The organism is Halalkalibacter oceani (assembly GCF_040544555.1).
Classification (GTDB): domain Bacteria; phylum Bacillota; class Bacilli; order Bacillales; family Bacillaceae_D; genus Halalkalibacter; species Halalkalibacter oceani.
In genome coordinates this window covers 1-57,671 of the sequence record NZ_JBEPKD010000020.1, presented here as the reverse complement: position 1 = coordinate 57,671, position 57,671 = coordinate 1, and the positions used below count along the sequence as shown (strand labels likewise).

Here is a 57,671-nt window from a genome sequence, read left to right as displayed (position 1 = left end):
CAATTCTTCAAATTCAGCATCTCCAGCATCTCCAGTTGCTTCTTCACCTGGTGCAGCGTCATCAGTACCTTCATTTGTGTCGTCCGAGCCGCCACATGCTGCGATAACAAACAAGAATAACGCAGACAGTAATAATACGAGTAATTTTTTCATACTTGATACCCCTTTTTGAATTTTTTAAAAATTAGTTACACACAGTGTACCTGCTAACTATTTGTCCATTCGGCTAAATCTCCATTTGTAATTATGTCCAAAAGAACAAATAAATTTGCGACATAATGAAATTAATTTAACATTCTCCTTTCTTCATCTGTGACTTATTCTCTTACATTATATGAAAAACTTTTCTAAAATTCTATACCTTTGTGAGAAAATCTAACAATAAACTTTCTGAATATATGACGAATTTATGTCAGATAACTGAAAACGCTTTTAATTTTTATGTTAGATAATCTATAATATTTTACCAAAATACTTAACTAACTTATCTTTTTGTTATATTAGAATAATATTTGGAAGCAAAAATAAAAGCTTGCCTACCGGTCTCCATTACGAGACAGGCCGACAAGCCGGGCGTTCTTAGCGAATATCAACAATTTGAATTTCCATCTCTCCACCAGGGGTATTTACCATTACCTTGTCATTGATTGCTTTTCCAAGTAAGCTTTGCGCCATCGGAGAATCATTGGAAATCTTTCCTTCAGCCGGATCAGATTCAGCGCTTCCAACAATCGTATACTCTTCTTCATCGCCATCTGGAAGTTCGATGAACTTCACCGTCTTCCCAAGCGTTACAACGTTTTCTGAACCTTCTTCTTCTTCAATCATCACCGCATTGCGAATCATTTTTTCTAACTGAATAATCCGCCCTTCGACAAACGCCTGCTCTTCCTTCGCTGAATCATATTCGGAATTCTCCGAAAGATCGCCGAAACTGCGGGCAATCTTAATGCGTTCCACTACTTCTTTGCGCCGTTCCGTCTTCAAATATTCGAGCTCTTCCTCCAGCTTGCGTTTTCCTTCCATTGTCATATAATGTTTTTTCTCTTCCGCCATTGTGACTCACTCCTCATCTGCTTGTTCAAATAAAATATAATTGCTTCACATATGTAGACTAAGAACTCGGCAGTTTCCGAGTTCTTAGTTGCTTACATGTATGAAAGAAAGTAAGGCTTACCCCTAAAATGCAACCTCACTTTCCCTATGCTATTACAAAATCGCTTTTTCTTCAATAATTGTGCGTATTTTTGTCACCATTAGATCAATCGCGACACGGTTTTGTCCACCTTCGGGAATGACGATGTCGGCATAGCGCTTCGTCGGTTCAATAAATTGCAGGTGCATCGGCCTGACAACCGACGTATATTGATCAATGACCGACTCAATCGAACGACCTCGGTCACGAATGTCACGAAGAAGGCGGCGAATGATGCGAATATCGGCATCCGTGTCCACAAATAGCTTAATATCCATCATCTCACGAAGCCGCTCATCCTCTAAAATCAAGATTCCTTCCACGATAATGACATCCTTTGGCTCAATGATCACGACTTTATTTGAGCGGGTATGTGCTTTATAGTCGTAAACCGGCTTTTCAACTCTCTTTTTCGCAGCGAGCTGCTGAAGATGATGAAGCAGCAGATCATTATCAAAGGCCAGCGGATGATCGTAATTCGTTTTCAGCCGTTCTTCAAAGCTAAGTCCACTTTGATCTTTATAATATGCATCCTGCTCAATCAAGACGATCGATTGCTCATTAAATTGCTGAAAAATTTCTTTCGCAACCGTTGTTTTGCCGGAGCCCGTCCCCCCGGCTACCCCAATTATAATTGGTTTTGTTGCCATTATCTTACCTCTTTGCGCATCATGTTTTGTGGATGAACCGGCTGATCGACTTTAAAGCGGACAATTTGCAGCGGATGACGCGCCGCATCAAGTTCCTGTCCATCTTCATCCCAAATCGTCTCGATTTTTTGCATGAAGTTGCTTATTTCCGGGCCGAAAAATTCCACTTCGTCTCCTGGTTTAAAGTGATTGCGCTGCTGCAATGTAACGATTGATGTTTCTGGATCATAATCGAGCACCAATCCGGCGAAGTCATACTTTGTCCGCTTCGGATGACTGCCGTACATTTGCTCTTCAAATGTCGGTTCGCCTTCGAAAAACTGTGGAGCGAAATCGCGATTCGCGCATTTTTCCAGTTCATCCAGCCATGCCTTATCGATCTGAAAATTGTCAGGATCGGCACAATAAGCATCAATAACCTTGCGATATACACTTGTAACGGTCGCGACATAATGGATTGATTTCATTCGCCCTTCGACCTTCAAGCTGTCAATTCCGGCTTCAATCAGCTTAGGAATCGCCTGAATTAAATTCAAATCTTTCGGACTCATCGTATATTGCGGATCGTTTTCCGAGAACAGCGCTTTTTCGCCCTGCTCATTCGTTTCATATAAGTCGTATTCCCAGCGGCATGATTGACAGCAGCCTCCGCGGTTGGAATCACGCGCTGTCATATGGTTGCTCAAGACACAGCGGCCGGAATATGAAATACACATCGCGCCGTGAACAAAGCTTTCAATTTCAATATCAACATTTTTCTTCATCTCAAGCATTTCTTCAAGTCCTACTTCGCGGGCAAGAACGACACGGTGCAGCCCTTCTTCTTTCCAATACTTGACCGCCAGCCAGTTACTCAGCGACTGCTGGGTGCTTAAATGCACCTCAACTTTTGGAGCAACGCGTTTACATGTTTCAATAATGAGCGGGTCGGCGACGATAATCCCGGTCACGCCGACATCCTGCAGGGAGCGTAAATATTCCTCAAGCCCGTCCATGTTTTCATTATGAGCGTAAATATTCGTCGTCACATATACTTTGGCGCCATATCTGCGGGCAAATTCTACGCCCTCTCGCATTTCTTCAAGCGAAAAATTATCGGCATTTGAGCGCAGGCCGAATTCCTGGCCGCCAATGTAAACCGCATCCGCGCCATAATGAACAGCAACTTTTAATTTTTCGAGACTTCCAGCCGGCGCGAGCAGCTCCGGTTTTTTCATAATGATCCGTTTCCCTTCACTTGTACGTTCTGCAATCGTTGACATCCCGTTTCCTCCTTTCTAATAGACCGTTTCTTTAAAGAAAAAGCCGGTATCCAATTTTCGATTCTGCGGCTGAAGCGCTTCGGCCTCTGCCAGTAACGCCTCTTTTTTCTCCGCGTATTGCTCTGGTTCGTCGGCGCAAAGATCAATCGCCTCTCTGTAAAGAGCCGTTACCTTTTCAAGGTAGTCCGTCTCCTTAAGGATGCCGTCAATTTTAAAGCTGTCTACGCCTGCTTCGATTATCTCTTCCAGCTCATCGATGATGCAAATATCATTCGGGCTCATAATATGCGTTCCGTTCTCGTCTTCAAAAATCGGATAACGCGCCTCACGCTCGGCATCGTATAACCATAATTGCCGGTCCTTTGTCCGGCGCTCGACGGCGAGATTCTTTCCTTGAAATTGCATGTAATTCCCGATCAACGTCCGCTTCGACTGGAACATACAGGTCATTCCATGAACCTGCACTTCAATCTCGACTTCGGCATTCTCCTTGATTTCCACAATTTCATCCATGCTCAATTCACGGGCGAGCACAGCCCGGGCTGCGCCTTTCTTCCCCCAGTAATTGGCTGTATACCAATTCGTCGCGGTCGTTTCCGTATTCCAATGCAATCTCATGCCCGGAGCGGCCTGACGCACCGTCATCAAGACAGCCGGATCTCCGAATACAATCGCATCGACGCCTGCCTCTTGCAAAAAGGCAACATAGTCAGCAAGCTCCCCCACTTTATCATTATGAAATATCGCATTCATTGCTACATAGACCCGTTTTCCCTGTTCATGGGCAATCGTGACAGCTGCTCGTATATCAGCGCGGGAGAATTCGCCGGCTAACCGCAGCCCGTAGCGTTCTTCGCCAATGATGACCGCATCTGCCCCTGCTGCAAAAACCCGCGATACAGCGTCAAGGTCTTTAGGGGTCACTAGCAACTCTGGCTTCTTGTTCATATCTATCCCCTTCCTACTCTTCCTTTTTCACGCTTACAGCAAGGCCGTCACCGACCGGGATAATGGTCGTATCATAATCAGATCGGGACATGAGCCAGCTGTTATACGTTTTAATTTTATTCGTTAATTGGCGTAATCGTTTATTTTCAATATGGTCAGCAGCAACAAGGCCACGAAACAGGACATTATCCGAAAAGATCACGCCGCCTTTTTTCACATATGACCCATACATCTCAAAAAATCGTTTGTATTGACCTTTAGCGGCATCAATAAATAATACATCAAAAAGGGACTCGAATTCAAGTTTTTGGCTCAATTCCAGGGCATCGCCATGCCATACTTCAATCCGATCCGTCAAATTCAGCTCCTGCACATTCGCCAGCGCCTGCTCATAACGCGTCTCATCGCGCTCGATGGTGACAATCACAGCTTCAGGCAACGCCAGCGCCATTCTGCTTGCTGAATAGCCGATTGCCGTGCCAATTTCCAAAATCCGCTTCGGCTTCACCAGCTTAAGCTGCTGGAGCAGGCACTCCATGCCGACCAGATCCATGATCGGAACATCATGCTCCGTAGCAAAATGTTCCATCTCGACAATTTTGTCAGGTCGGGCCGGCAACAGTGAATGAAGATAATACACTACTTCTTTTTCGCTCATTCCGTTCCTCCAGTCTGAAGCTGTGACAAACTGTTCTACCTACAAGGTATCGTCCAAATGGCAGAGGGCGTCCCTGCACCGCTGCATGATTCTTCGTTTGGCATGTTCGTTCTATCCCAGCATCCTCTATTCCAGTAAGAGAGGGTGTGCCTAAGGAAAACCCTTTTGGCACACCCCGGTTGATTATTGAAAAGGCTTTGACGAGACGCAGCCGGTGAAGCTCAAAGTGGGTCAACCTGCTGTTCCCTATTCTTCACTTTCTGCTTCAATCCATTCATCACGATACATTTGATGGGTTTGATTATGCCCTTCATATGTCTCATTATAAATCACTTCGCCATTATAGCGCGCATAGAAGTAGACGTAATCTGTCTCCTCCGGCTGGAATGCGGCCCGGATCGAGTCGCTGCCCGGACTGGCGATTGGCCCGATTGGAATGCCTGGATACAAATACGTATTGTAAGGCGAGTCCACTTCCAAATCATTGTAAGTTGTCATATAGCGATGCTCGCCAAGCGCGTAAGACACTGTCGGATCAACCTGAAGTCTCATCCCCTGCTCAAGCCGGTTATACAAGACCCCGGAAATTAAGTAGCGATCCTCGGAATGCTGCGCTTCCCGTTCAATAATTGAAGCGAGCGTGAGGATGTTATGTAGCGTATACTCCCCATCCTCGACTTCGGCGAGAAACGGGTCAACTTCGGCTTCCGTCCGGTCAAGCATCGTCTCGATGATTTCTTTAATCGGCGGGTTGTCCTCAAGAAAGTCATAGCGCGCCGGAAATAAATACCCTTCAAGCGGATAACGGATCCCTTCCTGCAACACTTCATCTGTCAGCATCGCATAGCGGTGAATCAGGCTTTCAATATACTCGCGATCATTAAGCACTTCCATCACTTCTTCAACAGAATGCTCTGTATTCTCAGCTATGATTCCGGCGATATCTTCAAGCCACAATCCTTCTGGCACGGTGAAAACGAGCTCCGCCTCCTGAATCACGCGTCCATCCTTTAAGGCTGCGATCATTTCATCCATCGTCATCGCAGTGGAAAGGACATAGTCTCCAGCCTGGAATCCACTCTCATTGTTGTAGCGGACAAAATAACGGAATAACGCTCCATTGCGGACAAGACCTTCTTCTTCTAAAATGGTTCCAATTTGACTGGCAGATGAACCGATTGGAATCGTGACTTCAACTTCCTGCGGATTTTCTTCATTCATTGGGCCAAGTGCATTTTTTATATAAAAATACCCGCTTGTAAGCAGGATGGTTCCAATTAGAATGAATCCGATGACACAAAAAAAGACGATCTTTCTCACGACTTTCGCCTGAGAAACCCGTTCTTCATATAGATCATTTCGTGGTTTTTCGTTGGAATCAGACATCCTTCTCCCCCTTCCACCGTCTTATTATACTACATTTTCAAAAAAAGAGAACATCCTTAGATCAAAATCTGATCCTTTTGGATGTTCCCGTTCCTTCTTATTGATCTTCTTCCGAAAACGTGTTGAGCATCTCTTCAACGATTTCCCATTCAGCGTCGGTTTCGATCGGGAAGAGCGCGATGTCGTTTTCTTCCTCGTCACGGTCTTCATAACGAAACGCGAATACTTCTACCTCTTCATCCTCATCGGCCTCTTCGCCAACGGGTGTAACAAGAATATAGGATTTCCCGGTTTCGTCCACCGTAAATTTAAACAACTCATCAAATAAATGTTCATCCCCGTTTTCATCGGGAATCACAATACGATCTTTTTCTTCTTGCGTCATCGTCGCACCTCTTTTCCTAGTTTCCCTTATGATCAAGATAGCCTTGCAGGATCATAACGGCAGCCATTTTATCAATGACCTTTTTTCGTTTCTTTCGACTGACATCAGCTGAAATCAGCATTTTCTCCGCAGCGACAGTCGTTAGACGCTCGTCCCACATTTTCAGCTCGCAGTCCGGTACATGCGTCTGCAGCTGCTCGGCAAACTGCTCGCTCCGTTCACCGCTTGGGCCGATCGTTCCATTCATATTCTTCGGCAGTCCTACTACGATAGTGTGAACATCATATTGCTCCACCATGCGCTTTATTGTTAAAAAGTCCTGGTCTGGCTCCTCTTCGCTTCGCTTAATCGTTTCCAGTCCCTGCGCCGTCCAGCCAAGCTCATCGCTCAAAGCCACGCCAATCGTCTTCGTTCCGACATCCAACCCTAATGCTCTCATTCATTCTCCTTACGGTGCTGTGATAAATAGGATTTCACTAACTCTTCAATCAGCTCATCGCGCTCAAGCTTGCGAATGAGGGTACGCGCATCTTTATGCCGGGGAATGTACGCAGGATCTCCAGAGAGTAAATAGCCGACAATTTGATTGATGGGATTATAGCCTTTCTCCTCCAGCGCCCCATATACAGAAAGGAGTACCTCTTGGACATCAACATCGACCGAATCATCCGGAAAATTAAACTGCATTGTCTTGTCCATAGAGCTCATCACAAACACCTCTTTCATTTTGCAATAAAAACGTTCTCTATTGCTTGTTTACCTTTCATTGTACACCAAAAGCAGGAAATTAGGAAATCGTATGAATATATTCTTGCACATAAGCAAGCGCCTGTTCAAGCTGCTCCGGATTCTTTCCGCCAGCCTGCGCCATATCCGGACGGCCGCCACCGCCACCGCCGCAACGAGAGGCGACTTCCTTGACGATCCTTCCTGCATGGTAGCCTTCTGCTACTAAATCCTTTGTCACTCCGGCACTAATGTTTACCTTGCCGCCTGTCACAGCGCCGAGGACAATCACTCCTGAACCAATGTCCTGCTTCAGCTTATCGACTATCGCGCGCAGGCTGTCCATATCCTTCGCTTCAACCTTTTTCGCCAGCAGCTGGACATCGTTCACCGTAATAGCTTCATCGACAAGACTTCCCGCTTCAAGGTTGCTTAATTTTTGCGTTAACGATTCGTTCTCACGCTGCAATTCCTTGATTTGCTGCTGTGTCGCTTCGATTCTTGCCGGCACATCGACAACGCGCTTTGCCTTTAAACTGGCAGCGGCCTGTTTCAACAGCTGAAGCTGGTCATTCATATAGTGATAAGCCGCCTTGCCTGTCACTGCTTCGATCCGTCTCACGCCGGCCCCAATTCCGGATTCCGTCACGATTTTGAACAGTCCAATTTCCGCCGTATTTCTGACGTGACAGCCACCGCACAGCTCAAGGCTGTAATCGCCGACTTTTACAACGCGGACGATATCGCCGTACTTTTCGCCGAATAGGGCCATCGCGCCCATCGCTCTCGCTTCGTCAATATTTTTTAGAGAGATATCGACTTGAAGAGAATGCCAGATCTGTTCATTGACAATCGCTTCGACCTTGGCGATTTCCTCTTCATTAACTTGGCCAAAATGCGAGAAATCGAAACGGAGTCGTTCCTCGGAAACGAGGGAACCGGCCTGGTTAACATGCTCGCCAAGCACATCCTTAAGCGCTTGATGCAGAAGATGTGTGGCGGTATGGTTTTTGACAATTGCCGTCCGCTCCGTTTCTTCGACGACACAGCGCACCTCTGCCCCCTGCTTTAGCGTCCCTTCCTTCACCGTCACATGGTGAAGATGCTGGCCGTTCGGCGCTTTGCTGACATCCGTCACTTCAGCGAGGACACCGTCGCCGCGGAGGACGCCTTTATCAGCCACCTGTCCGCCACTTTCGGCATAAAAAGGTGTTTCGTTTAAGATAAGCTGCGCCTGTTCACCCGCTCCGACGATGTCGACCTTTTGCTTATCATGAATAAGCACTTCGACCTTCGCCGTCGTCGCCAGCGTATCGTAGCCGACAAACTTGCTTTCGACGACAATCTCGCCGAGCAATTCGTCCTGCACCTGCATCGAGCCGGATTCCTGTCTTGCCGAGCGTGCTCTTGAGCGCTGACCTTCCATCGCCTTCTCGAACCCCTCACGATCAATCGTTAAGCCTTTCTCCTCTACATATTCCTCCGTCAGGTCAATTGGAAACCCGTACGTGTCATAAAGACGGAAAACATCCTCGCCGGCAATTGTTGTTTTCTTGGCGGCTATCGCATCATCAAGAATTTTCTCAAGAATCGTCAATCCTTCATGAAGCGTTTCGTGGAAGCGCTCTTCTTCGTTTTTAATGACCTTCTGGATAAAATCGTTTTTCTCTTTGACCTCGGGATAAAAATCAACCATGATTTCTCCGACAACCGGCACGAGCTGATACATAAACGGCCGGTCAATCCCGATCAGCTTCGCATAGCGGACAGCGCGGCGCAAAAGGCGGCGCAGCACATAGCCTCGTCCTTCATTTGAAGGAAGCGCTCCGTCCCCAACGGCGAATGTTACCGTACGAATATGGTCGGCGATCACCTTAAAGGCGACATCTTTTTCTTCCTCCTGTCCGTAGTGAACAGATGTCTGCTGCTCCGTCGCGCGAATGATCGGCATAAATAAATCCGTCTCAAAGTTCGTCGGCACATCCTGAATAACGGATACCATCCGCTCAAGGCCCATCCCTGTATCAATATTCTTTTTCGGAAGCGGTGTATAGCTTCCGTCAGGATTATGATTGAACTGTGAAAAGACGAGGTTCCATACTTCTAAATAGCGGTCATTTTCTCCCCCTGGATAAAGCTCGGGGTCATTGGCATCGTCGCCGTAAGACGGTCCACGGTCATAGAAAATTTCCGTATTCGGTCCGCTCGGTCCTTCACCGATGTCCCAGAAGTTGCCTTCTAAGCGAATGATGCGCTCTTCGGGAATGCCGATCTTTTCCTTCCAGTATACATAAGCCTCATCATCCTCAGGGTGCACCGTGACGGACAGTTTATCCGCTTCAAAGCCGATCCAGCGTTCACTCGTTAAAAATTCCCACGCCCATTCAATTGCTTCTTCTTTGAAGTAATCGCCGATTGAGAAGTTGCCGAGCATTTCAAAAAACGTATGATGGCGCGCCGTCTTACCGACATTTTCAATATCGTTCGTCCGAATCGATTTCTGAGCGTTTGTAATCCGCGGGTTATCCGGAATCACTCGACCGTCAAAGTATTTCTTTAGCGTGGCGACCCCGCTGTTAATCCAGAGCAAGCTCGGATCTTCATGGGGAACAAGCGACGCACTCGGTTCGATATCGTGACCTTTCTCCTTAAAAAAGTCTAAAAACATTTGTCTTACTTGGGCAGATGTTAAAGGTTTCATCTTCTATCATCTCCTTATTTATATGTATGTAAAACGAAAACACGCGCTGGGCCTAATCGCTTCCCCACTGTGGGCCGGGCATCAAAAAAACTCCCTTTCCCGGATAAGGGACGAGAGTTATGTCACGCGGTACCACCCTATTTATAGACACCGACGGCGTCTATCACTTTCGACCATAACGCGGTTAGACGGCAGGATTTGCCTGCACTCAGGAGCAGCTTTCTGAAACCCTTCGTTTCAGGCATCTTCCAGCCATGGATGCCTTTCTCTGTAAACGGACTGTTTCATACTCGTTCCTTCAACGTATTCTTACTATGTTTATATGCCCTTTTCATTATAGGAAGCCGCTTGACAAATGTCAATCGTTCATCAGATGAAGGCGCAAGTGCCAGAGCGTAACCTTGGCGATCGCCAGCATCGGTACGGCGACGAGTAGGCCGATCACTCCTCCTGTCTGAATGCCGACAAGGAGGGCGAGAATGATCAGCATCGGATGAAGATGCAAGGTTTTGCCGACGATAAACGGGCTCAGCACATTTCCTTCCACCTGCTGGATGACGATTAAAAGAATCGCCGTAAAGATCGCCAGCTGCCATGATTCCAGCAAAGCGACGATGATCGCCGGAGCAGCGCCGATAAACGCGCCGAAATACGGGATCAAATCCGCCGCGCCGATAAACAGCCCGAGCAAAATCGGATACGGGACACCGAGCAGCCATAAGCCGATGATCGAAAGCACCGCCACCGACAGTGAGACGAGGAGCTGACCGCGGATAAAGCTGCCGAACGTCTGATCAAGATCCTTCAAATAGCGCTGCAACGGCTGTCTCCATTTACGCGGGGTTACATACCAGGCCGTCTTTTCAACGAGATCATAATCTTTCAGAAAGTAAAACACTAAAAAGGGAATAACGAGAAAAGCGAAAACGGAATGCAGCAAAAAGACCGCGACCTTTTCTACCTGGTCCAATGCTTTTCCACTCCACGCTTCGAGCTGGACGGTCCATTCCTTTGACTGGGACTGAAGCGGTTCAGGTAACGAATTGAGCTGATCCTGCAGCCGGTTGACGAGCACTGTTAATTCGTTTATTTTTCCCGGGAGCTGAGCAAAGGCATGCTGAACTTGAGCGATCAAAAACGGCAGGCCGATCATCACAACAAAACTGATCAGGCCAATCACCGCCAGAAAAATGAGGGAAACCGCCCACCTTCGTTCCATGCCATTTTGGTGAAGTTTTTCAACGAGCGGATGAAGAAAATAGCTTAACAACGCAGCAATTCCAACCGGTAACAGCAGCGCCTTTCCAATGAGCAAAAACGGTTCTGCAAGGAAGGCTACCCGCGACAGCATATATAAAATGAGTAAGATCAGCAAAACAATCAATAAACGCGCGATCCACTTTTGTTGAGTCTGTCCCATCTCTGCCCCTCCATTTAAAAGAGAGATTGAGACAACGGGTCGTTTGCCCTTTTGTCTCAATCTCGAGGCAGCGCGCGAAGTCTGCTCCTGCGTTTAAATCCCCTACCGAAGAAATCCGCTTCAGTAGGGGATTTGCGCAAAACGGCGCCACTGCCATGTTTTTTTCCTCTCAACTTCGGCTTCTGTCCCAGCCTCTCTATTTATGCTTTAATGATATTCATCGTAGGTGTTTCCATGATTTTTTATCGGTTAATGATGTCATAAAGGAATCGAATCTTTCTTCGTTTTTCGATCAGTCAGTGAATATGCGGCTGCACCGATCCCGAATGCAAGGACATGAACTTACTTACGTTCCATCGAGCTGAAGATCCTGTTCCTCAAACAAATCATCGAGTGAACTTAAAGAACCATCCTCTTCAACTTGATGAAGAGACAGCTTTCCTTGAGAAATGCTCATTTCAACAAAACAGTTCCAGCAATAGTACTGATTCGTGCCGATTTTTCCAATATCTTTGCTTTGGCAATTTGGACAACGCATCATAGGGCTCCCTTCTATTCCGTCAGGATTGCGCGCCCTCCTCCAATTGTCAGCTTCGCCTCGCTTTTGACAACCTTTCTTCCTTCGAGGATGTCAGCGACCAATCCTTCCGTCACTTCGTACCCTATGATTGTCCCCAGTTCCTCATGAAAATATACATCTTCTACCAGTCCGAGCTTCTCTCCCTCTTTTGTGAGCAGAGGCGTCCCCTGAAGACGCTTACGACCTGATTTCAGCACCGCTGCCCCGGACTTGTGAAAGGGCTGCAAAACGTCACTGTCGGTGACCATTACTCCATCCTCGCCAAAGCTTTCCACTGCTTCAAGCGGCAGCATCATGGCGCGCCTGAACCAGCCTTTCACATCAATAACAAGACCAGCTACCGCGCCATCCTCATACAGCAAATCAACAACGTGTCCACACTCTTCTCCCGTTGCCAAAGAGAGCACAGGCAATCCCTCAATCGTTGCAAATGTTCGCAAAGCTCTCGCCACCTTTCCGAACATTCCTAGTGTACCGCACTCCCAAACCCACTATGTGAGTGATTAATTTCCATAAGAAAACCGGCTACGCGGTTTTCTTTAAAGCGTCGTGCAAAGCCGTTACATTCTTTTAAAGGCTGGCTGAAAGCGGGGTTCTTTCTGACAGCCGCGTAACGCGCGAAGCCGACGCACTTCCTTGAAGCATCCCCAATCATACGTTCTTATAAAAACAGCCTGAGCGGAACCGCCACGATCTTTCAAATCCCGTTGTGAATGGGTTTCTCACAACGGGATTGTGGCGTGTGGAACCATTCTAACCAATTATGTTCCATCACTTCAACCCGCCGTGCAAAGCCGTTACATTCTTTTAAAGGCTGGCTGAAAAAAGCCCGATGGAAAGGTTCTGCTTTCCATCGGGCTTGTAACGTTCCGCCGTACATCACTCCGGAAACTTACTCGGGGAAGAAAGCTGCCGGAGTTTTTCCTTCAGCATCGAATGGCGGAGCACCTCATCCTTTTCCGTAATCGCCGCATACATCGTCCGTAATTCCCCGCACAGCAATAAAAACTGCTTCGCCCGCGTAATCCCTGTATATAACAGGTTGCGCCGCAGCATCCGTGAGTAGCTGCGGACGACAGGCATGACAACGATTGGAAATTCACTTCCTTGCGACTTATGGATCGAGCAGCAATACGCATGCGTAATCTGGTTAAGATCTTTTTTCGGATACACGACCTCTGTTCCATCAAAGGAAATAACAAGCTGGTCCTGGCGTTCTGCATTTTCCTTCGCGTAAAAAATCGCGACAATTTCTCCCCTGTCACCGTTATAGACGTTTTCGTCCGGGTTATTGACGAGCTGGAGGACAATGTCACCGGTGCGGTAGACGACCTCGCCAAAGCGAAGCTCACGCCTTTGTTCCGTCGCCGGATTGAACAGCTCCTGCAGCATGACATTTAACGCCGAGATACCGGCGGGCCCTTTATACATCGGGGCAAGCACCTGAATGTCTTTCGGCGTATAGCCCTTTTTCAGCGCATTTCCGCAAATTTGAGCGACAACATGCTGAACTTGATCGCTGCGGCACGGAAAAAAGCGGCGATCCGGCTGCGGTTCAGGGAGATTGGAAGGCATCTTTCCTTTTTTCATCTCATGAGCAAGCTCGATGATCGAAGAGCCTTCCGCCTGACGGTAAATATCGGTTAACGGGACGGTCGGAATCATTCCGGAATCAAGGAAGTCGCGCAGCACCTGCCCCGGCCCGACGGATGGCAGTTGATCCTGATCGCCGACCAAAATGACCTGCATTCCTTTCGGCACAGCCTTTAACAATTGATTCATTAACCAAATATCGACCATTGAGCTTTCGTCAACGATGAGCAGCTCCCCTTCAAGCGGCTCGTCATCGCCTTTTTCAAAGCCTTGCCCGCCCTTCCAGCCGAGCAGCCGGTGAATCGTCGTGGCAGGCAGCTCGGTTGCTTCACTCATCCGTTTCGCTGCCCTTCCCGTCGGCGCGACAAGTAAGATCGGGAACGGATTGCCTTTCGTATACGCGCTTGGCTCAAGCGCCAGGCCATGCAGACGGCCATACAGCTCAACAATCCCTTTGATCACCGTCGTCTTTCCTGTTCCCGGCCCCCCTGTCAAAATCATGAACGGGGAGGATAGAGCAGTTTGAATCGCTGTTTTTTGCGAGGGGGCATATTCAATCTTCATCTCTTCTTCAAGCTGGCCGAGCGCCTTCAAAAACTCGGCCTCCGGAAATTCATCCTTGCTGTCTTCACTCAAGAGCTTGCGCACGCTTGTGACAATCCCTTTTTCAGCGAAATAAAGCGACTTTAAATAAAGCCGGTCCTCCTCTTCCACTATATGTCCTTCTTCAACCATCACGAGCAGCTGTTCAGCAATCTCTTCAGCTGAGATTTGGCAGTCATATGAGGAAAGAAGACGGCTCGCCTCTTCACATAGTGTCTCCTTTTTCAAAAAAACATGCCCTTCCTGCAAACAAAGCTCCTGAAGCAAAAACAAACAGCCGGCGCGAATCCGCTCTGGATGATTGCCCGTTAAGCCGATTGCCGCGCCAAGCTGATCGGCGCGGCGAAAGCCGATTCCTTCGACATCCGTGATCAATTGATATGGATTTGTCCGAATAATATCAAGGGCCTGCAGTCCATAAGCCTGATAAACCTTCATGGACAGCTCGACGCCAAAGCCATGCTCGGAAAGCGTCATCAATACTTGCTCCACACCTTGCTGATCAATCAGCTGACTGTACAAAGCATCAGCCTTCTCTTTTGACAGCTTCGGAATTTGATTGAGAGACGCGCGGTCTTCGACAATCTTTGTAATCGCCCGCTCACCGAGTATTTCGACAATCGACTGCGCCGTCTTCTCGCCGACACCTGGAAAACGGCTGCTCGACAAATACTGAATAATGCCATGCTTCGTTTGCGGCAAGTCGCGCCGGAATTGGTCGACCTGGTATTGGAGCCCGAACTTCGGATGCTCTGTCAGCGAACCGAAAAACAAAAACGTCTCCTCCACTTCCAGCTTCGGCAAAAGGCCGACAACGGTCACTTTCTTTTCCTTTATCTCTTCATTCGTAGCTTGAATCTGAATATAGGCGACTGTATAATGATTTTCTTCATTCTGAAAGACAATGTGGGAAACCGTTCCTTTTATGTAGCCCTTCTCAACCTGGCCATGTTCCTCCGTCACGATCGCTCACCCTAACCCAAGTGCCTTTTCAATCGTCTTCTTCCCATTGGCGGCAAGAGCATGATCCGGCTGAATAGCAAGCGCGCGTGTAAATGCCTCAAGAGCGTCCGTCGTCCGGTCATGATAGGCGTACGCCACTCCAAGATTGAAATAAGCATCGGCGTGCTGTCCATCGCGCTCCACAACCTGCTCAAGCTCGTCAATCGCTTCATCAATATATTCAAGCTGTGCGAGACAAAGACCGTACTGAAACCGTCCTTCGACATCATCCGGCGCCAGCTCGACGGTTCTCTTGAACGAAGCAAGCGCGTGCGGCAGCGCTCCAAGCTGATAATAGCTCATCCCGAGCATGAAATGGACATCACTTTCATCAAGCTTGGCGATAATGGCCTGCTTGAACATTTTTGCCGCTTCTTCAAACTGATCCTGCTTGTAATAAATCGTCCCCGCGCCATAATAAGCGGTCGCCGCCGTTTCATCCAAGCCGATCGCTTTGTCAAAAAAAGTTAACGCCCGTTCATATTCCCCGACAACACCGAGCAAATTGCCGAAATTAATAAAGCCGGTCGGGTCATGAGGATTTTCTTCAATCGCATCATTAAACATCTTCGCCGCATCTTCATATTTGCGCTCATTCATATAGGCAATTCCTTGTTCATTCAAGCTCATCTTCCAACCTCCTCCTAACGATAAGAAAAACGCCACAGCATCTTTTCTTAGAAGCAGTGCGCGGAGCCGTTATCATCGTTTTATGGGTGACTGAAAACAGGGCTCTTTCAGCCATCCGCGAACAAACGCGAAGCCGACGCCCTGCCCTCAAATCATCTCTGAAGAAATATCCGCTGTTTTCTTTCTCTTCGGTCTCACCACTTTTTTATTACTTGATCAATCGTTCCTCCGCCGAGGCAAACCTCGCCATCATAGAGGACAACAGCCTGACCAGGTGTAATCGCCCGTTGCCGCTCATGGAAATAAACCTTCGCCGTGCCATCCGCCCGCGGATAGACCGTCACCCTTTGATCAGGCTGACGATAACGGAACTTAGCCGTACAAACGATTTCCTCCTGCAACGGCTCTTTTGAAATCCAATTCATGCCTATTGCTTCAAGGCCCTCTGAATAAAGCCCTTCATGGTGGAAGCCTTGGCCGACAATGAGCACGTTCCGCTCAAGATCCTTGCCGATGACAAACCACGGCTCTCCTGAACCGCCGATACCAAGCCCTTGCCGCTGACCGAGCGTATAATACATCAACCCGTCATGATGACCTTTTACCTCGCCATCCACGGTTTGCATTTCCCCGCGCTGGGCTGGCAGGAATTCACTTAAAAACTCTTTAAAGTTGCGTTCCCCGATAAAGCAGATGCCGGTACTGTCTTTTTTCGTCGCCGTCGCCAGCTCCGCATCAAGTGCTTTTTGCCGGACATCGCTTTTCGGCATATCGCCGATCGGAAACATCGTTTTTGAAAGCTGCTTTTGCGAAAGAGCATTCAGAAAATATGTTTGATCTTTGTTATCATCGACGCCGCGCAGCAGGTGGAATTCCCCATCTTGTTCCTCGACGCGAGCATAATGTCCGGTTGCGACATAATCCGCGCCAAGGCTCATTGCATGATTCAAAAAGGCCTTGAACTTAATTTCTTTATTGCACATCACATCGGGATTCGGTGTTCTTCCCGCTTTGTATTCGTCGAGAAAATAAGTGAACACTTTATCCCAATATTGTTTTTCAAAATTAACTGCATAATAGGGAATGCCGATTTGATTGCAGACGCGGATCACATCCTCGTAATCTTCCGTCGCCGTACAAAACCCGCTTTCATCGGTATCGTCCCAGTTTTTCATAAAAATGCCAATGACGTCATAGCCTTGCTCTTTTAATAGAAGCGCGGTCACAGATGAATCGACGCCACCTGACATCCCGACAACAACCCGCGTATCCTCCGGTCTTTTTTTCATCTTATTCACCACCTTTGTCTCTAGCTGATAAACTCCTGCTGCTGTTTTAATCGATTTACTATTTTTGCGGTCTCCTCGGCAACATACTTGATTTGCTCTTCTGTATTGTCAAAGCCGAAGCTAAAGCGCACCGCTGCCTGCGATCTCTCGCTATTCTCACCGAACATCGCGACAAGAACGTGGGACGCCTCAACCGAACCGGCCGTACATGCTGAGCCGCTTGAGGCGGAAATGCCGGCCATATCCAAATTCATCAATAACGATTCAAGATTAACGCCAGGGAAGCTAATGTTGACAATATGCGGCAAGCGCTCCGTCTGATGGCCGTTCACATAAAAATCAACTTGTTTTTCCGTCCACGTATCAAGCAGTGTATGGGTAAAACGCTGATACTTGTCGTGCCGTTCTTTGATGGTAGCATTGGAAATCTGCAATGCTTTGGCAAAGCCGACGATCGAGGCGACATTTTCCGTGCCGGCCCGGCGTTTCCGTTCCTGCTCCCCGCCATAGAGCAACGGACGTAACGTAAGTCCGTTCTTTATATAAAGCAGGCCGATTCCTTTCGGGCCATTCAGTTTATGAGCTGAAATCGAAAGCATATCAACAGGTAGCTCTGCGATCTTTACTTCGAGCGCGCCGCAGGCTTGTACCGCATCTGTATGAAAAACAGCCTGGTGATCCTTGAGCAGTTCCCCAATTTCCACGATTGGCTGGACTGTACCGACTTCATTGTTGCCATACATAATTGTCACAAGGATTGTGTCATCACGCAAAGCCGCTTCGATATCCTTCGGGTTCACCTGTCCGTATTCATCAACCTTGACGTACGTCACGTCATAGCCGCGTTCTTCCAGCTCTTTACAGGCATGCAGGACGGCATGATGCTCAATCTGTGAAGTAATGATATGCTTGCCTTTGTCGGCATGTTCAAGCGCATAGCCAAGAATAGCCATGTTATCGGCTTCCGTTCCTCCACTTGTGAACACGAGCGTCTGCTCCTTAACTGCAAGAGCGGCGGCTATTTGAGCCCGGGCCTGATCAAGCCCCTGACGCGCCTGTCTGCCACGCTGATGAATGCTTGACGGATTCCCATAATTCGATTGCAAATACGGCAGCATCGCGTCAAGCACTTCAGGATGAAGCGGAGACGTAGCGGCATGGTCCACATACACCATTTCCACCTTTATTCACCTTCTTTATTGTTCTCGAGCTGTCTGCGACAGCCTTTTTATAATTGCAGCGGCTTCGTCCTGCGCACGCATGAAGGGAGAAAAGCGTTCCCTTCTTGCTTTACAACCTTTGCGCAGACTACGCTCGCTGCTTCGGAGCTGTCTGCGACAGCTCCTTAAATATAAAACATATAGTATTCTTGTTCGCCGTCGTCTTCGTAGGTTGCGAGGTCGTGGAGGGTTGTGTGGTCGAGTACGTCTTTTACGGCGTCACGGATTTTGATCCAGAGGTTGCGCTTCGCCGGTTCCTCATCATCCAATACCTCAACCGGGCTGATCGGCCCTTCGAGTACGCGGATAATATCTCCCGCCGTAATTTCTTTCGCGTCTTTCGCCAGCATGTATCCTCCGTAAGCACCACGAACGCTTTTTACAAGCATCGCATTGCGCAATGGCGCAATTAATTGCTCTAAATAATGCTCGGAAAGATCATATTCCTTGGCAATCGATTTTAACGAGACAGGTCCTTCACCTGATTTTTTTGCTAATGCCATCATAATGGTGAGACCGTAACGTCCCTTCGTTGAAATTTTCATGTCTTGTCCCTCTTTCTATGATAAAGTCAACTAAGTTATGGCATTGGCGCAGAGTATATCCTACCACGGACGCCAATCCCAAAGCAAAGAAGCCGCTTCTGCCTTACAGAATTCTCCGGACGGCAGCTCTCTGCATCCCGAAGTACTCCTCCTCTTACCGTTCATCTTCCATCTCATACGATACTAAGTCTTTGCTATTATAGCACGAAAAAACACAACGTTTATAGTTGAACGGAAAATGAATCCGAATAGTTGGCTTTTCCCAACAGTTCGATTACACTTGTGGGTAGGACAAATCCGCAAAAAAGAAGGAGGAATTTGCATGAAGCGACAACCGCTCGCCTACAGAATGCGTCCTCAAAAAATTGAAGATCTGATCGGCCAAAGGCATCTGATCGGGGAAGGCCAGCTCCTGAAACGGATGGTCGATGCGGACCGGCTCTCTTCGATGATTTTATATGGCCCGCCAGGAATCGGAAAGACGTCAATCGCCCATGCGATTTCCGGTTCAACGGGTACGCCGGCAAAAATGCTCAACGCGGTCGTTAATAATAAAAAGGATATGGAAATCGCCGTCGCTGAAGCGAAAATGCACGGTCAGCTCATTTTGATTTTAGATGAAGTTCACCGTTTAGATAAAGCAAAGCAGGACTTTCTCCTGCCGCATCTTGAGAAGGGGCTGATCATCCTGATCGGTGCGACGACCGCAAATCCATTCCATTCGATCAACCCGGCGATCCGCAGCCGCTGTCAAATTTTTGAGCTTGAGCGCCTGAAGGTGGAGGATATTGAGCTTGCCCTTCGACGGGCATTAAAGGACGAGGAGCGCGGACTTGGAAAAGAAAAGGTGTCGATTGCCGATGAGGCCATCCGCCATCTTGCTGAGGCATGCGGGGGTGACGTTCGTTCAGCTTTGAACGCCCTTGAGCTTGCCGTCCTCTCCACGTATCCGGATGCTGACGGAATGAAGAACATCACACTGAAAACCGCTGAAGCGAGCATTCAAAAAAAGAGCTTTCAGCATGATAAAGATGGAGACGCCCATTATGATGTGCTTTCTGCTTTTCAAAAGTCGATCAGAGGAAGCGACGTCAATGCCGCTCTCCATTATTTAGGACGACTGCTTGAAGCCGGCGACTTGATCAGCATTGGCCGCAGATTGCTTGTCATTGCGTATGAAGATGTTGGCCTCGCCAGTCCTCAGGCCGGCGCCCGGACGCTCGCCGCGATCGAAGCGGCTGAACGGCTTGGCTTGCCCGAAGCCCGGATCCCGCTTGCGAACGCTGTGGTCGAGCTTTGCCTGTCACCTAAATCAAACTCGGCCTATGTTGCTATTGATGCCGCACTTGCCGATATCCGCAAAGGAAAAATCGGCGACGTGCCAAAGCATTTGCAGGATGCGCATTACCAAGGGGCAAAGCAGCTCGGCCGCGGCCAGACCTACAAATACCCGCATGATTACGAGCACGGCTGGGTCGAGCAGCAATACTTGCCTTCCGTGTTAAAACAAGCCCGCTACTATGAACCGAAGCAGACGAGCAAATTTGAACAAACGCTCGCCGACGTTTACGAGCGCCTGCAAAAGCGATAACGTTGACCTCCCAAACAGAAAAAGGTGTGCCACTGCGGCGCACCTTTCAGCCTGTCGACAAAGTCTCGCAAAAGCGAGACGGTCGACAGGCTTTTTTGGTAGAAGGATTTGTCACGATCCTGAGCTTCGAACCCGCTCCCGTGAGTACAGCTCCAATCCGAGTGTGGGTCAGAACTGTCCTCGAAACAAATTCCATGCAGGCGATGCTTGGTTTTGCTGCCATGTACCCGGAAAACCATACGAAAAATGCAACTACTGTATTTACCTGAATGTCGAGCGGATGAAATAGACGGAGACTCCTGCGGGAGAAAAAGCAACGGTGAGACCCCACAGGGCGGTAGCCCGAGGAGGCTCACCAGCTTCCCGCGGAAAGCGAAGTCTATTTCAGGAGCGACGGATTCCCCTCTTTTCATTTGTTCGGAATAGTCCTATAGAAAATACGTTTGACCCAGCTGCGTTTTGCGAGACTTCGCACACCGCTTACTGAAGAGGGGTATCCCCTCTTCCTTACCAAGCCGTCCAGCCGCCGTCGACCATCACGGTGTGGCCTGTTACGAAATTAGAGGCGGGGCTGGCAAGATAGACTACCGCTCCGACGACGTCTTCCGGGGTGCCAATTCGCTTAATTGGTGTCCGGTATAAGACATCCTCACGAAATTCATCATTGGAAAACAGCTTTTCCGTCAATGGCGTCAGCAAATAGTTCGGACCGACGGCATTGACGTTTATGCCGTACTCCGCCCAATCGATCGCCAGCACTCGCGTCAAGTTGACGATGCCGGCCTTGCTTGAGCAATAAGCCGCCCGCTCATAAAAGCCGACGACTCCATTAATCGAAGCGATATTGACGATCTTCCCGCCTCCATGCTCCTTCATCACCTTAGCGACCTCCTGGCTCGTAAAGAAGGTACCTTTTAAATTCACATCGTGGACTTTATCCCAGTCCTCTTCCGTGACTTCGAGCGAAGGCTTGCGGATAATAATGCCGGCATTGTTGACGAGAATATCAATCCGACCAAAATGAGCTTCCGCTTCGCTGACCATTTGGCGAATTGTCTCAAGCTTTGTTACATCAAGCGTCGCAACGAGCGCCTGCTGTCCGAGTTTTTCAATTTCAGCAGCGGTTTCCCGCGCCGCTTCCTCCTTGCCCGGCAATTCCGTGACGACGATGCTGGCACCGCTTTCCGCCAGCCCGAGGGCAATCGTTTTTCCAATTCCCGAGCCGCTGCCCGTCACAATCGCCACTTTGTTCGTTAAATCAAAGCTACTAAGTACCATCTTCTTTTCCTCCATTTCATTCAGTCATCTACTAGCTTCTCCATCAATCGCCAAATTTCCTCCCTGAGAGAATGATAGAAAAACGCAGCACGAGCCGCATGTATGCGCTTATTTCACTTTTGCGGCTTTTCGAGAATACTAGTGTGAATCAGGACACAACCGACAACGACTTCGGATAGTTGCTTTTAAAACCAAGCGAAATGTTTCCACATTGGTTCGAGCTCTATCATCCTTGTATAAAACAAAGGATTTCTGGAAATGATTTGTAGCAAGACGTTTTTAGTGATAAAAAAAGGAGATGAACAGAATGAAAGTTAGACAAGATGCCTGGTCGCATGAAGATGATGTATTGCTTGCTGAAACCGTTTTGACCCATATTCGGGAAGGAAGCACACAGCTGCGCGCATTTGATGAAGTGGGAGATGAATTAAACCGGACGTCGGCCGCTTGCGGATTCCGCTGGAATGCGGTCGTTCGAAATCGCTATATAAAAGAGATCGCAGAAGCGAAAAAGGAAAGAAAAGAACGGAAACGGGCCGCTTCCTTTTCTTATTATCCGCCTGTGCGGACGATGTGGAACCCTGCGCCCCCATCCCAACCGGCCGGTTCACTAGATAGCGAGATGTCGCTCGAGAAAGTGATTGATTACTTGCAGACGCTGACCCACACCAATCAGGAAACGGCTGCCCTGCAGAAAAAAATTGAACGTTTGCAGCAGGAGAATGAGAAGCTGCAGGAACGGAATCAGGAGCTGGAAAAAGAGCTTCAGAAAATGAAACAGGATAGTAGTATTATTGAAGAGGATTATCAATCTCTTATTCAAATTATGAATCGGGCAAGAAGAATGGCCCTGCTTGAGGAGGAAGAAGGGTTACCGGCTTCCACGTTCAAAATGGATAAGAACGGTAATCTGGAAAGAGTGGCAAAATAATTTTCTTTAGAACAGCAAGTAAGTCTGCGCCATGCCGGCCGAGGCTCGTGCGCAGAACGAACCTGCTGTTTTTTTGCTTTAGCGGTTAATCTCAATCCCGTCCAGAAGGCGGGTAATCACATGACCTGCCATAATAAGCCCGGCGACAGACGGAACGAACGCGTTGGAGGAAGGTGGCATCTTCGCTTTACGGATCGGGCCTTGTTCAGCCGCTTCCGGCACAATTTCCTTGCGGATGTCCTCTCTAATCTTGATCGGCTGCTCGTCGGAAAAGACAACCTCAATTCCTTTGCGAATCCCGTCTTTCCTCAGCTTCGTCCGAATGACCTTCGCAATCGGATCATAGCTCGTTTTAGAAATATCTGCAATTCGCAGTCGGGTCGGATCCATTTTATTCGCCGCTCCCATACTGGAAATAATCGGAATGTTTCGTTCGAGACATTGTTTCATTAAGTGAATCTTATAAGAAATCGTATCACTCGCATCGATTACATAATCAAGTCCATACTCAAAAAACTGCTGATACGTCTCCTCTGTGTAAAACATCTTTAAGGCGATCACTTCACAATCGGGGTTGATATCTTTAATACGCTCTTCCATTAATTCAACCTTCGGACGGCCGACCGTGGAAAGCAGCGCGTGTATTTGCCTGTTCACATTTGTAATATCAACATCATCCTTATCGACAAGGACGAGGCGGCCTACGCCTGAGCGGGCTAAAGCTTCCGCCGAGAAAGACCCGACCCCTCCAATGCCGAGCACGGCTACCGTGCTTCCTTTCAGCACCTCCAGCCCGTCATGGCCGATAGCCAATTCATTTCGAGAAAACTGATGTAGCATGTCATTACTCCTTCCGTCTCACTAGCAAACGTTTATCGAAAATGACTATACCACAGCAAAATGCGGAAGCGCAAGGCTGCCTTGGCATTTGGCAACCGAACAATCGACAGCAGATCGACCTGCTGTCGCTCGTTGAACTAACCGGCAAGCCGGTGGATTTCAACCTGCCCTTCCCTCCTGCAGGAGTCGACCCTCCCATCCCGTCCGCTTTTTTTAGTGGGACCAAATAAAGACAGGTATTCAGTTTTTTTATCATATAAGTGGTCCAACGCCACATGGCAGGATGCGTTGGACGATCCTGAAGGACACGAAAAAAATTCCATGCAGACGATGCTTGTTTTTGCTGCCATGAATCTGAAAAAAACTGACCAACGTGGCACTGGAGGAATACCACACCGACAGGACTATCTCCGGAAAATCAAGTCTCAAAGCCGTTTTGTCTGATGAGCTTGAGACAAAACTAGCTTTGGATCTACTGGCAATGGCTTCACACGCCACAAGGCCGTTGTGAGAAACCCACTCACAACGGCCTTTAAAAGATCGTGGCGGTACCGCTCATTGCTTAAAGGCTGTGACAAAAGGTAAAAAAAAACAACCTTTTGTCACAGCCTCTTGTTCGAATATTCATAGTTGAAATACTTATGTCCCTTCCTTCTTACACAAAGAAGATGCCTCAAAAGGTTTCAAACGCTTTTGAGGCATCTTCCGCACGATTCCTATGTAGAGTAAGAATCCCGAAAATGCCGTTTGATCCTTTAGCTTTGAACCTGCGTCGGCAGGTGGGTGCCATGTGCTTACCTTTTTACGTCCTTGCAGACAAGGCATGTAATCCAGTACTCAACGGTGGCTCCCGTTCAAAAAGTGTTGGCTCAAAACAGTCAGTCTTCACGTACATCTCAGGACTCTTACCGATTTAATGATATCTTAGCAAGATCTTAACACTCTGTCAATATAATTTCAGAATTTTCCACAAATGAATCATTTGGACGATTTTCATTCCTGTGGTAAAGTGATAGATAGCCTATATGTTTAAGAAAGGAAACTGGTGACCTTATGACTCTTCTTGCCGTTCAGCGCTGCATTGAAGTCCGCCAGGAAATTGGCTGGACAGAAAAACGCATTGTTGAGACATCTTTTGATATGAAGCTATTTGAGGATCAGATCACCGTCAAAAATGATACGTTCCCCCTGACCTCCGTATTTGATATTTCATTCCGCAAAAAACCGGACAAAGACGCATTCGGCTTTCTCTATTTGCATACAAGCCAGGGCGTGCGCACCTTTTATATTAAAGAAGAGCCGAAACAGCTCGTTCAAGCTTATCAACAATTAAAGGCTGAGCGACCTGAGCTGCGTTAATGCAGCCCGGGTGCCCAGCCTTTTTTCCTTTTACTTACACATTGACCTTTTCAGCTTTTTGACCGATGACAGATAAATTCAAGTCAATCAGTTGTTCAACGCTTACTTCTCCCGGCGCCTCTGTTAAAAGACAGCTCGCGCTTGCTGTTTTCGGGAAAGCAATCGTGTCACGTAAATTCGTCCGACCGGCAAGCAGCATAATCAATCGGTCGAGACCGAGTGCTATTCCGCCATGCGGTGGTGTTCCGTATTCAAAAGCATTTAGAAGGAAGCCGAATTGCTCCTGCGCTTCCTCCTTTGAGAAACCGAGCGCATGAAACATTTGCTCCTGAATGTCACGCTTATAAATCCGCTGGGAACCTCCACCAAGCTCATAGCCGTTTAACACTAAATCGTAAGCGTCCGCACGTACGCTGTCTGGATCGCTCGCCAGCAGCTCGAGATCCTCTTTCTTCGGACTTGTGAACGGATGATGCAGGGCGACATAGCGTTTCGCTTCTTCATCATATTCGACCAATGGGAAATCAACGACCCAGAGGAAATTGAATTGCGATGAATCAATTAAATCAAACTGCTTGCCGAATTTTAAGCGGAGAGCGCCTAAGCTGTCAAACACAACCTGCTTTTTATCTGCCCCGAAGAATAAAAGATCTCCCGGTTCGGCTCCCATCGCCTCACGCAAAGCCTGTTCAAGCTCGCCTTCAAAAAACTTGGCAATCGGTCCTTTCAGGCCGTCTTCTTCGACCTTGAGCCAGGCAAGACCTTTTGCTCCATATTGTTTCACGAAATCTGTTAACGCATCAATCTCTTTACGGGACAGCTTGTCTGCTCCCCCTTTCAGATTAAGGCCTTTTACGATTCCACCGGCAGCAAGCGCCCCTTGGAATACTTTAAACGGAGAATCCTTGACGATCTCTGACAACTCAACAAGTTCCATATCAAAGCGCAGATCAGGCTTGTCCGAGCCAAAACGGTTCATCGCTTCTTCATATGTTAAACGCGGGAATGGCAATGTCAGCTCGACATTCTTTGTTTCCTTAAGAATGCGGGCCATCATCTGCTCTGTCATCGCCAGCAAATCTTCTTTGTCCATGAAGGATGTCTCAATATCAACCTGAGTAAACTCCGGCTGACGGTCGGCGCGCAAATCTTCATCGCGGAAGCAGCGGACAATTTGATAATAACGTTCAAACCCGGAAACCATCAGCAATTGCTTGAACAGTTGCGGAGATTGCGGCAATGCGTAAAACTTGCCGTGATGAACCCGGCTTGGCACTAAATAATCACGCGCTCCTTCAGGCGTGCTCTTCGTCAGCATCGGCGTTTCGATTTCCATAAAAGCAGCTTCGTCCAGGAAGTCACGGATCAGTTTCGTTGCCTTATGACGCAGCTTGAATGTCTCCTGCATGTCAGGACGACGCAGGTCGAGATAACGGTATTTTAAGCGGACATCCTCTGAAGCCTCCGTATCCGCTTCAATTTGAAACGGGAGCGCTTTAGCGGCATTGAGAATGTCCACCTTATGAGCCTGAACTTCAATCGTCCCTGTTTCGATTTTCTCATTGACTGTATTAGGATCACGCTCTACAACGGTGCCTTCAATATCAATGACATACTCGCTGCGAATTCGCTCGGCCGTCTCAAGGGCGCCCTTGTCCACTTCCGGACTGAACACGACCTGGACAATGCCGGAACGGTCACGAACATCAAGAAAAATCACCTGGCCTAAATCGCGTCTCGTCTGAACCCAGCCTTTCAGCTGAACCTTTTCACCTACATGCTCGGGGCGAAGCTCGCCACAATGATGTGTTCTTCCAATCATCTTAATTGCCTCCCTGTGTATGCTGTTTCATATATTGAATAAAGGATTCGAGTTCGACTTCCTCTTGTTCACCTGATTCCATCTGCTTGACAACAATCAAGCCTTTCTCCAGCTCATCATCGCCGAGAATCGCCGTATAACGAGCGTTTAGCCGATCAGCAGCCTTCAGCTGGGCTTTCATTTTTTTGTCGAGGTAATCTTTGTCGCTGGAAATGCCGGCAGCGCGCAGCTGATAGAGCAGTTCAACCGCTTTTGCCTTTGCTTTTTCTCCTAAAGAAACGACGTAACAGTCAAGCTCCGTGCTGACAGGCAACGGAACTTTCTGCGCCTTTAAGGCCATAATGACACGCTCGATACTGAACGCAAAGCCGATTCCCGGTGTCGACGGTCCGCCGATATCCTCGACAAGCCCCGTATAGCGTCCGCCACCGCAAATTGTCGTAATCGCGCCGAAGCCCTCGCCGTCGATCATCACTTCAAATGCTGTATGGTAGTAATAATCAAGACCACGGACGAGAGTCGGGTCAACGACATACGGAATATCGAGCGCATCAAGATACGCTTTCACCTGGGTAAAATAGCTTTGTGATTCTTCATTTAAGTAATCAAGAATCGATGGTGCCGTCCCCATCAGCGGATGTTCGCGGTCCTTTTTACAGTCCAGGATGCGAAGAGGGTTTTTCTCCAACCGTTCCTGGCAGTCACTGCAAAATTCCGCTATGCTCGGCTTGAAATGATCAACGAGTGCCTGGCGGTGTGCCTGACGGCTTTCTTTATCACCAAGGCTGTTAATGACAAGCTTGACGTTCTTTAACCCAAGCTTGGCGTAAATGCTCATCACAAGCGCCAGCACCTCAGCATCAATCGCCGGATCAGCACTTCCAAGCGCCTCGACGCCAAACTGGACAAATTGTCTCATCCGTCCGGCCTGTGGCCGCTCATAGCGAAACATCGGTCCTTGGTAAAAGAGCTTCGTCGGCTGATTCGCCTGGCCGTAAAGCTTCTTCTCAACATAGGAACGGACGACTGCGGCTGTCCCTTCAGGACGCAATGTAATGCTCCGTCCACCACGATCCTCAAATGTGTACATCTCTTTTTGCACAATATCAGTCGTATCACCGACTCCACGCTGAAATAAATCAGTATGTTCAAAGATCGGCGTGCGGATTTCGTGATAATTATACTGACGACACACTTCCTTGGCCGTCGCCTCAATATGCTGCCAAATTTCTACTTCACCGGGGAGAATATCCTGGGTTCCCCGTGGAATTTGAATGCTCATTGCCTTCCTCCTTTTAAGAAAACCGCGCAGCGGCTTTTCTTAAGAAGCGACGTGCGAAGCCGTTACATGGGGTTGCGCTGGACGAAAAGCGGGTTTCGTTTCGTCCAGCATGTAACGCGTGGAGCCGTCGCTCTTCTTCGATTTAACCCGCATACTTTATACTTTATAAGAAAACCGCTCAGCGGCTTTTCTTATAAAGCTAAAAAAAACTCCCATCCCTGATGATTAATCATCAGGGACGAGAGTTATACCCGTGGTGCCACCCTAATTGGAGCCAAATAATCGCTCCCGCTTTACACAGTTAACGCCTGTCTACGTCTTTTCCTACTAGTTTCCGTTCAGAAAAACTCCTCAAAGGTGTTCATCACTAAGCAGATAGGGAAGGCTTTCAGCCACGGCCTCTCCTCTCTTTACTACCTGTTCTCTTAACGACATGCCTCGTCCTCGGAATGGTTTTACATATAAGTTCATACCAATCATACGGATGTTCGGGATCGCTGTCAATAGCTTAATTGCGGTTCAATTTCTTCTTAAGAAGCTGTACCTCCCGTAATGATAAGCCGAATTCGTTTGCCAGTTCGATATGACTGGCCTGTTGTTCTTTATCAAGAAAGCTGTGATAATCAATAGAAAAAATCGCATGCTTCTGATTGGCATGCATTTGTTGACGGTGATTCGCTCGCACGTCTATTCACCCTCTCCTTGACTTTTTCTATTATCATGGCCAATAACAGCAAAAATCTTACATGGAGAATAGACGAAAGGTGCGTAATTATGAGGCCACTGAATAACTTCCTTTTTCGTAACTCGAGAAAATGAAAATCGCACTTTTTCAGCAGCTTCGTATTTATCTGCTTTCGAGAATCAACGTAACCGGGCCGTCATTGACGAGCGCGACATTCATCATCGCTCCGAAGCTTCCCGTTTCGACATGAAGCCCGCGTGACTTAAGCGCATTGTTGAAATACTGATAAAGCGGCTCAGCCTGGTCCGGTTTGGCCGCTTCCATGAAGTTAGGTCTTCTTCCTTTCCGGCAATCGCCGTACAGCGTAAATTGAGATACCGACAAAATTTGTCCGCCCGCTTCCAGAATAGAATGATTCATTTTCCCGTTTTCATCTTCAAAAATCCGCAAATGCGCAATTTTCTCCGCTAAATAATCGGCATCCGCATTCGTATCTTCGTGGGTGATCCCAACGAGCAAAGTCAGCCCGGCCTCTATTTTCCCGACCACTTCATTGTTTACTTCGACAGAGGCCTGCTTCGTCCGTTGCAGCACAACTTTCATCTTACCAATCCTCTCATTCCATTAATGCATCACGCGCCGTACGGAATAAATATCCTGAAGCTGCTTAATCTTCTCGACGACTTTATGAAGATGATCAATATTACGAATGGATATCGACATATGAATCATCGCCAGCTTCTGCCGGTGATCGGAACGCCCGGAAACTGCATTGATAATCGTGCGCGAATCCGTCACTGCGTGAAGCACTTCATTTAAAAGACCGTTACGGTCGTAGCCTGTAATCTCAATATCCACATTATAGGACTTGTTTTGTTCAGACGTTCCTTCCCACTCGACCGGGAGCAGACGGCCTTTTACATCCTCATGTTGCACGTTCGGACAGTCAGCGCGATGAATGGAAACACCTCGCCCTTTCGTAATGTACCCGATAATGTCATCACCGGGTACGGGCGTACAGCAGCGGGACAGCCGAATCAGAAGATTATCGACCCCTTTTACGGTGACGCCCGAGTTGACTTTTTTCTTCGGTCGGTACGTCGTTTGCACATCCGATAATGCTTCGGCCAGCGACTGGTCATCCTGCTCCTGGTCAAGCTGCTTGCGGAGCTTCTCCGTCAGGCGGTTAACAATTTGCTTGACGCTGATGCCGCCGTAGCCGACCGCCGCAAACATATCTTCCTCGCCGGCAAAGCTGAATTTGTTTGCCACCTCTTGAATCGCTTCGGCGGTCAGCACCTCCTTCGGCTCAAAATCAAGCGCTTTGATTTCCTTTTCGATCATCTCCCGGCCTTTTTCTACATTCTCTTCTCTGCGTTCTTTTTTAAACCATTGCTTTATTTTATTTTTCGCATGCGATGATTTCGTAATTTTCAGCCAATCCTGACTTGGTCCGTAGGAATGCTTAGATGTCAAAATTTCAACGATATCACCCGTCTTCAGCTTATGGTCGAGCGGAACCATTTTTCCGTTCACCTTGGCGCCGATGCAACGGTTGCCGATTTCGCTGTGAATGCGGTAGGCGAAATCAAGCGGAACAGAGCCGGCCGGCAGTTCGACGACATCCCCTTTTGGGGAAAAGACGAAAACCATATCCGAAAAGAGATCGAGCTTGAGTGATTCCATAAATTCCTGGGCATCATTCGTCTCGGTCTGCTCGATCACATCGCGAAACCAGCTCAGCTTGTCCTCAAATGTGTTTTTATTGGGCGATACCGTTTTGCCTTCCTTGTAAGCCCAATGCGCCGCGACCCCGAACTCGGCGATGCGGTGCATTTCTTCCGTCCGTATTTGTACCTCAAGCGGATCGCCGTGAGGGCCGACAACGGTCGTGTGCAGCGATTGATACATATTGGCCTTCGGCATCGCAATATAGTCTTTAAACCGGCCAGGCATCGGCTTCCAGCACGTATGAATTACCCCTAAAACGGCATAGCAGTCCTTGATGCTTTTGACGATAATTCGCACAGCGAGCAGGTCATAGATTTCATTAAACTGCTTGTTTTGCAATACCATTTTCCGATAGATGCTGTAAATATGCTTCGGACGCCCGGACAATTCCGCTTCGACATGGACATCTGCCAAATGATTCGAGATCGTCTCCATTACTCCTGATAAATATTCCTCGCGTTCGGCCCGTTTGCGCTTCATTAAATTGACAATCCGGTAATATTGCTGGGGATCAAGATAGCGCAGAGCGATATCCTCCAATTCCCATTTGATCGTTGAAATCCCGAGACGATGGGCGAGCGGTGCGAATATTTCCAGCGTTTCATTCGAGGTGACACGCTGTTTTTCAGGCGGCATGAACTTCAGCGTTCTCATATTGTGCAGTCTGTCCGCCAGTTTAATTAGGATGACGCGGATATCCTTCGCCATCGCAATCAGCATTTTCCGATGATTTTCCGCCTGCTGCTCTTCTTTGGATTTATATTTAAACTTCTTCAATTTGGTTACGCCATCAACGAGCATCGCAACCTGGTCATTAAAGCACTCTGTAATTTCTGCGATCGTGACGTCTGTATCTTCTACGACATCATGAAGAAAGGCTGCCGCTACCGTATTCGGATCGAGCTCAAGCCCGACAATGATGCCCGCCACCTGGATCGGGTGCAAAATATAAGGCTCTCCCGATTTCCGGTATTGTCCTTCATGGGCCTTTTCCGCATATTCATAAGCCTTTCGTAAAAAAGCGACATCTTCATCATTTAAGTAAAGACTCGCTTTCTCCAACACTTGATCTATCGTCATGGAATCACCTATTTACGATTCAATATTTCCTTATATTATGGGTAAGTTTTCGCTGTATGTAAAGGGGAAAGAACGAAAATTGTCGAGAGAGACATGCTAATTCAGCCAAAATCTAGCAAGCTCGTCTGTTTATCTTGATCCGGCCATCAGAAAAAGGCTGTCCCGCCAGGTTAAACCGCAACCTTGAAAGACAACCTTGAAAAAAAATTATATTCCTGCTTCGGCCTTACTGAAACGTCATTAACGAATACACATCGTACTTATCCAGACGCTGTCTTCCATCAAGATAGCCGAGTTCAATCAAAAAGACAATCCCGACAACGATCCCGCCAAGCTGTTCAACAAGGTTGATCGTCGCTTCAATTGTTCCACCCGTTGCCAGCAAATCATCGGTAATCAGCACGCGCTGTCCTTTTTGAATCGCATCGGCATGAATCGTTAACTGGTCTTTGCCGTATTCAAGTCCGTAATCAACGGAAATTACATCACGCGGCAGCTTGCCGGCTTTGCGGACAGGAACGAAGCCAACTTCAAGCGCGACGGCCATGGGACAGCCGACGACAAAGCCGCGCGCTTCGGGTCCGACGATCACATCGACCTGCTTGTCGCGGGCAAATGCAGCCATTTCGTCAATCGCCGCTTTATAGACCGGACCATTTTGCATTAAGGTCGTAATATCCTTAAAGCGGATTCCTTCCTTCGGATAATTTTCTACAATCGTAATATGTTGTTTGAAATCCATCTATACCGTCTCCTTGCTTCTCTTCTTTTTCGGGTCAGTTCTTCTTGCGTATCTCGTTCAAAGCCGTTCATCGCTCTGCTCGATTATAAGACTACGCTCTCTTCCTTCACTTGCGCCAATGCCTCTGAAAACCACTGTCTCAGCTCTTCATAGGAAGAATAAACAAGCTCATTTTCAATCTCGGCCTCTTCCTGCTTCTGCCTGAACGTCTCCGATGCCTCCAAACTTTTCTTCTCCGGATTTGCTGCGACAGAAACAATCCCGTCCGTTACCGTAACAAACCCGAGCTCCGTAAACACCTTTGTCATAAAGTCAATCGTATTCTTCGACCAGCCTTTATAGCCGGCGAGCTCCTGACTATGCTTCGTTACATCGAACGTTTTCCGTTTGGCGAGAAAAGCATAATACCATTTAAATTGCTCACGATTCGGCTGGGTTGTAAAGAATGAATCACTGTCCTGAAAGAAAACGGTATAAATCCGGCTCGGCTTCCCATGCTGGATAAGCAGCTGTCTAAGCTGCTCCCGTGTTTGCGGGACGTCAAGCAGGACGAGAAAGCGCTCGCCGCAAGCAGGCAAGGAACCGTCTAGTGCATCATACACGTCTTCTCCGATCAGTCTGAGCTTTGACGGTGTGTCACGCTTAAACGCCGCAAGAATCCTCCTGTCAGCCGGAAGCGTCTTCAGCTTATCCGCCAGTCTCTCCTTCTGAACACTGCGCCAATCGAAGAGCTGCCAGTCTTTTATCGCGATATCCTCCAGCACGAGCTGCGGCTTCACATGACCGTTCCACTCATTGACAGACAGCGTACCAACGGCCGACACCTTCGCCTGGTTGGTCATCTCATCGTGCAAGTAACCACATTGAAAGCCGATTGCTTCCAGCTGAGCGCCACGCTGGGCAAAGCTGATTTTTAAATGGTTCGCCTCGGCGCCGATTCTTCTCATTTCCTGAATGTGCACATCCTCAAGCAGCACCTTCGGCTTCGGGTTAGCGACACCGAACGGGGCGAGCTTTTCCAGCTGCTGAATGACCGGGACGGAAATGTCTTCTATTGCCGCGACGATATCAATCGTCGTCAGCGGCTTGAAGTCATCCGGCGAGAGCACCTCTTTCGCTTGGGCGCAAAGGCGGGTACGCAGCGTATCGACATCCTCTATTTTCATCGTCAAGCCGGCCGCCATTGGATGCCCGCCAAAGTGAGGCAAAATGTCGCGGCTTTTCGAAAGCTCTTTGAACATATCAAAACCGACAATGCTGCGGGCCGACCCCTTAGCCAGCCCTTTCTCTGAATCAAGGCTGAGGACGATCGTCGGCCGGTAAAAGCGCTCGACCAACCGGGAAGCGACGATGCCGATCACTCCGGCGTTCCAGCCCTCGCCGGCAATGATCAATACATCATTATCCTCAGGCGGGAATTGCCGTTCAACGACGGCAATCGCTTCCTCTGTAATCGAGGCGACAACGGTCTGTCGCTCGCGGTTCAAGCCGTCGATTTCCGTCGCCAGCAGCTCCGCTTCTTCTTCACTTGCCGTCAAAAGCAGCTCGACAGCCGGATCAGCGGAGTCAAGCCGGCCGGCGGCGTTAATCCGCGGACCGATCCCGAAGCCGACATGATCAGCCTGAACCTGGTCCTGAATGCTGCATTTTTTCTTTAACGCGACTAATCCCGGCTTATCGGTTGCTTGCAACGCATGCAGCCCTTCCATGACAAGCAGCCGGTTTTCATCAACAAGCGGCACAAGGTCGGCAATCGTGCCGATCACGGCAATATCAAGCCATTCAGCCGGCAGCCGTCCGAGCAGCGCATGGGCAACCTTAAAGGCGACACCGACTCCGGCCAGCCCTTTAAACGGGTATAGACAGCCCGGCTTTTTTGGATTGACGATCGCATAGGCGTCGGGGAGAACGGGAGGCGCTTCATGGTGGTCGGTAATAATGAAGTCAAGACCGATTTCCTTGGCGACCTCAGCCACCTGTACCGCGGCAATTCCGGTATCGACCGTGACAATCAACCCGTAGCCATCCTCTTTCGCCCGTCTGATCGCCGGCTCATTAGGACCATATCCTTCTGTGAAGCGATTTGGTATGTAGTAATCGACCTTCGCTGACAATGACACGAGCGCGTTGTACATGAGCGCTGTGCTGCTCACACCATCGGCATCATAGTCACCAAAAATAAGGATTTTCTCTTTATCGGCAATCGCCGCCTTGATCCGTGTCACAGCCTGCTCCATCCCATCAAGCAAAAAAGGATCATGGTAGCTCATTTCCTCTTTAAAAAGAAAACGCTTTGCCGTGTCAACCGTCTCCAAGCCGCGATGAACCAATAGTGTCGCGACTAACGGCGATATGTGTAACTGTTCGACGAGCTCATCAATTTGATCTGAATGTTGCTCTTTTATTTTCCATCTAGCCTTAGGCTTTAACATAAAATAACACCCCTCGACCTTCCCATTATACAGGAGCAATCTAGGGGTGACAATCACAAACTCATCTCTTGCTGCTGCGTTGGCGGGGCGCCGGGCGCCAGCAGCAAGAGACATTTACTGATTCGATTCTTTTCTGAATTGGGCCCGCGTTTTTGGCGTTTCTTCCGGAAACTCATGCTTCTCTTTCGCCGCCGATATCTCGTCCGTCTGTTCTTCGCTGAGCGCTTCATTTGCTGTCCCCGCCCGCAAGCGGCGCAATTCAGCCTGCAAACGGTAAATCCGTACCATTCCTAACGCGCCGGCAATAATCGCCCCCATAAAAACAGAGCCTAAAATCACAAGAATGAGCGGCCATTCTGCTGTTCCAAACAAGTAATTGACTCTCACTCTATCAACATTAATCACCGCAAACACCGCAATAATAATAGCAGCAAGCAACCCAAAAATAAGTCCTGTTTGTCCTTTCATCAACCTGCTCCTCCCTTCTTATTTCTCTTTATATGGATTAATATGAACAAGGACATCCTGTACATACTTTTCCTCAAGCAGACGCTCTTTCACTTTCTTGCCGATGGTATGACCTTCTTCGACCGAGATGTCAGGGTTTACAGCGACCTTAATATCAATAATGACGTAGTGACCGTGCTCCCGCGCGAAAAATTCATCAATATTCAGCACGCCGTCTACGTTGCTGGCGGCACGCTTCATCTCGACCGTATCTTCTTCATGAAGCACATGGTCCAGCGCGTTATGAATCGACTGCTTGCCGAGGCTCCAGGCCATCTTTCCAATTAAAAAAGCGACAAAGGCACTCGCTGCCGCATCCCCGTAAACGAGCCAGGAGATTTGCAAATAGTCTCCGAGCAAAGCAGCTCCGATACCGATTAAAGCCGCAATCGAGGAAAAGACATCTGAGCGATGATGCCAGGCATCCGTCATTAACGCATCGCTTTTATACGTTTTACCCAAATGATATTTATAACGAAACATTAGCTCTTTTGCAAAAATAGAAAAGAGCACTGCGTAAATCGCCAGCACTTTCGGCACTTCTACCGGTTCAAAGAACGACCGTCCCGCGCTTAAAGCAATTTCAAATCCGACTAAAAACAGCAGCACGGAGACAATGATTGCAGCAACAGATTCTGCTTTCCCGTGTCCGTACGGATGATCCTGATCGGGAGGTAATTTCGCTGCCCGTACTCCGATCAGCACGACGACCGAGCCGACGACGTCGGAGGCTGAGTGAACAGCATCGGCGATTAAAGCACGGCTGTTTGCCATAATGCCGACTACGGCTTTGATGATTGCCAGAATGACATTGCCGACAATCCCGACCCAGGCGGCAAAACGGACCTTTCGATAACGTACATCTGCTTCCGTCACTTCAACACCCACTTTGTTGTTATTTGATGAATGCTGTCCTTTTAAGTTTACCATTATTTACACCCGTCATTCACCTTTTTTATATGCACGAAACGGCAAAAGAGGCGTGCCAAAAGGAGAAACATCTCCTTTGGCACACCCCCTTCAAGCTTTACACAGTCGGTTCGCTTTCAGGCTGCTTTGCTGTTTGAAATTTCTTTTTCGCAAGCTGTTTTGATTTCCAAATCAGCCATAGCTGCGAAGCAAGGAACATCGAAGAATAGGTTCCGGCGACAAGACCGATTAATAGCGCCAACGCAAACGAGCGAATCGCTTCCCCACCGAAAATAAAGATGGCCGCAGCGGCAAACACGACGGTAAGAACGGTGTTGATTGACCGGGCCAGCGTCTGTATTAAGCTTTTGTTGACAATCGCCGCCAAATCATCGAATCCTTTCACCCGTTTCGCAAGCTTCATGTTTTCCCGAATCCGGTCAAAGGTAACAATCGTATCGTTAATGGAATAACCGACAATCGTCAGCACAGCGGCAATAAACGGGACATTTACCTCGATTTGCAGCAAACTGAAAATGGCAATAATGAAAAAGGCGTCATGCAGCAAGGCAACAATCGCCGCGATTCCGTACAATAATTCAAAGCGAATCGTCACATAAATAACGATCCCGACCGAAGCGATAAGCACCGAGATTAAGGCGTTGCGCGCCAGCTCCTGTCCAACCGTAGGGGAGACGGTGCTGACACTCGGCTCCGAGCCGGTCGTTTCTAGAAAATGAGATTGGATCTCTGAAATTTCATCAGGACCGAGCACACCAATAAACCCGACACTGGCAATCTGATTATTATCGGCAAATGTAATGTCATCCGGTACATACCCATCGCCGATACTGGCAAATTCCTCGGTAATCTGCTCTGCTGTTACAGTCTCTGGAGAAGCTACCGGCACCTCTACACGCGAACCGCTCAGGAAATCAATTCCAAGATTCAGTCCCATTGTTAACAACAGAATCAAGCCAATAAGTGTAGAAGCGGAAGAAAAAATAAAAAACTTTTTCCGATGTTTTACAAAGTCGATGTCTTTTTCTTGGAAATTAAAGCTCATTTATTTCACCTTCCTTTACACCAAACAAGCGGTACTTTTTATTTAAAGCACGGCTGTTCACCCACAGACCGAGCAGCACCCTTGAGCCATATACCGCTGTAACAAAGCTTGTCAAAATACTGACAATCAGCATAACGGCGAAGCCCTGTACCGAGCTTGTCCCATAAGAGAATAGAACAGCCGCCGCTAAAATCGTTGTAATATTGGCATCAAGAATCGTCGATAAAGAACGTCGGCTTCCCGCCTTAAAGGCAGACATGATCGACTTCCCGGCTCGGATCTCTTCTTTTACCCGTTCGTACGTAATAATATTGGCATCAACTGCCATCCCGACTCCGAGAATTAACGCGGCAATACCAGGGAGCGTTAAAACTGCATTCATCCAATTAAAGATAAGCAGAACGAGATAAATGTAGGTTGACAATGTGATAATGGCGATCATACCCATAAAGCGGTAATAAAACAGCATGTAAACAAAAATTAAAGCAATACCGATAAAGCCGGCAAAAACGGTCTTTTCCATCGCCTGCTCACCTAAGGATGCACCGACGGAATTATTGTAAAGCTCTTCAAGCTGCACCGGAAGCGAACCAGCATTCAGCACCTCGGCCAGAAACTGCGTCTCTTCCACGGTAAAGCTCCCCGAAATCGTCGCTGTATTTGAAGGAATGACTTCTTGCACGACAGCGGCTGATAAATATTTCGGATCCGGCTTGCCGACTTCATTTGCATAGGAGTCGACACCCTCTTCAAAATCAAGCCAGATGACAAGCAGATTTTCTGAGGACGGACGTGACAGCATCTCACGCGTAATTTCCTCCATCTTTCTCGCATCGGCAAGCGTTAATGAAACAATCGGCTCATTTGTATCCGCACGGAAAGAGGCGCTCGCCCCGTTTTGGCGCAAATCGCTTCCATCGACGAGCACATTATCATGAACATCACGAATTGTTAAATCCGCTTCCGTCGCCAACAGTTCCCGCGCCGTTTGCTGATCTTCTACACCGGCGAGCTGGACGCGAATCCGGTCATCGCCCTCGATACGAATATTAGGCTCCGATACCCCGAGTACATTGACCCGTTGATTGAGCGCACTTACCGTCGCCCGCAACGTTTCATCGGTAATCTCTTCCTCTTCCCCCGTATCCTCGGCAGGCTTTACTTGATAAAGGATCTCAAATCCGCCTTGAAGATCGAGTCCCAGTTTAATTTCTTTTGTAATTCCCATCGCTGTTTGCCCGATAATTCCAGCAAGAATCGCGACAATCACAAAAAAAGCGACAATCCGCCCTTTTTTAACCATGTTCCTTTTCTGCCTCCTTCATATCCCCGCCGCCGGCCGCCTTCATGCCCGGCTGGCAGCAGGTCTTACCAACTGCAAAATATCATAATGGCAATAAACATCAAATATACAATAGAGCCATTATAGCTTTTTAATGAAATACCAGTCAATTTTCTCACTAACATTTTGAAAATTTGTCTATTTTTCCGTCTCAAATTCCGCGAACCAATCAGCAGGCTCCTGATACGATTTGACCGTAAGCCAATTCATATACGTTTGCGGCTTCAACGTCATCACTTGATTGACAAACGCATGGAAATGAAGAAATCCCTTTTGCTTACGGAGCTGATAAAGCACGCATTCCCAGATTTCTTCAATGGTGACACGTTCATACCCGAGAAAATGAAATTCATCTAACTTGCTGATCAGGGCCGGTTCCACATCTTCGCGCCATACTTCAAATTGCTGTTTTTCCTTCATGCATCATCCGCCTCCTTTTAGAAAATCGCATACATCACACTCGTGACCCCAAAGCCGGCAATGACGATCCCTGCCAAAATGGCCAAAAAAGCAGATTGGAGCGGGATAAAAAATAAAATCGCCGCTAAACAGGCCGAGTAAGCTCCTGTTGTCGGCAAAGGCACTGCTGTGAACAATATTAAGCCGAGCGCGCCAAACTTCTCGACATTGTCACTTTTTTTCATTGTCCGGTCATAAAGCCAATGATAGAAACGCTGATAAACGTCAAAGCGCAGCATCCAAGTGCTGACCGGTTGAAATAGCAGCAAAATCGGGATGATCGGCAGGATATTGCCAATGACACCATACAGCAATGCTTCAAAATAAGAGAGTCCAAGCTGGTGCGCCACGACGATTCCGCCGCGCAGCTCTAAAATCGGCATCGCTGAAATGAGCAAAACAATGAGTTCGGCAGGCAAAAAGCTGAACGTTTGCACGAGAAACTCCCTCATATCATCAGACAAAATTCTTCGCCCTCTCTCTATGATTCTCTGTCATGCTTGGCCCACTACTAAGCATATAGATAATAACAGAAAATATCCATCATTTTTTATGAAAGTAGGGCTGTTCATGACGAAGCAAACCTTCCTGAAAGGAACGCTGATTCTTATTATAGCAGGGCTGATCACTAAATTTCTCGGCTTCGTGAACAGAATCGTCGTGGCAAGAATCATGGGGGCGGAAGGAGTCGGCCTTTATATGATGGCTGTGCCGACTCTCCTTCTTGTGATCACCATTACGCAATTAGGACTACCTGTGGCGATCTCCAAACTGGTCGCTGAAGCTGAAGCTAAAAATGATCAAACGCGGATCAAGCGGATTTTAGTCGTATCGCTGGCGATTACGAGTGTCTTAAGCGTTGTTTTTACGATAGCAATGGTCGGCTTTGCCCCGTTCGTCGCCCATACGCTGTTAACGGATGAAAGAGCCTATTACCCACTGATTGCGATCTCGCCAATTGTGCCGATCGTCGCTTTATCCTCGATTATGCGCGGCTATTTTCAAGGGAAACAGAATATGAAGCCAACCGCGTATTCTCAAGTGCTGGAGCAGGTCATCCGCATCACTCTCGTCGCGGTCATGACGAGCGCCTTCCTTCCATTAGGAGTGGAGTATGCGGCGGCCGGGGCGATGATCTCAGTTGTGTTTGGCGAGCTGGCTTCCCTCGTTTATATGATCATCTTATTTAAACGGAATAAGTCTTTTCGGGTGCGCCGCCGCTTCTTTCACTATGCGAAGGAAGGACGTCATACGCTGCGCGACTTGCTGTCGATTGCTTTGCCGACGACGGGAAGCCGCTTAATCGGCTCGCTTTCCCTTTTCTTTGAGCCTATCGTCGTCGCGCAAAGTTTAGCTTTGGCCGGAGTTACGACGATCCTCGCCACAAAGCAATACGGAGAGCTGGCCGGCTTTGTCATTCCTCTTCTCCTCCTGCCAACATTCATTACGAATTCATTATCCGTTTCGCTCGTCCCGGCAATTAGTGAAGCTTCGGCCCGCAAGCATTATAAAACGATTCACTACCGGCTCAATCAGGCACTGCGGCTTGCCCTTTTGTCCGGCGGAATGGCTGTCGTCGTCCTCTATGTCCTGGCGGAGCCGATCATGTCTTTAATGTACAATGCGCCTACCGTCGCCACATATGTAAAACTGATGGCCCCGTTCAGCATCTTTCTTTACTTCCAGGGCCCTCTTCAAGCTACTTTACAGGCACTGAATCTCGCAAAGGCGGCGATGATGAACAGCCTGTTCGGAGCCGTGATCAAAATAGCTGCGATTTTCGTGCTCGCTTCACAGCCGGCACTCGGCATTATGGGGGCGGCGCTTGCCGTTGTGATCGGAATGGTGCTTGTTACCCTGCTTCACTTTGCGTCTGTCGTGAAGACGATCAGCTTTACGATTGAAACGAAAATGTTCATCAAATCAGTTTTTCTGATTGTGACGACAGCCGCGCTTGGTCTTTTCCTGAAGAACCATTCGTTTTTCACATTACCACTAATTGCGGAAACGCTCGTGTTGATCGCGATTCTTGCTTTTTTCTATACACTGCTGATGCTGCGCCTCGGTTTAATTAAACGCGAGGAGCTGCTTCGCCTCCCGCTTATCGGAAAAAGCCTGCTATTCCTTCTTCCACGAGCATAAGAAAACCGCAAGGAAGGCTGTCACCGGCCTCCTTTCCCGCTGGCTTTAAAAGATCGTTTAGGTGATGCCCCACCCTTTTATTGCGACGGTTCCGCTCTGAGACAAAACTCGCTTTGACCTAGGGGCAAATGGCTCCACTCGCCACAAGTCCGTTGTGAGAAACTCACTCACAACGGACTTTAAAAGATCGTGGCGGTTCCGCTCATTGTTTCAGGTCGACGAAGAATGTGTCTTGGTCTTTTAGGGCGCAGTAGGATATTTTTTTTATGTCGCGATAGCCGAGCTTGCGCATTTGCTGGCGCAGCCAAAGGGAGGTCTGGTTAATTTGTTTGAGGTGGTCTTCCTGCACCTTGCCGTCCAGGATGAGGGGCAGCGGCATTACGGGCTCATCCTTATCGGGCTTCTTTTCAATGACCGACAGCTTTCCGGACGGCTCTAAAATGGCAAACTCGACATCAGAGAGCTTGCTTACCTTCTGCTGCCTCAACTGAATGAGCAAATCATCGAAATTATAGCGCTGCTTCCGCATTTCTTTCTCATCAATTTCCCCTCCATTGATCAAAACAGACGGTTTTCCGTCGACGAGCTTCCGAATCCGTTCACTTTTCAAGGAAAAGATCGCCAGCACAAGTTGAATGATCGACAGGATGACGATCGGCAAAATCGTATGAAGCATCGGTGCTTGAATATTTTCAATTGAAATGACAGCAAGCTCGGCAATCATAATAGAGACAACAAAGTCCAGCACCGAAAGCTGCCCGATTTCGCGCTTGCCCATAAAGCGCAGCACAAAGAGTATGATGAAGTAAATAAATATCGTCCTCAGGATAATCGTGCCATAATCCATCTTGCTCCTCCCATTCCCTTTTTTCTCTTCTTAGTATGACCAGGGAACAGCAGCTCATGATTTTTTAAAAAAAGGCCGGGCAAAAGGTCGAAAAAAACACCTTTTGTCCCAGCCCGAAGCTGTCTTAAATGAAATCAACCAAATAACGCAAATATAAATAAATCGTCGAGATGACAAATGAAATCAGGGCTACCGGGAGGCCGATTTTTAGAAATTCCAAATAGCTGAATGATTGCTTCGCTTTGACAGCCAGACCAGCGACAATCACGTTGGCCGTAGCACCGATGATCGTCGCATTGCCGCCAAGACAGGCGCCTAATGCCAAAGCCCACCATAACGGTTCCAAATTATGCATTCCAAATTCCTGGAACTCTAATATAACGGGAATCATCGCCGCGACAAACGGAATATTGTCAACAAACCCGGACAAGATACCGGAGCCCCATAGAATAAAAAGAGCTGTTTTCGGCAAATCCCCCTCGGTATAATAAATAATCGATTTCGCCATTTCATCAATAATGCCGACTTCCTTTAAGCCGCCGACGAGCATAAACAGCCCAATAAAAAAGAACAGCGTTACCCATTCGACCGAACGAAACACTTCTTCCATATCCTGTTCTTCATGCGTTAGCAGCATCAGCAGCAGGGCGCCCGTCATCGCGATGCTCGTCAATTCCGTGTGGATGAATGGCTGGACGATAAAACCGAGCGTTGTCAGCGAGAGGATGGAAACCGACTTCACCAGCAGCTTGCGGTCTTTAATATAGGTGGATGGAACAATTTCCAGCAATTTTGCCCGATCCTCCTTCGAAACGATCAGCTGCTTTTTGTAAATCAAGACGAGACAAGCCATAACGACAAGGAAAATCAGCAGCACAACAGGACTTAAATGAATCAGAAAGTCGTTAAAGCTTAAATAATCAACAGCTTGGCCGATCATTAAATTAGGCGGATCTCCAATCAAGGTCGCCGTCCCGCCAATGTTTGAAGCCATGACGATCGACAGCAGAAAAGGCACGGCAGGCAGCTTTAACAGCGACGTCAGCGTAAAGACAATCGGCACAATGAGCAGCACGGTTGTCACATTATTTAAAAAAGCCGAGCCAAATGCCGTTAAGGAGGAGATCGCAATCAACAAAGGCAGCGGACGCCCCTTTACCCATTTGGCGAGCGAGACGGCAACATACTCAAAAAAACCGCTCTGGCTTGTAATGGAAACAAGAATCATCATCGCTAATAATAAGGTGATCGTGTGCCAGTCAATATGGTGGAGAAAAGCAGCATTGATTTCATAAACGTGAAAGATCAGCATTAAAACGCCGCCAAAACAGGCAATGACGGCCCGGTTCATTTTTTCCGTGATAATGAAGAAATAACTGAAAATAAAAATCACAATTGCCAAGGGGACCCCCATAGCTGCACTCCTCTCCTTCCCACTACTACATCCTATGTCCTCTTTTTCAGAAACATGTCCACTGCCAAAAAGTCTGTCCATGATTTCATCAAGAAGGAAGGACCGGCATGATGATTGAAATTTTTACGTCTATTTAAAACAAGCCTGAATAAGCTGTAGTAAAGGATTTTTGTCCATTTGAAAGGAGAGATCTATATGGCAAATCGGGGATTTATGCCTGCTGTTTTATTTGGGCTGTCGACTGTTCTCGTCATTGCTCTTTCATTTAGTCTCGTCATCTCGTTGTTCTTATCGTTTACTTCCTTTACCGAGCGCTCTGTCGCATGGCTGATTACGAGCGTCGCGTTTTTAGCGATGTTTCTTGGAGGAACGATTTCCGGAGCAAAATCGAACCGCCGGGGCTGGCTGGCCGGGGCGGCGACGGCTTTCATCTTTTCGCTCCTAACGTTTCTTGTCCAGTATTTAGGCTATGATAGCAGCTTCACGAAGGAACAGTACCTTTATCATGGTGGCTATATGCTTGTCGCTGCATTCGGCGGCATGATCGGTGTTAATTTGTCGCGGGATTAAAGAAAAGAAAAACACAACAAGGGGCTGGGACAAAGGTTGTTTTTTTACCTTTTCCCAGCCCCTTAAGCTTAAGCAATGAGTGGAACCGCCACGATCTTGCTCATCGAGAATATACCCACTGTTACTCCATGCTCACTCTTTTTGTGTCTCAAGCTCTTAAATAGATCCAAAAAAAGAGTCGTCTCAAAGCCTACGCGTTGGGACAACTCTTTTTATGTATGCTCGTTAATCCGGATTGACAACTTCTCTTACGGCAGCGCGATCATACGTCAGCTTACGGTTATCATTAACAAGGATGACAATTGTGTCCTCGTCGATTGAATCGATAACACCGTGAAGTCCGCCGATCGTAATAATTTTATCGCCACGCTGTAATGAGTTGTGCATATCGCGAATGGCTCTTTGCTTCTTCTGCTGTGGCCTGATTAACAGGAAGTAGAAGATCGCAAACATTAAGATTAACGGAAGCAATGTTCCAAATAGCTCCATCTATTTTCCCCCCTTTCTTTACTCAAAGCATGCTAGAAATTTTTGGCATTGGGCTTATTAAAGCCATATTGTTCAAAAAACTCTTCTCTAAAGTCAAGAAGCCGATCTTGTCGTATCGCCTCTCTTACCTTTTCCATTAAGTTTAACAGGAAATAGAGATTATGATAAGACGTTAATCGAAAACCGAACGTTTCCTCACATTTAATTAGATGACGAATATAGGCTCTTGTGTAATTCCGGCACACGTGGCAATCGCAATTTTCATCCAGCGGACGAAAATCGCGGGCATATTTGGCGTTGCGCACGACAAGCCGTCCTTTGCTCGTCATTAGCGTTCCATTTCGGGCAATACGGGTCGGAAGCACACAGTCAAACATGTCAATCCCGCGGATCGCCCCGTCAATCAAGGAATCAGCAGAGCCTACTCCCATTAAATAACGCGGTTTGTCCTCTGGCAAATGAGGCGTCGTAAATTCAAGCACGCGATTCATGACATCCTTTGGCTCGCCGACCGATAATCCGCCGACAGCATAGCCCGGAAAATCAAGCGAAACTAAATCCTCCGCGCTCTGCTTGCGCAATTCTTCATACTCGCCTCCCTGGACGATGCCGAACAGCCCCTGATCCTGCGGGCGCCCGTGCGCTTCGAGACAGCGTTCAGCCCAACGGCTCGTCCGTTCGACCGACTTCTTCATATACTCATATTCTGCCGGATATGGCGGGCATTCATCAAAGGCCATCATAATGTCCGATCCGAGCGCATTTTGAATTTCCATCGCCTTTTCCGGGCTTAAAAAGAGCTTGTCCCCATTTAAATGATTGCGAAAGTGTACGCCTTCCTCTTCGATTTTGCGCAGGTCGCTTAAGCTGAAAACCTGAAAGCCGCCGGAATCGGTTAAAATCGGACGCTCCCAGTTCATGAACTTATGCAGGCCCCCTGCTTCTTTAATAATGTCATGGCCCGGTCTTAGCCATAGATGATACGTGTTGCTCAAAATAATTTGCGCGTTCATATCGTATAAATCTTCCGGACTCATCGTTTTTACCGTTGCCAGTGTACCGACCGGCATAAAAATCGGCGTTTCAAACGTCCCGTGAGGCGTATGAACCTTCCCGAGCCGGGCGCCGGACTGTTTACATGTTTTAATATGCTCATATGTTATCGCTGACATTTCCTTTTTCCTCCTTGAGCGTGTACGGGTCAACGAATCAGCATCGCATCTCCAAAGCTGAAGAAACGATAGCGTTCATTGACGGCATGCTGATAAGCCTTCATGATGTTCTCTTTTCCCGCAAACGCACTGACGAGCATCACGAGTGTCGACTTTGGCAAGTGAAAGTTCGTCACCATCGCATCAATCGCTTTGATCACATAGCCTGGATAGATAAAAATTGAGGTCCAGCCCGAGCATTCGCGAAACTCGCCGTGCTCCTGGATAATCGTCTCCAACGTCCGGACCGATGTTGTACCGACAGCAATAATTCGCTTGCCGTTTTCCCTCACACTCGTCAACAGCCGCGCTGTTCCTTCACTCATTTGATAAAACTCGGCATGCATTTGGTGCTCTTCGATCCGCTCTACGCTCACCGGGCGAAATGTCCCGAGACCGACATGCAGCGTTACAAAGGTCACATGGACCCCTTTTTGCTGAATTCGTTCAAGCAGTTCAGTTGTAAAATGAAGTCCGGCCGTCGGTGCAGCCGCTGATCCGCGATGCTTGGCGTAGACGGTCTGATAGCGCTCCTGATCAGCCAATGTTTCCTTAATATAAGGGGGAAGCGGCATTTCTCCCAATTCATCAAGAATTTCATGGAAGATGCCTTCATATTCCATTTGCAAAATCCGCCCGCCATGATCAGCTTCCCGGACACAGGTCGCGCGCAGCCGGCCATCGCCAAATTGAATAACCGTTCCTGCCTTGACGCGCTTCGCCGGTTTAATCAGCGTTTCCCACTGATCATTTTCCAGCTGCTTCAGCAACAGGACTTCAATTTGAGCGCCGGTATCTTCTTTCACTCCGAATAGTCTTGCCGGAAGAACCCTCGTATCGTTTAAGACGAGGCAGTCCCCTTCCTCCAATTCGTCGATCATATCGGAAAACGTTCCATCTTTAATTGCACCCGATTCCCGATCTAAGACAAGCAAACGAGACGCCGTTCGATCCTGAAGCGGCGTCTGGGCAATTAATTCCTCTGGTAAATTAAAATCAAAATCGTCTATTTTCATCGTCATGTCGTCACCTTTTCACATAACCGTTCCTGTCATATCCCTATCATCATACCGAAAGTGCTTCATCCATGCAAGAGATTAGCGAAAACGTCCAAACAAGAAAAAAATAAGCGACAGCACTACGCTAATAATCAGACAGGTCATAATCGGCATATATACGGTCATATTCTCGCGTTTAATAAAGATGTCACCTGGCAGGCGCCCAAGTGGCAGAAAGCGTCCAATAAAGAACCAGAGGACACCAATGATGATAAAAGCAATGCCGATAAGGATCAAGATCTTTGGAAATGAATTCACTGCTCTGGTCCCTCCAATTGAAAATGCTCATAGCATGCCGGGGTTACAACTCTTCCCCGCGGCGTTCGTTGGATAAAGCCAATCTGTAGCAAATACGGTTCATACACATCCTCGATCGTTTCCGGTTCTTCGCCGATCGTCGCAGAAATCGTCTCCAGACCTACAGGACCGCCGCGATAATTCTCAATCATCCCATACAATAATTTATGGTCAATATGATCCAGTCCTAAACGGTCGACCTGCAATTGCTGAAGCGCATCCACCGCCACGTCCAGTGAAACCGTCCCGTCTCCTTTAACCTGGGCAAAATCGCGCACGCGGCGGAGCAGGCGATTGGCAATCCGCGGCGTGCCTCTTGAGCGGCGTGCGACTTCAATCGCGGCCGCGTCTTCAATCGCGGTATCAAAGATCTCAGCCGTGCGCTTGACGATCAACGCCAGCTCAGCCTCTGTATAATATTCCAGCCTGGCGAGAACGCCAAAGCGGTCGCGCAACGGGGCCGATAGCATCCCTGCTCTTGTCGTCGCTCCGACCAGCGTAAACGGAGGCAGATCGAGACGTACGGAACGCGCGGTCGGTCCCTTGCCGATCACAATATCGATGCAAAAATCCTCCATCGCCGGATAAAGCACCTCTTCGACGACGCGGTTCAGCCTGTGGATTTCATCAATAAATAGCACATCTCCCGGTTCAAGAGCTGTCAAAATCGCCGCCAAATCACCGGGACGTTCAATCGCCGGCCCCGATGTCGTCCGCATCTGCACGCCCATTTCTGCAGCAATAATCCCGGAAAGCGTCGTTTTTCCGAGACCGGGCGGCCCATAAAGAAGAACATGATCGAGACATTCCTCTCTCATCTTCGCCGCTTCTATAAATACATCGAGATTTTTCTTTACTTTTTCCTGTCCGATGTATTGCGCAAGCTGCTGCGGACGAACGCGTTGCTCAATTGAATCATCCGCGCTCTGCATATCCGCCGATACCATCCGTTCTTCCATCCCTTGTCACCTCTTTCCCACATCCCGCATTCGCGCAATTCATTTACAGCATCAGCTGTAACGCTTTTTTAATATAGCCATCGGTCGTCAGCTCCTCTTCTTCCAAAAGAGGGCGAACTTTCTTCAGTTCCTTTTCGACATAGCCCAACGCCTGTAAAGCTTCAAGCGCTTCTTTCAACGCTGTATTTGCCGGCGTTTTCTCAACTGTTGTCGCCTTTTCCTGTTGCAGCAGATTCGGCACAAAGTCATCGAGCTTTCCTTTCAAGTCAAGAATGATCTGGCGGGCTGTTTTTTTGCCGACACCCGGAAATTTCACTAAAAAGGCTTCATCTTCTTCCTCAATCGCGTAGACGACATTCTCCGGCTGGCCGGACGCCAAAATGGCGAGCGCCCCCTTCGGCCCGATGCCCGAAACATTTAACAGCTTTTCAAACAGCATCCGCTCCTGCTTCGTACGGAAGCCGAACAGACGAATTAAGTCTTCCCTGACATGCTGGTATGTATAAATTTGCACCGTTTCTTCAAGCTTTTCCTGAAAAACAAACGGGTTCGGGCAATAAATCTGATAGCCTAAGCCATGATGGTCGACCACCACATATTGCAGCTCCACTTCCACTACTTTCCCTTTAACATATTCAATCACAGCCCGTTCTTCCTCTCTCTATGCGAACATTTATTTCTATTTTATCATAAGCCCCCCTTTCCGTCATTTCTCTTTCCAGCTGCAAAAAGCAAAAAAAGCAGCGCTGGATCCGCCCGGAAGGAATTTCCCTCACGATTCACGCTGCTTTGAAGAATCAATTCAATTTTGATATTGGCGAAAGGCTTCTAATACTTCTTCATAATGATGCCGATCTTTAACCGGAATCCCTTTTTCAAGCTCCGAATGCTGTTTGCTTTCGAGCTTGCTCGTATCCAGCTGAAAAAAGGAATGGATGATCTTTTGCTGATCGGGCTCTCCTTCGTAAATGGACAGAATCCCTTCTTCCGTTAAGCCAAAGTACCCGTTGATTTTCATTAGTGGCGAGATATCATTGACCGATTGCCGGAAAACCATTTCGTCTTCATTTTGGTCCACCAGAGTCCAGCCATCATATTGCGCCCAAAAATCCTCCATCGACCAAATCGTTTCTTCAATGATCTCTTCGCTTGTTTCTCCGTCCAAATATACTCTTTCCAACGTAATCTGTACGGTTTTTGGCTGCATGACCTCAACGGCCTCCGCCTCTTCCGCTTGAGGCTGTTTTCCACCAACAACGAGCGCACTGCAAATGAAAAGCGCGGCCAAAAGAAGACCGATTCCGACAATAACGGAAAGACTATGCTTTTGCGGGACCTTTTGGTGTTCCCTCATCTCCATCATCACCACCATATTTTATCCATATTTAAGCAACTACGCTAAGGATGCCCGAAAAAACCTTATTTGATTCAAAAGCCGCTGAAAAAGGATGTTTTTCCCTTTTTCAGCGGCTCATTGTCCGCCAGTTCGCTTAATGAATTCCCCCCGCCAACGCCAAAGCCCGTTGTGAGAGGATCTCTCACAACGGGCTTGGCAGCTGGTTTAAAGGCCCGGCGAAAGGGAAACCTTTTGGCCCCGGCCCCATTCCATTTATTAACGAGAGCGCTCAAACGGACGTTGAACGGCTCGTCCTAAATCATTTACCATATCGGTAAATGTTGCTGCGACTTCATCGAATGCTGTTCCTGTCCGCAAGCGGTCATCCATCGTCCGGATACGGTTAACATGATCTTCATCCGTCACAACGCGGACTTGCTTATTTTTTGCCATTTTTTGCACAGCTTGTTCTACTTGTTGTTGAACCTGGTTTGTATTTTGGTTCGTTTCAACCCCAACAACAATGTGGTTATCATCGACAATGACACGGCAGTCCTCGACTCCGTTTATGCGCTGCACACGATTGGCAACATGCTGCGCTGTTTTGCTGTCATAATCTTTATGATAGTTGACATTTTGTTGGGTATACTGGTTACGAGTCGCTCTGTTTGAACGGTGAATACCGCTTTGTTGGTTGGTAATCCGCCCATTTCCGACTCGATCACCGGTAAATTGCTGACGATAGGTGCGCGTTCTATCACGCAATAATCCATCTTCATCAACCATTCCAGGACGGTTATTCCCTGTCAGGCCGGTACGTCCCATGCCCGGAGTACGCTGGGTCGCTCCGAAGCCGTTACGGTTTCCATGCGTACGGTTTGTTTGAAAGTTATTTAAATGCGTACGCGTACGTTGTCGATCAAGCTGACCATAAGTACCGCCACCACGATAATCAGGTGTCATCATATCGGTGACAGGACCTTGTCCACGGTAACGTGAGTGGGTATAAGCACCGCTCATATCCTGTGACTCAAAGCCAGTTTGACGATAGTTATTCGCGCCCATTCCCTGCTGATTATCTGCACCACAAGCTGCTAATCCACCAACAAGCATTGTCGCTGCTGCAATTGACATCGCAATTTTTTTCATATTTGAATTCCCCCTTTCATCACTTAATGTGGCTGATTGGAGGCCTCTTTACACTGTTAGTTACTGGGCATTGTACCACCTGAATCCGACATAAAAAAGCGCGGGACAAAGGTCTTTTTCACCTTTTCCCCACGCTTACAGCAAAGCTTCTTTCGTAACGGCTTTACGAGGGACTGTTGAAGTGGTTGTTATTAGTCGTCGTAATCGTCCGTTTCCTGATAATTATTTATTTGCTCATTCCGTTCAAAATCTTTAACGGACATCATTTGCCCATTTGGTCCGTACATAATCGGTTCCACGGGACCGCATTGAACACAATCACTTCCCATTTGCACTGGCGGTATATAAGCAGGCAGCGTTTGTGGTGCCTGATACAATGGCCCATTTAAAGGTCCCATTGGCGCACAGCCATTACCGTAGCCCGTCATAAGCGGTCCGACTGGCTGAAAAAATGGAGAAGGCATGTCAAACGCCCCCTGCATCATTGGCAGCGGCTCCGGATGGTGAGCGTATTGCTCAAATTGCTGCGGCATCATTTGCGGTGACATCTGGTTCGGCTGGCTCTGCGGCATCATTTGCGGCGGCATTTGGTTCGGCTGGCTCTGCGGCATCATTTGCGGTGACATTTGATTCGGCTGGCTCTGCGGCATCATTTGTGGTGACATTTGGTTCGGCTGGCTTTGCGGCATCATTTGCGGTGACATTTGATTCGGCTGGCTTTGTGGCATCATTTGCGGCGGCATTTGATTCGGCTGGCTTTGCGCCATCATTTGCGGCGGCATTTGGTTCGGCTGGCTCTGTGGCATCATTTGCGGTGACATTTGATTCGGCTGGCTTTGTGGCATCATTTGCGGTGACATTTGATTCGGCTGGCTCTGCGGCATCATTTGCGGCGGCATCTGGTTCGGCTGGCTCTGTGGCATCATTTGCGGGGCCTGCTGGTTTGGCTGCCCATTTGCCGCTTGCGGAGCCTGATTTGCTTTTGGTGGCTTTGGTGCTTTTGGAATCGGCGACTGCATTGGCTTTGTTTGTGGCTGGTATAAGTGCACATCGTATTTCTGACTATGCTGAGGCATAGAAGGTTGTGATGTCGGTGCTTGTAAAATTGGCTGATTCATTTTCGACGGTGCCTTTGGCATCTCCGGCTTTGGCATCGGCTGATTCATTTTCGGCGGTGCTTTCGGCATCTCCGGCTTTGGCATCGGTTGATTCATTTTCGGCGGTGCTTTCGGCATCTCCGGCTTTGGCATCGGTTGATTCATTTTCGGCGGTGCTTTCGGCATCTCCGGCTTTGGCATTGGCTGATTCATTTTCGGCGGTGCTTTCGGCGCCTCCGGCTTTGGCTGCGGCGCCGGCTGCGGTGTTTCTTTGGCTGCAGGCGTGGTCGTCGTTGGTGGAGGCACAGGGCCTTCCTTCTGGTATAATTTCTGCTGTTCCTTCACTGGGGCATTAGCTGCCTGCTGAGATTCTTTTTTTACAGGTACGCTTCCTGTTGGAATTTTTATTTTCATACCAGGCATGATCATATCCGGATTGGCGAGCTGTGTATTAGCAGCTTTTAACTGTTCAAAATCAACGCCGTATTTCTTCGCGAGCTTCCAGAGCGTATCCCCTTTTTGGACGATATGAATTTTCACGATCTCATTCCCTCCTCTTTACCTTTTTCGTACATCTTATGTCGTTGTAGGCGAATTGACACGAAGCGTTAAACTGACAAAACAGATAAAAATGGGAGAAAGCCTAATACCCAAAGGGTCTCAGCAAATCTTATGAGAAAACAAATAGGTTTATGCCTAAGAAAAACGCCTAGCGTCCTTTCTTATCTTTTAAAAAAACCGGCTTAACAGGAGATGCTCCTGCTAAGCCAGTCCTCTTCCGATGATTAAGCGCGTTCCAGCATGCGCTGCAATGCCAAATTCGCTTCTTCGGTCGTTAACGGATCCACTTTTATTGGGAAATGTAACTGCCCCGCCTCCAGTTCTTCCAGCGACCAAAGCAAATGATCAAGATCAATCCGGTTCATCGTTAAACATGGACACATGATCGGATTTAATGATGTAATCTCCTGCTCAGGATGCTGCTGGCTTAAACGGTTCACCAAATTCATTTCCGTCCCGACCGCCCACTTCGTACCCGGAGCTGCCTTTTTAATCGTCTCGATTATAAAATGGGTCGAGCCATTTTCGTCTGCCGCCTGGACGACCTCATACGTGCATTCTGGGTGCACGATGATTCGTGTTTCAGGAGAATCCTTTCTAAGCTGCTCAATTTGCGCTACAGTAAATTTTTCATGAACCGAGCAATGTCCTTTCCAAAGAATCACTTGCAGATCATCGAGGTTCCCTTCATAGTCAAGGCGACGCTCAATCGGATCCCAGACAGCCATCTTCTCCAAAGGGACACCAAGATCATAGGCGGTATTTCTTCCTAAATGCTGATCAGGCAAAAACAAGATCCGTTCCTTTTGCGTGAAGGCCCACTCGACCATTGCTTTTGCATTCGAGGAAGTCACCGTCGCTCCCCCATTGCGGCCGCAAAAGGCTTTGATCGCCGCTGTACTGTTGACATAGGTTAATGGAAGAATCGTATCGCCAAGCAGCTCCTGCAGCTCTCCCCACGCATATTCGGTTTGCGCGATCGTCGCCATATCGGCCATTGAACAGCCTGCCTTCAAATCAGGAAGAATGACGTGCTGCTCCTCGCTTGTCAGCATATCGGCCGTCTCCGCCATGAAATGCACGCCGCAAAAGACGATGAATTCCGCCTCGCGATTAGCCTGCGCCAGCTGGGCCAGCTGAAGGGAGTCACCAATTGCATCAGCAAATTCAATGACCTCGTCCCGCTGATAATGATGACCCGGAATGTATAAACGCTTGCCAAACTGCTGCTTAATCTCCCAGATGCGCGCCCGCTTTTCTTCTGTCGTCATTTTTGCGTACTGTTCCGGTACACGTTTGACTTTTGAAATCTCTTCAAGAAAACTCATCTTATTCTCCCTCCGCTTCGAGTAAAAAACTAATGTCTTTGGCTTTGACGGAATGCGTTAAACAGCCGAGTGAGAGATAATCGACACCACAGCCGCGATAAGAAGCAATCGTCTCCAGAGAAATATTGCCGGATGCTTCGGTCTTAATCACGGAAGGGACGAGCTTGACATATGACGCGATTTCCTCCGGCGTCGCATTATCGAACATAATCACATCCGCTCCGGCTTCAACTGCTTCAAGCACTTCTTCCTCGTTTGTCGTCTCAACTTCCACCTTGACCATATGACCTACTTTTTCTTTTACCGCCTGAAGTGTTTTCGTAATTCCGCCTCCGGCCAGTAAATGGTTTTCCTTTAATAAAATGGCATCACTTAATCCAAACCGGTGATTAAATCCCCCTCCGCAGCGAACGGCATATTTTTCAAAAATACGTAAGCCCGGCGTTGTTTTCCGCGTATCGCAAATGCGGATCGATGGGTCATCAAGACGTAAAACCGCATCTCTGGCCATCGTCGCAATCCCGCACATCCGCTGAAAAATATTCAGCAAAACCCGCTCGCCGGCGAGCAAGGAAAGATAAGACCCTTTCACGCTCACTAAAATGTCCCCAGCCTGAAAAGGTTCTCCGTCAGCGACGTGAATGGTAACCTCCACCTCTTCATCGACGCATTGATAGCCAAGCCGGACGATTTCCCCGCCGGCCATTACTCCCGCTTCCTTTGCAACCATATTTCCTTGCCCTCTTTTGCCAGTGGCAATCACCGTTTGACTCGTCAGATCGCCCTCGCCGATATCCTCCATCAAAAAAAGTTGCAGCCGTTCCTTAATTGCCAGCTTATTCATATTCTCCCTCTCCTTAACGCCGAAGCGGTATTATTCTCCCACTTGCTTTTTCTTGTTTTATGATCCCATCCGTCTGTGAAATGGCGACCGTCGCCCCGTCCCATCCTTCCTCATCCTTTGCCGGGTAATCGCTGCGGTAATGACCGCCTCTGCTTTCTTTCCGCAGCAGGGCAGCTTCGGTAATCATCCAGGCGACGAGAACCATATTCTTTCGTTCCAGTTCCTCGCGTGACGTGCTTCCACCCGGATAAAGCGCTCCCATCATATACGGTTCGAGCCAGCGCTTCATTTCCTGCAAGCCGTATTCGTCCCGGTTCATCCCGACATAAGCTGTCATGTTTGCCTGAATAGCCGTTTTCGTTGGCGGACAGCCGCTTACCAATGGCGGTCCCTCCTCGACGAGCTGCGCCTCCCTCCCGTCAAACAAAGGAACCTCACGCAAATAGGTGGCGACCTGCTCGGCAAAGACAAGCCCTTCCAGCAGCGAATTGCTCGCCAGCCTGTTTGCGCCATGAACGCCGGTACAGGCAACTTCCCCAATCGCATACAAGCCTGGAAGCGAGGTTTGGCCGTTGGCATTCGTTTCAATGCCGCCGCTCATAAAGTGAGCACCCGGCGCGACCGGAAGCAGAGGCTGATTTTGGTCAATTTTCGCTTGTTGACAGCGCTTTATCAAACCCGGAAAACACTGGGCAAAATTTTCGATAACGCGACAGTCGAGAAAGATTTGCTCTCCGCGATGCAGTGCCTGCTCAATCGATCTGCTGACGACGTCGCGCGGGGCAAGGTCTTTTAACGGATGCCAGGCCATCAGCCGTTCTCCATTTTGGTTGACAAGAAACGCTCCTTCACCGCGAACGGCCTCGCTGATCAGTCCATATGTTTGCCCGGCACGGACAAGCAATGTCGGATGAAATTGGACAAATTCCATATCAATTAGCCGCGCTCCCGCCCGATAAGCAAGCGCGAGTCCATCGCCGGTTGCTTCAGGTACATTGGAGGTGTGTGTAAAGAGCTGCCCGGCTCCTCCTGTGGCGAGAATCGTCGCCTTGGCACGGACCACGCCGCGATCTGTCTCAACGCCTCCTACCCCAGCATCGGTGAGCAGTAGATTTTGCACCATTGTCTGCTCAAGCAGCTGTACGCGGTGCTGCACTAGCCGAATGAGAGCGGCGGTTATCGCCCGGCCTGTCTGATCGCCCTCGGCGTGGACAATCCGACGATGACTGTGCGCCCCTTCCATGCCGAGCTTCAGCCTGCCATATTGATCACGGTCAAACTCCACCCCGAGTTCTTCAAGCTTTTTCACAATAAGCGGCGCCCGCTTCACCAGCAGTTCAAGATGATCAAAATGATGATGGTGATGGCCCGCCTCAAGCGTGTCGGCATAATGGCTGCTCCAGCTGTCAAGCGGATCGATCGCAGCGGCCATGCCTCCCTGAGCAAGGCTGGAATTGCTTTGTGCCACATTTGACTTTGTGATAATCATCACATTCAAGTGATCAGCTAAAAGATGGGCCGTCATTAATCCGGCAATGCCGCTTCCAATAATAACCACGTCTACCGCCTTATCAGCCATGATCATTCCTCCATGTAATTTACAGTTGTCTTGTCACCTATCTTTACATAAAATAAGAATTGTGACAAGAGATTTTTCGAAAGCGCACGGAAATTGAGTAGGAAAAGGAGCCGATTATGCTTTATTTTGATTACAGTGCCACGACCCCGATGTCCGACTTTGCGTTAGACACCTATCAGCGTATCGCGAGGCAGTATTACGCCAACAGCCAAAGCCTGCACACGCTTGGCCAGGAGGCAGAGGATGTTCTGGCCATTAGCCGGCGGACGATTGCGGCAAGCCTTCCACCAGCACGCCCGGACGACATTTATTTTACCGGCTCAGGATCGGAAGCGACGTTTTTAGCGCTAACCGGTTTGGCCATTGCCCATAAAGCGAAAGGCAAAACGATTTTGACGACAGAAGGAGAGCATCATTCCGTCCATCAAGCTCTTGCCTTTCTTCACGAGCGCGAGGGGTTCCACATTCGTTATCTTGCCGTCAATCAATATGGACAAGTAACGGAAGAGGAGCTGCGTTCCGCAATCGATGCGGATACGGTTCTCGTGACGATCGGCCACGCGAACAGTGAAATCGGCACCGTACAGGATCTCGCTGCCCTTGGAAAGATTCTCGCCGATCATGCTATACTGTTTCATAGTGATTGCGTGCAAACCTTTGGCAAGCTGCCGATTCCGCTCGACGTGCTGACAAGCGCCAGCTTTTCTGCCCATAAATGCTACGGACCAAAAGGAGTTGGCGCCGCTTATTTGCAGCATGCCGTCGGCTGGGCTTCGTTTCACCACGGGACGACTCATGAAAATGGCTTCCGGGCCGGCACGGTCGATGTTCCTGCCATTGCGGCGTTTGCTGCGGCGGTAGAAGAGATGAGCGCCAATGCACACGAAGAAATGAGCCGGCTTGCAGACTACCGGGACGATTTTATAAAGGCATTTGCCGGGCATGCTGAGGTGTGCTTTGAAGGCCATCCGACCGCGCGGCTGCCTTTTCATATCGCGCTGCGGGCGAAAGGAATGGAAGGACAGCTGCTCATGCTGGAATGTAACCGCAAAGGCTTCGCCATCTCAACCGGTTCAGCCTGCCGGGCCGGACAAAGCTCTCCTTCACGAACGCTGATCAGCCTTGGCCGTTCGGCCGAAGAAGCGCATGAGCTTGTCAGAATTACGTTTGGCAAGCACACGACAAAGCAGGACGTTACACAGCTGATTAAGGCAATCAAAGAAATTTTGCTGACCTATAAAGGGGATGAATAGATGTGACAAATGGCAAGAAAATACTTGGCGAGGAGCGTCGGAATCTACTGATTGACTGGCTGCAAACAAGCGACAAGCCATTAACAGGAAATGAGCTGGCCAAACGAACCAATGTCAGCCGGCAAGTAATCGTCCAGGATATATCGATCTTAAAAGCGAAAAAGCATCCAATTTTAGCGACCGCTCAAGGCTATATGTATGTCAAGACAGAAAGGCCGGCAAAAGCGAGCCGGATTATCGCCTGCTGCCATACGCCCGCCGAGACGAAGGAAGAGCTTTTTCTCCTCGTCGACCACGGCGTGACTGTGCGCCAAGTGATGGTCGAGCACGCCCTGTATGGTGAGCTGTCTGCTTCCTTGATGGTCTCAAGCCGTCAGGATGTCGATCAGTTTTGCGCTCATTTGCAATCGACAAAAGCGGCCTTATTATCCGAGTTGACAAATGGCGTCCACTTGCATGAAATCGAGGCGCAAACCGAGGAACAACTGGACAGCGCCATCGCCGCCCTTGACCGGCGGGGCTTCATTTTAAACGACTAAGAAAAACGCGCAGGTCTGTCTGAAAGACCCCCGCTTCCAGACAGACCGCCTAACTAAAACATACTAAGATTAGTGGGTAAGGTCATCGACGGGTGATCGTACCCACTATTTCTTTTTTAAGTTATAGTGAGGAGTGAAAGAAAGCCCGA

The 57,671-nt window shown here is 48.5% G+C and carries 55 protein-coding genes, 1 other RNA gene and 2 other annotated features (1 of these 58 running past the window's edge); of the genes, 7 read left to right on the top strand and 49 right to left on the bottom strand.

Features of this window, described 5'->3' with window-relative positions; genetic code table 11:
* The 19 genes from ABMB67_RS17720 to cymR form a co-directional block, all read right to left on the bottom strand.
* Positions 1-153, bottom strand: partial view of a TRAP transporter substrate-binding protein gene (locus ABMB67_RS17720; protein ID WP_251221577.1) — the 5' end (the start) only. Its footprint begins 933 nt before the window's first position; the window shows 153 of its 1,086 coding nt (coding positions 1-153); the start codon lies at positions 151-153; the stop codon falls past the left edge of the window.
* A gap of 426 nt (positions 154-579) precedes the next feature.
* The gene (greA, locus tag ABMB67_RS17715; RefSeq protein WP_251221576.1) at positions 580-1,056 is read right to left on the bottom strand and encodes a transcription elongation factor GreA; all 477 of its coding nucleotides are present in this window, start codon (positions 1,054-1,056) and stop codon (positions 580-582) included.
* A gap of 153 nt (positions 1,057-1,209) precedes the next feature.
* Positions 1,210-1,845 carry a uridine kinase gene (gene udk, locus ABMB67_RS17710; protein WP_251221575.1) on the bottom strand — a complete coding sequence of 212 codons (636 nt, stop codon included), beginning with the start codon at positions 1,843-1,845 and terminating at the stop codon, positions 1,210-1,212.
* Positions 1,845-3,107: a peptidase U32 family protein gene (locus ABMB67_RS17705; protein WP_354572895.1), complete on the bottom strand. Its 1,263-nt coding sequence runs from the start codon at positions 3,105-3,107 to the stop codon at positions 1,845-1,847. Before ABMB67_RS17705 ends, udk begins: the two co-directional genes overlap by 1 nt.
* A gap of 15 nt (positions 3,108-3,122) precedes the next feature.
* Positions 3,123-4,055, bottom strand: a complete 933-nt coding sequence (locus ABMB67_RS17700; RefSeq protein ID WP_354572894.1) for a peptidase U32 family protein — start codon at positions 4,053-4,055, stop codon at positions 3,123-3,125.
* A gap of 13 nt (positions 4,056-4,068) precedes the next feature.
* A complete protein-coding gene (locus ABMB67_RS17695) occupies positions 4,069-4,713 on the bottom strand; it encodes an O-methyltransferase (protein WP_354572893.1) in 645 nt (214 codons plus the stop codon).
* 246 nt (positions 4,714-4,959) lie between these two features.
* A complete protein-coding gene (gene mltG / locus ABMB67_RS17690) occupies positions 4,960-6,099 on the bottom strand; it encodes an endolytic transglycosylase MltG (protein ID WP_251221571.1) in 1,140 nt (379 codons plus the stop codon).
* A 97-nt stretch (positions 6,100-6,196) separates the two neighbouring features.
* The gene (locus ABMB67_RS17685; protein WP_251221570.1) at positions 6,197-6,484 is read right to left on the bottom strand and encodes a DUF1292 domain-containing protein; all 288 of its coding nucleotides are present in this window, start codon (positions 6,482-6,484) and stop codon (positions 6,197-6,199) included.
* 16 nt (positions 6,485-6,500) lie between these two features.
* On the bottom strand, positions 6,501-6,923 hold the full coding sequence (gene ruvX / locus ABMB67_RS17680; RefSeq protein ID WP_251221569.1) for a Holliday junction resolvase RuvX: 423 nt from the start codon (positions 6,921-6,923) through the stop codon (positions 6,501-6,503).
* A complete protein-coding gene (locus ABMB67_RS17675) occupies positions 6,920-7,192 on the bottom strand; it encodes an IreB family regulatory phosphoprotein (RefSeq protein ID WP_251195020.1) in 273 nt (90 codons plus the stop codon). Before ABMB67_RS17675 ends, ruvX begins: the two co-directional genes overlap by 4 nt.
* Before the next feature lie 79 nt (positions 7,193-7,271).
* Complete coding sequence (gene alaS / locus ABMB67_RS17670; protein WP_354572892.1) at positions 7,272-9,911, bottom strand: alanine--tRNA ligase; 2,640 nt, start codon at positions 9,909-9,911, stop codon at positions 7,272-7,274.
* A gap of 103 nt (positions 9,912-10,014) precedes the next feature.
* Positions 10,015-10,222, bottom strand: a binding site (T-box leader).
* A 47-nt stretch (positions 10,223-10,269) separates the two neighbouring features.
* Complete coding sequence (locus tag ABMB67_RS17665) at positions 10,270-11,331, bottom strand: AI-2E family transporter (protein ID WP_251221567.1); 1,062 nt, start codon at positions 11,329-11,331, stop codon at positions 10,270-10,272.
* 346 nt (positions 11,332-11,677) lie between these two features.
* Complete coding sequence (locus ABMB67_RS17660; protein ID WP_251195016.1) at positions 11,678-11,872, bottom strand: YrzR-like zinc ribbon domain; 195 nt, start codon at positions 11,870-11,872, stop codon at positions 11,678-11,680.
* Between the two features lie 11 nt (positions 11,873-11,883).
* Positions 11,884-12,351, bottom strand: coding sequence for a PRC-barrel domain-containing protein (locus ABMB67_RS17655; protein WP_251221566.1), 468 nt, complete (start codon positions 12,349-12,351; stop codon positions 11,884-11,886).
* Positions 12,352-12,790: 439 nt separating this feature from the next.
* Complete coding sequence (recD2, locus tag ABMB67_RS17650; protein ID WP_354572891.1) at positions 12,791-15,070, bottom strand: SF1B family DNA helicase RecD2; 2,280 nt, start codon at positions 15,068-15,070, stop codon at positions 12,791-12,793.
* Positions 15,071-15,076: 6 nt separating this feature from the next.
* Positions 15,077-15,739, bottom strand: coding sequence for a tetratricopeptide repeat protein (locus tag ABMB67_RS17645; RefSeq protein ID WP_354572890.1), 663 nt, complete (start codon positions 15,737-15,739; stop codon positions 15,077-15,079).
* Positions 15,740-15,933: 194 nt separating this feature from the next.
* Positions 15,934-17,037, bottom strand: coding sequence for a tRNA 2-thiouridine(34) synthase MnmA (gene mnmA, locus ABMB67_RS17640; protein ID WP_354572889.1), 1,104 nt, complete (start codon positions 17,035-17,037; stop codon positions 15,934-15,936).
* 11 nt (positions 17,038-17,048) lie between these two features.
* Positions 17,049-18,209, bottom strand: coding sequence for a cysteine desulfurase family protein (locus ABMB67_RS17635; RefSeq protein ID WP_251221562.1), 1,161 nt, complete (start codon positions 18,207-18,209; stop codon positions 17,049-17,051).
* 164 nt (positions 18,210-18,373) lie between these two features.
* A complete protein-coding gene (gene cymR / locus ABMB67_RS17630; protein ID WP_251195010.1) occupies positions 18,374-18,793 on the bottom strand; it encodes a cysteine metabolism transcriptional regulator CymR in 420 nt (139 codons plus the stop codon).
* Positions 18,794-19,115: 322 nt separating this feature from the next.
* Between cymR and ABMB67_RS17625 the strand changes: the two genes are divergently transcribed.
* On the top strand, positions 19,116-20,384 hold the full coding sequence (locus ABMB67_RS17625; RefSeq protein WP_251221561.1) for a replication-associated recombination protein A: 1,269 nt from the start codon (positions 19,116-19,118) through the stop codon (positions 20,382-20,384).
* Between the two features lie 507 nt (positions 20,385-20,891).
* Here the strand turns inward: ABMB67_RS17625 and ABMB67_RS17620 are convergent.
* Positions 20,892-21,662: an SDR family NAD(P)-dependent oxidoreductase gene (locus ABMB67_RS17620; protein ID WP_251221560.1), complete on the bottom strand. Its 771-nt coding sequence runs from the start codon at positions 21,660-21,662 to the stop codon at positions 20,892-20,894.
* A gap of 307 nt (positions 21,663-21,969) precedes the next feature.
* On the opposite strand from ABMB67_RS17620, the gene ABMB67_RS17615 reads away from it, so the two are divergent.
* Positions 21,970-22,593: an RsfA family transcriptional regulator gene (locus ABMB67_RS17615; protein ID WP_251221559.1), complete on the top strand. Its 624-nt coding sequence runs from the start codon at positions 21,970-21,972 to the stop codon at positions 22,591-22,593.
* A gap of 78 nt (positions 22,594-22,671) precedes the next feature.
* Here the strand turns inward: ABMB67_RS17615 and ABMB67_RS17610 are convergent, their stop codons facing one another.
* A complete protein-coding gene (locus tag ABMB67_RS17610; RefSeq protein ID WP_251221558.1) occupies positions 22,672-23,433 on the bottom strand; it encodes a tRNA threonylcarbamoyladenosine dehydratase in 762 nt (253 codons plus the stop codon).
* A 727-nt stretch (positions 23,434-24,160) separates the two neighbouring features.
* A non-coding RNA gene (gene ssrS / locus ABMB67_RS17605) (6S RNA) lies at positions 24,161-24,339 on the bottom strand.
* 147 nt (positions 24,340-24,486) lie between these two features.
* Here ssrS and ABMB67_RS17600 point away from each other — a divergent pair.
* The gene (locus tag ABMB67_RS17600; RefSeq protein ID WP_251221557.1) at positions 24,487-24,792 is read left to right on the top strand and encodes a hypothetical protein; all 306 of its coding nucleotides are present in this window, start codon (positions 24,487-24,489) and stop codon (positions 24,790-24,792) included.
* A gap of 34 nt (positions 24,793-24,826) precedes the next feature.
* On the opposite strand, the gene aspS is transcribed toward ABMB67_RS17600, so the two are convergent.
* The 13 genes from aspS to ABMB67_RS17535 all read right to left on the bottom strand — a co-directional run bounded on the left by aspS (position 24,827) and on the right by ABMB67_RS17535 (position 39,313).
* Complete coding sequence (aspS, locus tag ABMB67_RS17595) at positions 24,827-26,614, bottom strand: aspartate--tRNA ligase (protein WP_251221556.1); 1,788 nt, start codon at positions 26,612-26,614, stop codon at positions 24,827-24,829.
* 1 nt (position 26,615) lies between these two features.
* On the bottom strand, positions 26,616-27,896 hold the full coding sequence (gene hisS / locus ABMB67_RS17590; protein WP_251221555.1) for a histidine--tRNA ligase: 1,281 nt from the start codon (positions 27,894-27,896) through the stop codon (positions 26,616-26,618).
* Positions 27,897-28,127: 231 nt separating this feature from the next.
* Positions 28,128-28,350, bottom strand: a binding site (T-box leader).
* Positions 28,351-28,404: 54 nt separating this feature from the next.
* Entirely contained in the window at positions 28,405-28,581 is a 177-nt protein-coding gene (locus ABMB67_RS17585; RefSeq protein ID WP_251221554.1) for a hypothetical protein, read from the bottom strand.
* A 162-nt stretch (positions 28,582-28,743) separates the two neighbouring features.
* Positions 28,744-29,184, bottom strand: coding sequence for a D-aminoacyl-tRNA deacylase (gene dtd, locus ABMB67_RS17580; RefSeq protein ID WP_251221553.1), 441 nt, complete (start codon positions 29,182-29,184; stop codon positions 28,744-28,746).
* Positions 29,185-29,205: 21 nt separating this feature from the next.
* Positions 29,206-31,392 (bottom strand): RelA/SpoT family protein, encoded by a 2,187-nt coding sequence (locus tag ABMB67_RS17575; protein ID WP_251221552.1) that lies wholly within the window; start codon positions 31,390-31,392, stop codon positions 29,206-29,208.
* A 226-nt stretch (positions 31,393-31,618) separates the two neighbouring features.
* Positions 31,619-32,134 (bottom strand): adenine phosphoribosyltransferase, encoded by a 516-nt coding sequence (locus ABMB67_RS17570; protein WP_354572888.1) that lies wholly within the window; start codon positions 32,132-32,134, stop codon positions 31,619-31,621.
* Between the two features lie 83 nt (positions 32,135-32,217).
* The gene (gene recJ / locus ABMB67_RS17565) at positions 32,218-34,566 is read right to left on the bottom strand and encodes a single-stranded-DNA-specific exonuclease RecJ (RefSeq protein ID WP_354572887.1); all 2,349 of its coding nucleotides are present in this window, start codon (positions 34,564-34,566) and stop codon (positions 32,218-32,220) included.
* A 114-nt stretch (positions 34,567-34,680) separates the two neighbouring features.
* On the bottom strand, positions 34,681-35,034 hold the full coding sequence (locus tag ABMB67_RS17560; protein WP_354572886.1) for a LapA family protein: 354 nt from the start codon (positions 35,032-35,034) through the stop codon (positions 34,681-34,683).
* Positions 35,035-35,052: 18 nt separating this feature from the next.
* The gene (locus tag ABMB67_RS17555) at positions 35,053-36,003 is read right to left on the bottom strand and encodes a cation diffusion facilitator family transporter (RefSeq protein WP_251221548.1); all 951 of its coding nucleotides are present in this window, start codon (positions 36,001-36,003) and stop codon (positions 35,053-35,055) included.
* 97 nt (positions 36,004-36,100) lie between these two features.
* Positions 36,101-37,048 carry a protein translocase subunit SecF gene (gene secF, locus ABMB67_RS17550; protein WP_354572885.1) on the bottom strand — a complete coding sequence of 316 codons (948 nt, stop codon included), beginning with the start codon at positions 37,046-37,048 and terminating at the stop codon, positions 36,101-36,103.
* On the bottom strand, positions 37,038-38,351 hold the full coding sequence (gene secD / locus ABMB67_RS17545; protein WP_354572884.1) for a protein translocase subunit SecD: 1,314 nt from the start codon (positions 38,349-38,351) through the stop codon (positions 37,038-37,040). Before secD ends, secF begins: the two co-directional genes overlap by 11 nt.
* A gap of 177 nt (positions 38,352-38,528) precedes the next feature.
* Positions 38,529-38,810, bottom strand: a complete 282-nt coding sequence (locus tag ABMB67_RS17540; RefSeq protein WP_251221545.1) for a post-transcriptional regulator — start codon at positions 38,808-38,810, stop codon at positions 38,529-38,531.
* Positions 38,811-38,827: 17 nt separating this feature from the next.
* Positions 38,828-39,313, bottom strand: a complete 486-nt coding sequence (locus ABMB67_RS17535; protein ID WP_354572883.1) for a COG2426 family protein — start codon at positions 39,311-39,313, stop codon at positions 38,828-38,830.
* A gap of 106 nt (positions 39,314-39,419) precedes the next feature.
* On the opposite strand from ABMB67_RS17535, the gene spoVB reads away from it, so the two are divergent.
* Entirely contained in the window at positions 39,420-40,991 is a 1,572-nt protein-coding gene (gene spoVB, locus ABMB67_RS17530; RefSeq protein WP_354572882.1) for a stage V sporulation protein B, read from the top strand.
* A 202-nt stretch (positions 40,992-41,193) separates the two neighbouring features.
* Here the strand turns inward: spoVB and ABMB67_RS17525 are convergent, their stop codons facing one another.
* Together ABMB67_RS17525 and ABMB67_RS17520 are read right to left on the bottom strand one after the other, a co-directional pair.
* The gene (locus ABMB67_RS17525) at positions 41,194-41,838 is read right to left on the bottom strand and encodes a DUF421 domain-containing protein (protein WP_251221542.1); all 645 of its coding nucleotides are present in this window, start codon (positions 41,836-41,838) and stop codon (positions 41,194-41,196) included.
* Between the two features lie 124 nt (positions 41,839-41,962).
* On the bottom strand, positions 41,963-43,333 hold the full coding sequence (locus tag ABMB67_RS17520) for an ArsB/NhaD family transporter (protein WP_354572881.1): 1,371 nt from the start codon (positions 43,331-43,333) through the stop codon (positions 41,963-41,965).
* Between the two features lie 114 nt (positions 43,334-43,447).
* Between ABMB67_RS17520 and ABMB67_RS17515 the strand changes: the two genes are divergently transcribed.
* Complete coding sequence (locus ABMB67_RS17515) at positions 43,448-43,822, top strand: TIGR04086 family membrane protein (protein WP_251221540.1); 375 nt, start codon at positions 43,448-43,450, stop codon at positions 43,820-43,822.
* Positions 43,823-44,047: 225 nt separating this feature from the next.
* On the opposite strand, the gene yajC is transcribed toward ABMB67_RS17515, so the two are convergent.
* The 12 genes from yajC to nadB all read right to left on the bottom strand — a co-directional run bounded on the left by yajC (position 44,048) and on the right by nadB (position 55,730).
* The gene (gene yajC, locus ABMB67_RS17510; RefSeq protein ID WP_251221539.1) at positions 44,048-44,311 is read right to left on the bottom strand and encodes a preprotein translocase subunit YajC; all 264 of its coding nucleotides are present in this window, start codon (positions 44,309-44,311) and stop codon (positions 44,048-44,050) included.
* A gap of 32 nt (positions 44,312-44,343) precedes the next feature.
* Positions 44,344-45,483 (bottom strand): tRNA guanosine(34) transglycosylase Tgt, encoded by a 1,140-nt coding sequence (gene tgt / locus ABMB67_RS17505; RefSeq protein WP_251221538.1) that lies wholly within the window; start codon positions 45,481-45,483, stop codon positions 44,344-44,346.
* 29 nt (positions 45,484-45,512) lie between these two features.
* A complete protein-coding gene (queA, locus tag ABMB67_RS17500; RefSeq protein WP_354572880.1) occupies positions 45,513-46,538 on the bottom strand; it encodes a tRNA preQ1(34) S-adenosylmethionine ribosyltransferase-isomerase QueA in 1,026 nt (341 codons plus the stop codon).
* A gap of 81 nt (positions 46,539-46,619) precedes the next feature.
* The gene (locus ABMB67_RS17495) at positions 46,620-46,838 is read right to left on the bottom strand and encodes a DUF2905 domain-containing protein (protein WP_354572879.1); all 219 of its coding nucleotides are present in this window, start codon (positions 46,836-46,838) and stop codon (positions 46,620-46,622) included.
* Positions 46,835-47,836: a Holliday junction branch migration DNA helicase RuvB gene (ruvB, locus tag ABMB67_RS17490; protein WP_354572878.1), complete on the bottom strand. Its 1,002-nt coding sequence runs from the start codon at positions 47,834-47,836 to the stop codon at positions 46,835-46,837. The genes ABMB67_RS17495 and ruvB overlap by 4 nt, the downstream gene beginning before the upstream one ends.
* 43 nt (positions 47,837-47,879) lie before the next feature.
* Positions 47,880-48,479, bottom strand: a complete 600-nt coding sequence (gene ruvA / locus ABMB67_RS17485; RefSeq protein WP_251195363.1) for a Holliday junction branch migration protein RuvA — start codon at positions 48,477-48,479, stop codon at positions 47,880-47,882.
* 159 nt (positions 48,480-48,638) lie between these two features.
* Entirely contained in the window at positions 48,639-49,190 is a 552-nt protein-coding gene (locus ABMB67_RS17480; protein ID WP_354572877.1) for a BofC C-terminal domain-containing protein, read from the bottom strand.
* Positions 49,191-49,448: 258 nt separating this feature from the next.
* On the bottom strand, positions 49,449-50,321 hold the full coding sequence (locus ABMB67_RS17475) for a YhcN/YlaJ family sporulation lipoprotein (RefSeq protein ID WP_354572876.1): 873 nt from the start codon (positions 50,319-50,321) through the stop codon (positions 49,449-49,451).
* Positions 50,322-50,512: 191 nt separating this feature from the next.
* A complete protein-coding gene (gene safA, locus ABMB67_RS17470; RefSeq protein ID WP_354572875.1) occupies positions 50,513-51,958 on the bottom strand; it encodes a SafA/ExsA family spore coat assembly protein in 1,446 nt (481 codons plus the stop codon).
* Positions 51,959-52,203: 245 nt separating this feature from the next.
* On the bottom strand, positions 52,204-53,307 hold the full coding sequence (nadA, locus tag ABMB67_RS17465) for a quinolinate synthase NadA (RefSeq protein ID WP_354572874.1): 1,104 nt from the start codon (positions 53,305-53,307) through the stop codon (positions 52,204-52,206).
* A gap of 1 nt (position 53,308) precedes the next feature.
* Positions 53,309-54,151 carry a carboxylating nicotinate-nucleotide diphosphorylase gene (gene nadC, locus ABMB67_RS17460; RefSeq protein WP_354572873.1) on the bottom strand — a complete coding sequence of 281 codons (843 nt, stop codon included), beginning with the start codon at positions 54,149-54,151 and terminating at the stop codon, positions 53,309-53,311.
* 13 nt (positions 54,152-54,164) lie between these two features.
* Positions 54,165-55,730 (bottom strand): L-aspartate oxidase, encoded by a 1,566-nt coding sequence (gene nadB / locus ABMB67_RS17455; protein WP_354572872.1) that lies wholly within the window; start codon positions 55,728-55,730, stop codon positions 54,165-54,167.
* Between the two features lie 116 nt (positions 55,731-55,846).
* Here nadB and ABMB67_RS17450 point away from each other — a divergent pair, with 116 nt between their 5' ends.
* Together ABMB67_RS17450 and ABMB67_RS17445 are read left to right on the top strand one after the other, a co-directional pair.
* Positions 55,847-56,983: an IscS subfamily cysteine desulfurase gene (locus ABMB67_RS17450; protein WP_354572871.1), complete on the top strand. Its 1,137-nt coding sequence runs from the start codon at positions 55,847-55,849 to the stop codon at positions 56,981-56,983.
* A gap of 2 nt (positions 56,984-56,985) precedes the next feature.
* Positions 56,986-57,522 (top strand): transcription repressor NadR, encoded by a 537-nt coding sequence (locus ABMB67_RS17445; RefSeq protein WP_354572870.1) that lies wholly within the window; start codon positions 56,986-56,988, stop codon positions 57,520-57,522.
* The last annotated feature ends 149 nt before the right edge of the window (positions 57,523-57,671 follow it).

Coding starts and splice junctions, on each gene's coding strand:
- greA (WP_251221576.1), bottom strand. CDS start 1,056: ATGGCGGAAGAGAAAAAACATTATATGACAATGGAAGGAAAACGCAAG.
- udk (WP_251221575.1), bottom strand. CDS start 1,845: ATGGCAACAAAACCAATTATAATTGGGGTAGCCGGGGGGACGGGCTCC.
- ABMB67_RS17705 (WP_354572895.1), bottom strand. CDS start 3,107: ATGTCAACGATTGCAGAACGTACAAGTGAAGGGAAACGGATCATTATG.
- ABMB67_RS17700 (WP_354572894.1), bottom strand. CDS start 4,055: ATGAACAAGAAGCCAGAGTTGCTAGTGACCCCTAAAGACCTTGACGCT.
- ABMB67_RS17695 (WP_354572893.1), bottom strand. CDS start 4,713: ATGAGCGAAAAAGAAGTAGTGTATTATCTTCATTCACTGTTGCCGGCC.
- mltG (WP_251221571.1), bottom strand. CDS start 6,099: ATGTCTGATTCCAACGAAAAACCACGAAATGATCTATATGAAGAACGG.
- ABMB67_RS17685 (WP_251221570.1), bottom strand. CDS start 6,484: ATGACGCAAGAAGAAAAAGATCGTATTGTGATTCCCGATGAAAACGGG.
- ruvX (WP_251221569.1), bottom strand. CDS start 6,923: ATGAGAGCATTAGGGTTGGATGTCGGAACGAAGACGATTGGCGTGGCT.
- ABMB67_RS17675 (WP_251195020.1), bottom strand. CDS start 7,192: ATGAGCTCTATGGACAAGACAATGCAGTTTAATTTTCCGGATGATTCG.
- alaS (WP_354572892.1), bottom strand. CDS start 9,911: ATGAAACCTTTAACATCTGCCCAAGTAAGACAAATGTTTTTAGACTTT.
- ABMB67_RS17665 (WP_251221567.1), bottom strand. CDS start 11,331: ATGGGACAGACTCAACAAAAGTGGATCGCGCGTTTATTGATTGTTTTG.
- ABMB67_RS17660 (WP_251195016.1), bottom strand. CDS start 11,872: ATGATGCGTTGTCCAAATTGCCAAAGCAAAGATATTGGAAAAATCGGC.
- ABMB67_RS17645 (WP_354572890.1), bottom strand. CDS start 15,739: ATGAGCTTGAATGAACAAGGAATTGCCTATATGAATGAGCGCAAATAT.
- cymR (WP_251195010.1), bottom strand. CDS start 18,793: ATGAAAATTTCAACGAAGGGACGTTACGGTCTCACCATTATGATGGCA.
- ABMB67_RS17625 (WP_251221561.1), top strand. CDS start 19,116: ATGAAGCGACAACCGCTCGCCTACAGAATGCGTCCTCAAAAAATTGAA.
- ABMB67_RS17620 (WP_251221560.1), bottom strand. CDS start 21,662: ATGGTACTTAGTAGCTTTGATTTAACGAACAAAGTGGCGATTGTGACG.
- ABMB67_RS17615 (WP_251221559.1), top strand. CDS start 21,970: ATGAAAGTTAGACAAGATGCCTGGTCGCATGAAGATGATGTATTGCTT.
- ABMB67_RS17610 (WP_251221558.1), bottom strand. CDS start 23,433: ATGCTACATCAGTTTTCTCGAAATGAATTGGCTATCGGCCATGACGGG.
- ABMB67_RS17600 (WP_251221557.1), top strand. CDS start 24,487: ATGACTCTTCTTGCCGTTCAGCGCTGCATTGAAGTCCGCCAGGAAATT.
- aspS (WP_251221556.1), bottom strand. CDS start 26,614: ATGATTGGAAGAACACATCATTGTGGCGAGCTTCGCCCCGAGCATGTA.
- hisS (WP_251221555.1), bottom strand. CDS start 27,896: ATGAGCATTCAAATTCCACGGGGAACCCAGGATATTCTCCCCGGTGAA.
- dtd (WP_251221553.1), bottom strand. CDS start 29,184: ATGAAAGTTGTGCTGCAACGGACGAAGCAGGCCTCTGTCGAAGTAAAC.
- ABMB67_RS17575 (WP_251221552.1), bottom strand. CDS start 31,392: ATGACGATAGATCAAGTGTTGGAGAAAGCGAGTCTTTACTTAAATGAT.
- ABMB67_RS17570 (WP_354572888.1), bottom strand. CDS start 32,134: ATGGATTTCAAACAACATATTACGATTGTAGAAAATTATCCGAAGGAA.
- recJ (WP_354572887.1), bottom strand. CDS start 34,566: ATGTTAAAGCCTAAGGCTAGATGGAAAATAAAAGAGCAACATTCAGAT.
- ABMB67_RS17560 (WP_354572886.1), bottom strand. CDS start 35,034: ATGAAAGGACAAACAGGACTTATTTTTGGGTTGCTTGCTGCTATTATT.
- ABMB67_RS17555 (WP_251221548.1), bottom strand. CDS start 36,003: ATGGTAAACTTAAAAGGACAGCATTCATCAAATAACAACAAAGTGGGT.
- secF (WP_354572885.1), bottom strand. CDS start 37,048: ATGAGCTTTAATTTCCAAGAAAAAGACATCGACTTTGTAAAACATCGG.
- secD (WP_354572884.1), bottom strand. CDS start 38,351: ATGGTTAAAAAAGGGCGGATTGTCGCTTTTTTTGTGATTGTCGCGATT.
- ABMB67_RS17540 (WP_251221545.1), bottom strand. CDS start 38,810: ATGAAGGAAAAACAGCAATTTGAAGTATGGCGCGAAGATGTGGAACCG.
- spoVB (WP_354572882.1), top strand. CDS start 39,420: ATGACGAAGCAAACCTTCCTGAAAGGAACGCTGATTCTTATTATAGCA.
- ABMB67_RS17525 (WP_251221542.1), bottom strand. CDS start 41,838: ATGGATTATGGCACGATTATCCTGAGGACGATATTTATTTACTTCATC.
- ABMB67_RS17520 (WP_354572881.1), bottom strand. CDS start 43,333: ATGGACAGACTTTTTGGCAGTGGACATGTTTCTGAAAAAGAGGACATA.
- ABMB67_RS17515 (WP_251221540.1), top strand. CDS start 43,448: ATGGCAAATCGGGGATTTATGCCTGCTGTTTTATTTGGGCTGTCGACT.
- yajC (WP_251221539.1), bottom strand. CDS start 44,311: ATGGAGCTATTTGGAACATTGCTTCCGTTAATCTTAATGTTTGCGATC.
- tgt (WP_251221538.1), bottom strand. CDS start 45,483: ATGTCAGCGATAACATATGAGCATATTAAAACATGTAAACAGTCCGGC.
- queA (WP_354572880.1), bottom strand. CDS start 46,538: ATGAAAATAGACGATTTTGATTTTAATTTACCAGAGGAATTAATTGCC.
- ruvB (WP_354572878.1), bottom strand. CDS start 47,836: ATGGAAGAACGGATGGTATCGGCGGATATGCAGAGCGCGGATGATTCA.
- ABMB67_RS17480 (WP_354572877.1), bottom strand. CDS start 49,190: ATGAGGGAACACCAAAAGGTCCCGCAAAAGCATAGTCTTTCCGTTATT.
- ABMB67_RS17475 (WP_354572876.1), bottom strand. CDS start 50,321: ATGAAAAAAATTGCGATGTCAATTGCAGCAGCGACAATGCTTGTTGGT.
- nadA (WP_354572874.1), bottom strand. CDS start 53,307: ATGAGTTTTCTTGAAGAGATTTCAAAAGTCAAACGTGTACCGGAACAG.
- nadC (WP_354572873.1), bottom strand. CDS start 54,151: ATGAATAAGCTGGCAATTAAGGAACGGCTGCAACTTTTTTTGATGGAG.
- nadB (WP_354572872.1), bottom strand. CDS start 55,730: ATGGCTGATAAGGCGGTAGACGTGGTTATTATTGGAAGCGGCATTGCC.
- ABMB67_RS17450 (WP_354572871.1), top strand. CDS start 55,847: ATGCTTTATTTTGATTACAGTGCCACGACCCCGATGTCCGACTTTGCG.